Source organism: Streptomyces sp. NPDC093598 (genome assembly GCF_044764825.1).
GTDB lineage: Bacteria > Actinomycetota > Actinomycetes > Streptomycetales > Streptomycetaceae > Streptomyces.
This window is the reverse complement of the sequence record NZ_JBIWIV010000008.1, coordinates 226,761-284,431: the sequence shown is the minus strand read 5'-3', so window position 1 is coordinate 284,431 and position 57,671 is coordinate 226,761. Positions and strand designations below refer to the sequence as shown.

Annotated in this window: 47 protein-coding genes, 2 tRNA genes and 1 pseudogene (2 of these 50 cut by a window edge); 30 read left to right on the top strand and 20 right to left on the bottom strand. The window is 71.4% G+C overall.

Features of this window, described 5'->3' with window-relative positions; all coding sequences use genetic code 11:
- The 3 genes from ACIRDU_RS24465 to moeZ form a co-directional block, all read left to right on the top strand.
- Positions 1–716 carry the 3' portion of an NAD(P)-dependent oxidoreductase gene (locus ACIRDU_RS24465; RefSeq protein ID WP_010047687.1) on the top strand. The gene continues 244 nt to the left of window position 1, outside the view, so only the last 716 of its 960 coding nucleotides appear in the window; its start codon lies beyond the left edge, outside the window; its stop codon occupies positions 714–716.
- Entirely contained in the window at positions 704–1,453 is a 750-nt protein-coding gene (locus ACIRDU_RS24460; RefSeq protein ID WP_403582595.1) for a spherulation-specific family 4 protein, read from the top strand. The genes ACIRDU_RS24465 and ACIRDU_RS24460 overlap by 13 nt, the downstream gene beginning before the upstream one ends.
- Positions 1,454–1,516: 63 nt before the next feature.
- Complete coding sequence (moeZ, locus tag ACIRDU_RS24455; protein WP_311679551.1) at positions 1,517–2,695, top strand: adenylyltransferase/sulfurtransferase MoeZ; 1,179 nt, start codon at positions 1,517–1,519, stop codon at positions 2,693–2,695.
- Positions 2,696–2,766: 71 nt separating this feature from the next.
- On the opposite strand, the gene ACIRDU_RS24450 is transcribed toward moeZ, so the two are convergent.
- The 3 genes from ACIRDU_RS24450 to ACIRDU_RS24440 form a co-directional block, all read right to left on the bottom strand.
- Positions 2,767–4,236 (bottom strand): alpha/beta hydrolase, encoded by a 1,470-nt coding sequence (locus ACIRDU_RS24450; protein WP_403582593.1) that lies wholly within the window; start codon positions 4,234–4,236, stop codon positions 2,767–2,769.
- A gap of 136 nt (positions 4,237–4,372) precedes the next feature.
- The gene (locus ACIRDU_RS24445) at positions 4,373–5,920 is read right to left on the bottom strand and encodes an alpha/beta hydrolase (protein WP_403582590.1); all 1,548 of its coding nucleotides are present in this window, start codon (positions 5,918–5,920) and stop codon (positions 4,373–4,375) included.
- Between the two features lie 189 nt (positions 5,921–6,109).
- Positions 6,110–8,842: a lysylphosphatidylglycerol synthase domain-containing protein gene (locus tag ACIRDU_RS24440; protein WP_403582588.1), complete on the bottom strand. Its 2,733-nt coding sequence runs from the start codon at positions 8,840–8,842 to the stop codon at positions 6,110–6,112.
- Between the two features lie 186 nt (positions 8,843–9,028).
- Here ACIRDU_RS24440 and ACIRDU_RS24435 point away from each other — a divergent pair, with 186 nt between their 5' ends.
- The 5 genes from ACIRDU_RS24435 to nudC all read left to right on the top strand — a co-directional run bounded on the left by ACIRDU_RS24435 (position 9,029) and on the right by nudC (position 19,287).
- Entirely contained in the window at positions 9,029–9,418 is a 390-nt protein-coding gene (locus ACIRDU_RS24435; RefSeq protein ID WP_260461299.1) for an MGMT family protein, read from the top strand.
- Between the two features lie 268 nt (positions 9,419–9,686).
- Positions 9,687–13,016, top strand: coding sequence for an ATP-dependent helicase (locus ACIRDU_RS24430; RefSeq protein WP_403582585.1), 3,330 nt, complete (start codon positions 9,687–9,689; stop codon positions 13,014–13,016).
- Between the two features lie 102 nt (positions 13,017–13,118).
- Positions 13,119–16,778, top strand: a complete 3,660-nt coding sequence (locus ACIRDU_RS24425) for an ATP-dependent DNA helicase (RefSeq protein ID WP_403582582.1) — start codon at positions 13,119–13,121, stop codon at positions 16,776–16,778.
- A gap of 10 nt (positions 16,779–16,788) precedes the next feature.
- Positions 16,789–18,192, top strand: a complete 1,404-nt coding sequence (locus tag ACIRDU_RS24420) for a dipeptidase (protein WP_403582580.1) — start codon at positions 16,789–16,791, stop codon at positions 18,190–18,192.
- A gap of 150 nt (positions 18,193–18,342) precedes the next feature.
- Entirely contained in the window at positions 18,343–19,287 is a 945-nt protein-coding gene (gene nudC / locus ACIRDU_RS24415) for an NAD(+) diphosphatase (RefSeq protein WP_403582577.1), read from the top strand.
- Between the two features lie 145 nt (positions 19,288–19,432).
- Here nudC and ACIRDU_RS24410 read toward each other — a convergent pair whose 3' ends face one another.
- Positions 19,433–19,675, bottom strand: a complete 243-nt coding sequence (locus ACIRDU_RS24410; RefSeq protein WP_003992805.1) for a mycoredoxin — start codon at positions 19,673–19,675, stop codon at positions 19,433–19,435.
- A 184-nt stretch (positions 19,676–19,859) separates the two neighbouring features.
- Here ACIRDU_RS24410 and ACIRDU_RS24405 point away from each other — a divergent pair, with 184 nt between their 5' ends.
- The 5 genes from ACIRDU_RS24405 to ACIRDU_RS24385 all read left to right on the top strand — a co-directional run bounded on the left by ACIRDU_RS24405 (position 19,860) and on the right by ACIRDU_RS24385 (position 23,829).
- Positions 19,860–22,055 carry an ATP-dependent DNA helicase UvrD2 gene (locus tag ACIRDU_RS24405; RefSeq protein WP_403582574.1) on the top strand — a complete coding sequence of 732 codons (2,196 nt, stop codon included), beginning with the start codon at positions 19,860–19,862 and terminating at the stop codon, positions 22,053–22,055.
- A gap of 164 nt (positions 22,056–22,219) precedes the next feature.
- A complete protein-coding gene (locus ACIRDU_RS24400; protein ID WP_403582572.1) occupies positions 22,220–22,546 on the top strand; it encodes a hypothetical protein in 327 nt (108 codons plus the stop codon).
- Between the two features lie 173 nt (positions 22,547–22,719).
- Entirely contained in the window at positions 22,720–23,088 is a 369-nt protein-coding gene (locus tag ACIRDU_RS24395; protein ID WP_033313877.1) for a WhiB family transcriptional regulator, read from the top strand.
- Positions 23,085–23,408, top strand: a complete 324-nt coding sequence (locus tag ACIRDU_RS24390) for a hypothetical protein (protein WP_403582569.1) — start codon at positions 23,085–23,087, stop codon at positions 23,406–23,408. Before ACIRDU_RS24395 ends, ACIRDU_RS24390 begins: the two co-directional genes overlap by 4 nt.
- A gap of 205 nt (positions 23,409–23,613) precedes the next feature.
- Positions 23,614–23,829: a hypothetical protein gene (locus ACIRDU_RS24385; protein WP_403582567.1), complete on the top strand. Its 216-nt coding sequence runs from the start codon at positions 23,614–23,616 to the stop codon at positions 23,827–23,829.
- 16 nt (positions 23,830–23,845) lie between these two features.
- Here ACIRDU_RS24385 and ACIRDU_RS24380 read toward each other — a convergent pair whose 3' ends face one another.
- Both ACIRDU_RS24380 and ACIRDU_RS24375 read right to left on the bottom strand, forming a co-directional pair.
- Entirely contained in the window at positions 23,846–25,216 is a 1,371-nt protein-coding gene (locus tag ACIRDU_RS24380) for an ABC1 kinase family protein (RefSeq protein ID WP_403582564.1), read from the bottom strand.
- The gene (locus tag ACIRDU_RS24375) at positions 25,209–26,423 is read right to left on the bottom strand and encodes a ThiF family adenylyltransferase (protein ID WP_403582561.1); all 1,215 of its coding nucleotides are present in this window, start codon (positions 26,421–26,423) and stop codon (positions 25,209–25,211) included. Before ACIRDU_RS24375 ends, ACIRDU_RS24380 begins: the two co-directional genes overlap by 8 nt.
- Positions 26,424–26,740: 317 nt before the next feature.
- On the opposite strand from ACIRDU_RS24375, the gene ACIRDU_RS24370 reads away from it, so the two are divergent.
- The 4 genes from ACIRDU_RS24370 (at position 26,741) to ACIRDU_RS24355 (ending at position 30,650) form a co-directional block, all read left to right on the top strand.
- On the top strand, positions 26,741–27,349 hold the full coding sequence (locus ACIRDU_RS24370; protein WP_403582558.1) for a M48 family metallopeptidase: 609 nt from the start codon (positions 26,741–26,743) through the stop codon (positions 27,347–27,349).
- Positions 27,350–27,491: 142 nt separating this feature from the next.
- The gene (locus ACIRDU_RS24365) at positions 27,492–29,186 is read left to right on the top strand and encodes a TerD family protein (protein ID WP_403582556.1); all 1,695 of its coding nucleotides are present in this window, start codon (positions 27,492–27,494) and stop codon (positions 29,184–29,186) included.
- Positions 29,187–29,197: 11 nt separating this feature from the next.
- Complete coding sequence (locus tag ACIRDU_RS24360) at positions 29,198–29,878, top strand: AIM24 family protein (protein ID WP_031112077.1); 681 nt, start codon at positions 29,198–29,200, stop codon at positions 29,876–29,878.
- 16 nt (positions 29,879–29,894) lie between these two features.
- Positions 29,895–30,650, top strand: coding sequence for an AIM24 family protein (locus ACIRDU_RS24355; RefSeq protein ID WP_403582554.1), 756 nt, complete (start codon positions 29,895–29,897; stop codon positions 30,648–30,650).
- A 163-nt stretch (positions 30,651–30,813) separates the two neighbouring features.
- Here ACIRDU_RS24355 and ACIRDU_RS24350 read toward each other — a convergent pair whose 3' ends face one another.
- Together ACIRDU_RS24350 and ACIRDU_RS24345 are read right to left on the bottom strand one after the other, a co-directional pair.
- Positions 30,814–31,341, bottom strand: coding sequence for an NUDIX hydrolase (locus ACIRDU_RS24350; protein ID WP_403582553.1), 528 nt, complete (start codon positions 31,339–31,341; stop codon positions 30,814–30,816).
- Entirely contained in the window at positions 31,338–32,777 is a 1,440-nt protein-coding gene (locus ACIRDU_RS24345) for a zinc-dependent metalloprotease (RefSeq protein WP_403582551.1), read from the bottom strand. Before ACIRDU_RS24345 ends, ACIRDU_RS24350 begins: the two co-directional genes overlap by 4 nt.
- Positions 32,778–32,969: 192 nt before the next feature.
- On the opposite strand from ACIRDU_RS24345, the gene ACIRDU_RS24340 reads away from it, so the two are divergent.
- From ACIRDU_RS24340 to ACIRDU_RS24325, 4 genes are all read left to right on the top strand, one after another.
- Complete coding sequence (locus ACIRDU_RS24340) at positions 32,970–34,091, top strand: SDR family oxidoreductase (protein ID WP_403582550.1); 1,122 nt, start codon at positions 32,970–32,972, stop codon at positions 34,089–34,091.
- A 94-nt stretch (positions 34,092–34,185) separates the two neighbouring features.
- A complete protein-coding gene (locus tag ACIRDU_RS24335; RefSeq protein ID WP_403582548.1) occupies positions 34,186–34,647 on the top strand; it encodes a molybdenum cofactor biosynthesis protein MoaE in 462 nt (153 codons plus the stop codon).
- A 115-nt stretch (positions 34,648–34,762) separates the two neighbouring features.
- Positions 34,763–34,927, top strand: coding sequence for a hypothetical protein (locus ACIRDU_RS24330; RefSeq protein ID WP_361301731.1), 165 nt, complete (start codon positions 34,763–34,765; stop codon positions 34,925–34,927).
- Between the two features lie 101 nt (positions 34,928–35,028).
- Complete coding sequence (locus tag ACIRDU_RS24325; RefSeq protein WP_403582546.1) at positions 35,029–36,120, top strand: PDZ domain-containing protein; 1,092 nt, start codon at positions 35,029–35,031, stop codon at positions 36,118–36,120.
- 47 nt (positions 36,121–36,167) lie between these two features.
- Here the strand turns inward: ACIRDU_RS24325 and ACIRDU_RS24320 are convergent, their stop codons facing one another.
- Positions 36,168–36,710, bottom strand: a complete 543-nt coding sequence (locus ACIRDU_RS24320; protein ID WP_351630742.1) for a PPA1309 family protein — start codon at positions 36,708–36,710, stop codon at positions 36,168–36,170.
- A gap of 163 nt (positions 36,711–36,873) precedes the next feature.
- Between ACIRDU_RS24320 and ACIRDU_RS24315 the strand changes: the two genes are divergently transcribed.
- From ACIRDU_RS24315 to ACIRDU_RS24300, 4 genes are all read left to right on the top strand, one after another.
- Positions 36,874–39,825, top strand: a complete 2,952-nt coding sequence (locus tag ACIRDU_RS24315) for a UPF0182 family protein (protein WP_403582641.1) — start codon at positions 36,874–36,876, stop codon at positions 39,823–39,825.
- 57 nt (positions 39,826–39,882) lie between these two features.
- Positions 39,883–39,956 (top strand) — tRNA-Met (locus ACIRDU_RS24310).
- Positions 39,957–40,190: 234 nt separating this feature from the next.
- Positions 40,191–42,014, top strand: a complete 1,824-nt coding sequence (locus ACIRDU_RS24305; RefSeq protein ID WP_403582545.1) for a tetratricopeptide repeat protein — start codon at positions 40,191–40,193, stop codon at positions 42,012–42,014.
- A gap of 535 nt (positions 42,015–42,549) precedes the next feature.
- A tRNA-Met gene (locus ACIRDU_RS24300) sits at positions 42,550–42,623 on the top strand.
- A gap of 108 nt (positions 42,624–42,731) precedes the next feature.
- Here ACIRDU_RS24300 and ACIRDU_RS24295 read toward each other — a convergent pair.
- Positions 42,732–43,148: a Fur family transcriptional regulator gene (locus ACIRDU_RS24295; protein WP_062928973.1), complete on the bottom strand. Its 417-nt coding sequence runs from the start codon at positions 43,146–43,148 to the stop codon at positions 42,732–42,734.
- Positions 43,149–43,293: 145 nt separating this feature from the next.
- Here ACIRDU_RS24295 and ACIRDU_RS24290 point away from each other — a divergent pair, with 145 nt between their 5' ends.
- Entirely contained in the window at positions 43,294–44,745 is a 1,452-nt protein-coding gene (locus ACIRDU_RS24290) for a catalase (protein WP_403582543.1), read from the top strand.
- A 69-nt stretch (positions 44,746–44,814) separates the two neighbouring features.
- Here the strand turns inward: ACIRDU_RS24290 and ACIRDU_RS24285 are convergent, their stop codons facing one another.
- The 3 genes and pseudogenes from ACIRDU_RS24285 to ACIRDU_RS24275 all read right to left on the bottom strand — a co-directional run bounded on the left by ACIRDU_RS24285 (position 44,815) and on the right by ACIRDU_RS24275 (position 46,611).
- Positions 44,815–45,207 (bottom strand): cyclic nucleotide-binding/CBS domain-containing protein, encoded by a 393-nt coding sequence (locus tag ACIRDU_RS24285; RefSeq protein ID WP_403582541.1) that lies wholly within the window; start codon positions 45,205–45,207, stop codon positions 44,815–44,817.
- Positions 45,208–45,336: 129 nt separating this feature from the next.
- Positions 45,337–46,137, bottom strand: a complete 801-nt coding sequence (gene hisN, locus ACIRDU_RS24280; protein WP_403582539.1) for a histidinol-phosphatase — start codon at positions 46,135–46,137, stop codon at positions 45,337–45,339.
- Between the two features lie 33 nt (positions 46,138–46,170).
- Positions 46,171–46,611, bottom strand: a pseudogene (locus tag ACIRDU_RS24275) (helix-turn-helix domain-containing protein).
- 223 nt (positions 46,612–46,834) lie between these two features.
- On the opposite strand from ACIRDU_RS24275, the gene ACIRDU_RS24270 reads away from it, so the two are divergent.
- From ACIRDU_RS24270 to ACIRDU_RS24255, 4 genes are all read left to right on the top strand, one after another.
- Positions 46,835–47,506: a DUF4097 family beta strand repeat-containing protein gene (locus ACIRDU_RS24270; protein WP_403582537.1), complete on the top strand. Its 672-nt coding sequence runs from the start codon at positions 46,835–46,837 to the stop codon at positions 47,504–47,506.
- A gap of 31 nt (positions 47,507–47,537) precedes the next feature.
- Positions 47,538–48,494 (top strand): ATP-binding cassette domain-containing protein, encoded by a 957-nt coding sequence (locus tag ACIRDU_RS24265; RefSeq protein WP_403582536.1) that lies wholly within the window; start codon positions 47,538–47,540, stop codon positions 48,492–48,494.
- Positions 48,491–49,282: an ABC transporter permease gene (locus tag ACIRDU_RS24260; protein WP_403582535.1), complete on the top strand. Its 792-nt coding sequence runs from the start codon at positions 48,491–48,493 to the stop codon at positions 49,280–49,282. Before ACIRDU_RS24265 ends, ACIRDU_RS24260 begins: the two co-directional genes overlap by 4 nt.
- Before the next feature lie 234 nt (positions 49,283–49,516).
- Complete coding sequence (locus tag ACIRDU_RS24255; protein ID WP_403582533.1) at positions 49,517–50,122, top strand: TetR/AcrR family transcriptional regulator; 606 nt, start codon at positions 49,517–49,519, stop codon at positions 50,120–50,122.
- Positions 50,123–50,129: 7 nt separating this feature from the next.
- On the opposite strand, the gene ACIRDU_RS24250 is transcribed toward ACIRDU_RS24255, so the two are convergent.
- From ACIRDU_RS24250 to ACIRDU_RS24220, 7 genes are all read right to left on the bottom strand, one after another.
- Positions 50,130–50,453, bottom strand: coding sequence for a DMT family transporter (locus ACIRDU_RS24250; protein WP_403582532.1), 324 nt, complete (start codon positions 50,451–50,453; stop codon positions 50,130–50,132).
- Between the two features lie 148 nt (positions 50,454–50,601).
- Positions 50,602–51,612, bottom strand: coding sequence for a ribosome small subunit-dependent GTPase A (gene rsgA, locus ACIRDU_RS24245; RefSeq protein ID WP_403582530.1), 1,011 nt, complete (start codon positions 51,610–51,612; stop codon positions 50,602–50,604).
- Positions 51,613–51,629: 17 nt separating this feature from the next.
- On the bottom strand, positions 51,630–52,946 hold the full coding sequence (gene aroA / locus ACIRDU_RS24240; protein WP_403582529.1) for a 3-phosphoshikimate 1-carboxyvinyltransferase: 1,317 nt from the start codon (positions 52,944–52,946) through the stop codon (positions 51,630–51,632).
- A 107-nt stretch (positions 52,947–53,053) separates the two neighbouring features.
- A complete protein-coding gene (locus tag ACIRDU_RS24235) occupies positions 53,054–53,776 on the bottom strand; it encodes a M50 family metallopeptidase (protein ID WP_403582528.1) in 723 nt (240 codons plus the stop codon).
- Between the two features lie 263 nt (positions 53,777–54,039).
- Positions 54,040–54,894, bottom strand: a complete 855-nt coding sequence (locus ACIRDU_RS24230) for an NmrA family NAD(P)-binding protein (protein ID WP_403582526.1) — start codon at positions 54,892–54,894, stop codon at positions 54,040–54,042.
- 63 nt (positions 54,895–54,957) lie between these two features.
- Positions 54,958–56,418, bottom strand: coding sequence for an FAD-dependent oxidoreductase (locus ACIRDU_RS24225; RefSeq protein ID WP_403582524.1), 1,461 nt, complete (start codon positions 56,416–56,418; stop codon positions 54,958–54,960).
- A 244-nt stretch (positions 56,419–56,662) separates the two neighbouring features.
- Positions 56,663–57,671: the 3' portion of a hypothetical protein gene (locus ACIRDU_RS24220; protein WP_403582523.1), read on the bottom strand. The gene runs 200 nt beyond the window's last position; the window shows 1,009 of its 1,209 coding nt (coding positions 201–1,209); its start codon lies beyond the right edge, outside the window — the gene reads right to left on this strand; its stop codon occupies positions 56,663–56,665.

Here is a 57,671-nt window from a genome sequence, read left to right as displayed (position 1 = left end):
CCGTCGCCGTGGCCACCGTCTGCGAGGCCCTGCGCCGCAGCGGCTGCGGTGCCCGGCTGGTGCAGATCGGATGCAGCGCCGAATACGGTCCGAGCCAGCCCGGCTCCTCCACGGCCGAGGACGCCGTACCCCGGCCCGGCGGCCCGTACGGCGTCAGCAAGCTCGCCGCCACCGAACTGGTCCTCGGCTCCGGCCTGGACGCCGTCGTCCTGCGCGTCTTCTCGCCGGCCGGACCCGGCACCCCCGCCGGCTCCCCCCTGGGCCGTCTCGCCGAGGCCATGCGCCGCGCCATGCAGTCCGGCGACGGCGAGCTGAAACTCGGCGGCCTCGGCGCGCAGCGCGACTTCGTCGACGTCCGCGACGTGGCCCGTGCCGTCCACGCCGCCTCGCTCTCCGCCGCCCAGGGCGTCATCAACATCGGCTCCGGCCGCGCCGTGCGCCTGCGCGACGCCGCCGCGGTCCTCGCCCGCGTCGCCGGATACGGCGGTGCCCTCCACGAACTTGACGGCCCGCCCGGCGCCCTGCGCACGGCCATCGGCCACCCGCGTCCCGACCCGGACCACGCGCCGCCCGTCGCATACCCGTACCCGGACGGCTGCGGCAGCTGGCAGCAGGCCGACGTGCGCACCGCGCGCGACCGGCTCGGCTGGCGCCCGCGCATCGGCCTGGAGGAGTCCCTCGCCGACATCTGGATGGAGGCGGCATGCCGCATCTGACCAGCACCCGGCGGCGCACCTCGGGCACGGAACTGCGCCCCGGCGTCGGCGTCCCCGGCTACGCGCACCCCCTCCTCGCCCCCACCGAGTGGGGCGAGCTGACCCGCCCCGGCACCCCACTGCACTGGGTGGTCCTCAACGTGGCCGACGGCCCCGGAGCCCGCCCCGACCCGCACTGCCTGGAGGCGGCCGGCCGTCTGCGCAACGCGGGCATCCGCGTCCTCGGCCATCTCGACACCCGGTACGGCACCCGGAACTTCGGCGAGCTGATCTCGGACGCCCACCGGTTCGTCGACTGGTACCAGGTCGACGGCTTCCTGCTGGAGCGCTGCCCGGCGGACCACGCCGGGCTGCCGGAGGTCCGCCGCACGGTCGCCACGCTCCGCGTGATCCGTGACACCGCCCACATCGTCCTCGGCCACGGCATCCACCCGCACCCCGGCTACGTCGAACTCGCCGACCAGCTGGTCACCTTCTCCGGGCCCTGGAGCGACTACCGCTGGTCGCAGGTGGCCGAGTGGACCGACGACCATTCGCCCGGGCGCTTCTGCCATTTCGTCCACGGCGTGCCCCGCCCCCACCTGGCCGAGGCACTGCGCATCGCCCGCCGGCAGGGAGCCGCGACCGTCTGGATCACCGACCACACCGACAGTGGCGGCCACACCGACCCCTGGGAGTCCATGCCCGGCTACTGGGACGAATTCGTCTCGCGTGTCGGAACAGGTGTCTCGGAATGAAAAAGGGCATGGCACTGTTACGGGGAGAACAACCGTAGTGATTGACCGACCAACGGAGTCCCCGTGTCGCTGCCACCCCTGGTCGAGCCGGCTGCCGAGCTCACCGTAGACGAGGTCCGCAGGTACTCCCGCCACCTGATCATCCCCGACGTGGGGATGGACGGGCAGAAGCGGCTGAAGAACGCCAAGGTGCTGTGTGTGGGCGCCGGCGGCCTGGGCTCGCCGGCGCTGATGTACCTGGCCGCCGCGGGCGTCGGCACCCTCGGCATCGTGGAGTTCGACGAGGTCGACGAGTCGAACCTGCAGCGCCAGATCATCCACAGCCAGGCCGACATCGGCCGCTCCAAGGCGGAGTCCGCCCGGGACAGCGTCAAGGGCATCAACCCGTACGTGAACGTGATCCTTCACGAGGAGCGGCTCGAGGCCGACAACGTGATGGACATCTTCAGCCAGTACGACCTGATCGTCGACGGCACGGACAACTTCGCGACCCGCTACCTGGTCAACGATGCCTGCGTGCTGCTGAACAAGCCGTACGTGTGGGGCTCGATCTACCGCTTCGACGGCCAGGCGTCCGTCTTCTGGTCCGAGCACGGCCCCTGCTACCGCTGCCTGTACCCGGAGCCCCCGCCCCCCGGCATGGTCCCTTCCTGCGCCGAGGGCGGCGTCCTGGGCGTGCTGTGCGCGTCCATCGGCTCCATCCAGGTCAACGAGGCCATCAAGCTCCTCGCCGGCATCGGCGAGCCGCTGGTCGGCCGACTGATGATCTACGACGCCCTGGAGATGCAGTACCGCCAGGTCAAGGTCCGCAAGGACCCGAACTGCGCGGTCTGCGGCGAGAACCCGACCGTCACCGAACTCATCGACTACGAGGCCTTCTGCGGCGTCGTCTCCGAGGAGGCCCAGGCGGCGGCCGCCGACTCCACGATCACTCCCAAGCAGCTCAAGGAGTGGATCGACGACGGCGAGAGCATCGACATCATCGACGTCCGCGAGCCGAACGAGTACGAGATCGTCTCCATCCCGGGCGCCCGGCTGATCCCGAAGAACGAGTTCCTCATGGGCACCGCCCTGGAGAGCCTCCCGCAGGACAAGAAGATCGTCCTGCACTGCAAGACGGGTGTCCGCAGTGCGGAAGTCCTCGCGGTGCTGAAGTCCGCGGGCTTCTCGGACGCGGTCCACGTCGGTGGTGGCGTGATCGGCTGGGTCAACCAGATCGAGCCGTCCAAGCCGGTCTACTGAGCCGTATCCGGCCTCCCTTTCCGAGCGGCGGGGGCTTCGGGCACCACGGGTGCCCGAAGCCCCCGCCGTCGTCATGAGCAGACCTTGCCGTCCTTCGGCACCGATCCGTTCAGCAGATACGCGTTCACCGTGGAGTCGACGCAGTCGCTCCCACTGCCGTAGGCGCCATGCCCCTCGCCCCGCCAGGTGAGCATCACTCCGACGCCCTTGCCCAGTTCGTCGGCCATCCTCCGCGCACCCTCGTAAGGGGTGGCCGGGTCGCCCGTGTTGCCGACGACCAGGACCGGTGCCGCGCCCGGGGCGCTCACTTCCGGCGTGTCGTGCTGCCCCGCCACCGGCCAGTCGTGGCACCAGCCGGCCGTGTCCCAGCCGAGGAGCGTCCCGAAGACCGGGGAGATCCTCTCGAACCGAGGCAGCAGCTTCTTCGTCCGGGCCGGGGTCGGCCGCTGCCTGTCGTCCAGGCACGATATGACCCGCTGGGAGTGGGTCGTCGTGCCGTAGCGCCCCGACGGGGCGCGTTCGTTGTAGCGGTCGGCGAGGGCCAGCAGCTCCGAGCCGTCGCCCTTCTCGGCCGCGTCGAGGGCGCCCGTCAGCGTCGGCCAGCTGTCCTTGTTGTACAGCGGCAGGAGAATGCCGGTGACCGCGAGCGTCTGCGTCAGCTTCCGCCCGGGCGCGGCCGTCGGCAGAGGCCGGGCGTCGATCCGCCGCAGCAGATCAGCGATCTTGCGTGTGCCCTCCTCCGGATCCTGGCCCGTGGACTCGAGGTAGCCGTTCAGCGCGCGCTGAAAGCCCAGGGCCTGGTTCTCGGCGTGCCCCACGGTGTCCGCGGCGGGGTCGACGACCGCGTCCAGCGTCATGCGTCCCACGTGCTTCGGGAACAGGTGGGCATAGGTGCCGCCCAGTTCCGTGCCGTAGGAGATGCCGAAGTAGTTCATCCTCTTGTCGCCGAGGACCTCCCGGATGCGGTCCATGTCGCGGGCCGAGTCGGCGGTCGAGACGTGCGCCAGCAGCTTCCCGGCGTCCTTTCGGCAGCCCTTGCCGAAGTCGGCGGCGTCCTGGAAGTACGCCTTCTCCTCGGCCGGGGTGTCCGGCGTGACGTCCACCGACTCGGCGGCCTGGATCTCCTTGTCGCCGCGGCAGCGCACCCCCTCGCTGGCGCCCACGCCGCGCGGGTCCCAGCTGACCAGGTCGTACCGCTCGCGGAGTGAGGAGACGGTCGGGGCGTACGACGGCATCATGGACACGCCGGAGGCGCCGGGCCCGCCGAAGTTGAACAGGAGCGAGCCGGCACGGTCGTCACCGCGGGCCTTGGCGCGGATCAGCGCCAGCCCGATCGTCTCGCCGTCCGGCTTCGACCAGTCCAGCGGCACCTTCAGCGTCGCGCACTGCCATTCGCTGCTCGGCGCGGCGGCATCGGAGGTGGCCTCGCAGCGGCCCCAGGAGAGTCCACCGCTCTTGTCGTCGGACGAATCGCCGCTGCACCCCGCGGCCAGCAGCGCCGAGGCGACCGCCAGAGCGGTCCACCGTAGGAAACGCGACATGGGCTCATCCCCCCTCGCAAGCCGTCCGCTCCGTGCCGCGGATGGCGGTCAGGCCATGGTAGGCAGATCCCGCGTTCGCCGATTCGGCCTGTGGATAACCTTCTGACCTGCGCGTTCGCCGGGATGACTGCTGGTGTCAGGAGCAGACGGTCCCCGTCGGCGGCACCTTCCCGTCCAGCAGATATCCGTTCACCGCGCCCAGCACGCACTTGTTCTCGCTTTCGTACGCGCCGTGCCCCTGGCCCCGATACGTCAACTCGACACCGACGCCCTTGCCCAGCGCGTTCACCATCGCCCGCGCGCCCTCGTACGGGGTGGCGGGGTCGCCGGTGTTGCCGACGACGAGGATCGGCGCCGACCCTGGAGCGCTCACGTCCGGGTGGTCGGCGGCGCCCGCCACGGGCCAGTCGGTGCAGCCGATCATGCCCCAGGCCATGGCGTCGCCGAACAGCGGGGACGCGGCCTGGAACTCGGGCAGTTTCCGTTCCACGTAGGCCGTGTCGTAGCGCGGCTTGGCGTCGGCGCAGCTGATGGCGGTCAGGGCGGCGACCGAGTTGTCGTACTCCCCGTTCTCATTGCGCCCGTTCATCGAGTCGGACAGCAGCATCAGGATCGTGCCGTCACCGTCGTACGCCTGCTCCAGGCCCTCGGTGAGGTACTCCCAGAAGTCCTGCGAATACAGGGCCTGCAGGATGCCGCTGGTCGCCGCGGTCTGGGTCAGCTGGCGTGGGAAGACCCCCGGGAGCGGATTGCGGTCGAGGTCGTTCAGCAGCTTGGCGATACGGTCCTTCACGTCCTGGGCGGTGTCGCCGATCGGGCACTCCTCGGTCTTCGACACGCAGTCCTCGGCGAAGTTGCCGAGCGCGAGCTGGAAGCCCTTGGCCTGCCCGAGCGAGCCCTGTTCGGGGTTCTTCGTGGGATCGACGACGGCGTCGAACACAGCACGGCCGACCCGCTCGGGGAACAGGTGGGCATAGACGCCGCCGAGTTCGGTGCCGTAGGAGAAGCCGAAGTAGTGCAGCTTGTCGTCGCCGAGGACCTGGCGCATCAGGTCCAGGTCGCGGGCCGCGTCGGTGGTGCGCACATGCGGAAGGATCTTTTCCGAGTTCCGCTCGCAGGCGTCGTTGAACTCCGTGGTGTCTTCCACGAGCCGGGTGCGTTCGGCGGCGTCGTCGGGTGTGGCGTCCTGCTGGAAGTAGGCGTCGAGCTGCTGGTCGTTCTCGCAGATCACGGGGTCGCTGCGGCCGACCCCGCGCGGGTCGAAGCTGACCAGGTCGTAGCGGGTGCGCAGGGTCTCGTAGCCCTCGGCGAAGGCGGGCAGCGAGGTGACGCCCGAGCCGCCAGGGCCGCCGAAGTTGAAGATGAGCGAGCCGATGCGTTCGCGGTCGTCGCCGGTGGTCCTGACCCGGATCAGCTCGAGGCCGATCGTGTCGCCCTTCGGGTCGCCCCAGTCGAGGGGTGCCTTCATGGTGGCGCACTGCCACTCACCGTCGTCCGGCAGCGGAGAGGGCGCGGCGCCTCCGCCCTGGGCCGCGTCCGGAGTCGGGCAGGCCTTCCAGCTCAGTTCCTGCCGGGTGAGGTCCTCGTCCTTGGCGCCGTCGTCGCCGCAGCCCGCCAGCACGGTGGAGAGAAGTACCGCGGAGGCGGTCAGGGCGGCGGCGCGCAGCCGGAGGAGCGATGGCATGGTTCCATCCTGCGGCGGTACCGAGCCGGACGCGCGGGACGCGTGCCGTACGAGGTAGGAGGGTTCGGTGAGGCCAGAGGGCCTGTTTGCCGCGCTGACGGTGCGCAGCGGCTGCCTCAGGCGCGGTCGTGTCAGATGGCCTGTTTGCCGCGCTGACGGTGCGCAGCGGCCCCCTCCGGCCCGGTCGTGTCAGAGGGCCTGTTTGCGCGTGAGGTGGTTGAAGGCCAGCCACCCCGGCAGCACGGGCAGCCACAGCGTCAGGAGGCGGAACAGCAGGACCGCCGGTGCCGCGACCTCCTTGGGGAGCCCGACGGCGATCAGACCGACCGTCAGGGTCGCCTCGACCGCGCCCACACCGCCCGGCGTCGGTGCCGCGGACCCCAGGGCGTTGCCCGCGAGGAAGACCACGGCGACGCTGGCGATGCTGATCGAGGTGGAATCGTCGCCGAACGCGCGGATCGACGCGTCCAGGCACATCACGAAGCAGGCGGTCAGCAGCAGCATGCCGCCGATGCCGGTGACCAGCTTCTGCGGCCGCTGGAGCACGTCCAGCATGCGCGGCACGACACCCGCGAACAGCGACCGCACGCGGGTGACGATGAACTTGCGCAGGAACGGCACCGACGTCACCACGAGCACGAGCACCGCCACCGTCAGCAGACCGGCGATGACCGTCCGGGACGGCGACAGCGAGGGCGTCTTCTCGGTGCCGGTCAGATAGCCGAAGGACAGCAGCATCAGGATGTGGCAACCGAGCCCGAACAACTGCGACGCGCCGACACTCGCCACCGCGAGCCCCGGCCGCACCCCCGCGCGCTGCAGGAAGCGCGTGTTCAGCGCGACTCCGCCCACCGCCGCCGGGGCGACGATCTTCACGAACGACCCGGCGACCTGCGCCGCCACGGTCCGCACGAACGGCACCCGCTCGGGCACGAAGCCCAGCAGCGCCATGGCCGCCGCGACGTAGCTGCACATCGAGAACAGCACGGCCGCGGCGACCCAGCCCCACTCGGCGTTCGCGATGAGCGGCCCGAACTCGATGTGCGTGAGCTGCGTCAGCAGGAAGTACGCGCCGATCGCCCCAGCGATGAAACTGATCAGTGTGCGCGGCCGCACCCGCTCCAGCCGGGCCGGCTCGACGGGCGCCTGCGGCCTGATCCGCAGCACCGCGTGCCGGATCTGGGTGAGCAGGTCCTCCTCGCGCGCCTCCTCCACAGCCTCGTCGATCGCCCGCTTCTCGGCGCGCTGTTCCGCCCGCACCGCCTTCTTGTCGGGCTTCTCCAGGACGACGGTCACGGATTCGTCCGCGTCCTCCTCCAGGCGGGCCTGCTTGGCCTGCCGGGACGCCTCCAGGACCGCGTCGCGCTCGCGCTGTGCCCGCTCCCGGGCCAGTCTGCGCAGCGTCGCGCGCGTGGAGCGGCTGAGCGCGATGGGCTGGAGCATCGGCAGGCAGTCCGCCACCGCGTCGGGACCGAGCACGCCGACCGCCGAGGTCACCGCCCGCTCGGCGCCCACCCTCAGGCCGAGGGTCACCAGCAGCTGGGAGGTGTCCATGCGCAGCAGCAGATCGCCGGCCGCGATCTCGCCGACGCGCAGGTCGGTGAGGATCACCGTGCCGGAACGATCCACCAGAATCGCGTCGCCCACCAGCCTGCGATGCGCGATCCGCCGCGACTGCAGGGCCTTCACCTGGTCCCACGTGTCGCGCATCAGGTCGTCGGTGATCTCCTCGTCCGACAGCGAGTCGAGGGTGCGTCCGCCACTGTGCTCGTAGACGAGCATCACCGCGTCGGGGCCGAGCTCGGAGGTGGCGATCAGCTTGGGGGCGTTGGCACCGGCCGCGATGGCCGCGTACGCCAGCAGTGCCTCCTGCTCCAGGGCCTGACGCAGCGACTGGAGGCTGCTGCGGGTGGCGAAGCCGCGCAGCGTGAGGTTGCGCCAGGCGCGGTAGAAGAAGCCCTGGGCCTGCTGCTCCCGGTCGACCACCGTCACGTCCAGGGGCGGGCCGTCCTCCAGCGTGACGAAGTAGCGCCGGCCCCGGTCCCCGGTGTCCGGGTTGTCCGAGGTGTCCTCGCGTGACGCGCTGACCGGGCGGAAGCCGACGGTCCGCAGACCGGCCATCAGGGTCTGCCCGGTGGGCCGGACGTTGGGCGAGCCGACCGCGTACAGCGTGCCGTAGGCCACCGTCCAGCCGATCAGCACGGTCAGGATGATCGAGAACGGGGTCGTGTACCCGGTGACGAGCATCGAGAAGGCGTCGAGGAGCAGTACGACCCACAGCACCGCGCGCCATCTCGGTCTGCGCGACATGCCGACGGCCGTCATGTACGCGATGACCGGGGCCAGATACCCGTGCACGGGATCGGTCAGCGCGTGGATGTCACCGGGGGAGGGCTGGGTGAGCGCCTCCTGGATCGAGTCGGGGGCGGCCCGGGCGACCCACAGGTCGGTGGCGAGGGTCACACCGTGCGCGAGGACCGCCGCGAGGACACCGTCGGCGATCCGGAGCCCGTCCCGTTTGATCAGCCGCTCGATGGCGAAGGCGACCGGTACCAGCAGGATGGCGATGCTGGAGGCGAGTCCCGCGATCTTGATGAGCAGGTCGGGGGCCTGCCCGGTGCCCTTGTTGATGTCCTGTTCGAGGCCCGACGTGGTGCCGTGCGCGAACGCGGCGATCCCGATCAGGATCGCTACGGCGAGGACGCCCACCAGCAGGCGCATCAGGTCGGACGGGCGGTGCACGCGCGCGGGGAGCAGCGGTTCGTCGCCCTCCACCTCGTCGATGTGCGCGAAGTCGGGCTCCTCGGCGGCCGTCCGGGGCTTCTTCGCAGGCGTCTTCGAGCCGTCGTCCGGAGTGCCCGCGCGCGACGCAGCGTCAGAGGTGCCCTCCGTGTCCTCGGGGTGCGCACCCTGCTGCTTCATCGTCTCTTCTTGGTCTCGTATCACCGATCACCGCCCGCACGATGGTGGCATGCCGCACCGGCACACGGGGCAATCAGGGTGCACATGCGGGGGCGGACAGTCTGCCCGACGCGCTCCTGCCGGGCGAGGGAAACGCTCGGGGGCACGCCCGGCCCGTTGTCGGTGGGGTGGGGCAGGATGGGGCGGATGAGTGAGCAGAGCCCTGAGGGGGGCCGGTACGAGGACGGGCCCGCGCAAGCGCTGCCCGAGTACGCCGAGCGGGTCCTCGACGTCGCCGAACTGATCCCGCCGGGCCGTGTCATGACCTACGGGGACGTCGCCGAGTGGCTGGAGCAGGGCGGTCCGCGCCAGGTCGGCCGTGTGATGGCGCTCTACGGGGGAGCCGCTCCGTGGTGGCGGGTCGTCCGGGCGGACGGCGTTCTGCTGCCCGGGCACGAGCAACGGGCGCTCGGCCACTACCGGGCGGAGGGCACGCCCCTGAAGGAGGCGAGCCGCGCCGCCGAAGGCCACCTGCCGCGCATCGACATGAGACGGGCGCGGTGGGACGGCGGCGATCGCGCGGAGGGTCACACCTGACAGCTTCCGCCATCGGACGGCCTCTCGTGTGACCCGTGATCCGTACGGGGGAATCGGGGCACACCGGGGACATGACGTACGTTCGTGAGGTGAGGGGCATGTGTGCCGCGTGTGCCGCGAGTGACCGGCGGGAAGAAGGGGAAGCCCTGCTTCCGCCTCACCTGTCGGCGTAGCGTCGGCTGCGCGTGTCCCCGTCACCCCGCGGTCACCGCCCGCCACGCGCGGTGGGCCGCCAACCAGCACACTTCCACCAGAACCGGCGAACCACGTGAGCTCCTCTTCCTTCACCAGCGGCCTGTCGCACCCCCGGGTGCGGCGGGGGAGCCGTGGCGCTTACCGACTGGTACGTACCCCTCCTGCTCGGGTGGACCCCCCTCTTTTGGACGCCTCGCAGCGCTCCGTGGTTGACCACCCGGGGGGCCCGCTGCTCGTCCTCGCAGGCCCGGGCACCGGCAAGACCACCACGCTCGTCGAGTCCGTGACCGAGCGCGTCGCCCGGGGCGGGGACCCCGAGCGCGTCCTGGTGCTCACGTTCAGCCGCCGGGCAGCCGTCGAACTGCGCGACCGCATGGCCCTGCGCTCCGGGGCGGCCCGCGCCCCCCAGGCGACCACCTTCCACTCGTTCTGCTACGCCCTGGTCCGCGCCCACCAGGCCAGCGACCTGTTCGTGGAACCCCTGCGGCTGCTGTCCGGCCCCGAGCAGGACGTCTCGGTGCGCGAGCTGCTCGCGGGCCAGGTCGATCTGGAACGGCTCGGGCTCGCACACGTGCGCTGGCCGGACGAACTGCGCGCCTGCCTGACCACCCGCGGTTTCGCCGACGAGGTCCGCGCGGTCCTCGCCCGCAGCCGTGAACTGGGCCTCGGCCCCGACACCCTGGACGCCTTCGCCCGCCGCACGGGGCGCCCCGACTGGCGCGCCGCGGCCGCCTTCCTCGCCGAGTACCTCGACGTGCTCGACCTCCAGGGAGTGATCGACTACGCCGAACTCGTCCACCGCGCGGTGCTCCTCGCCCGCCGCCCCGAGGTCGCCGCGTGGCTCGCCGCCCGGTACGACGCCGTCTACGTCGACGAGTACCAGGACACGGATCCCGCCCAGGTGCGGCTGCTGGACGCCCTGGCCGGCGGCGGCCGCACCCTCGTGGCCTTCGGCGACCCCGACCAGTCGATCTACGCGTTCCGCGGCGCCGACGTGAACGGCATCCTGGACTTCCCGCACGCCTTCCCGCGCGCGGACGGCCGCCCGGCCCCCGTCTCGGTGCTGCGCACGTCCCGCCGCTCCGGCGCCGCTCTGCTGGCGGCCACCCGGTTGCTCACCCAGCGCATGCCGCTGACCCGCCTACCCGCCGAGAAGGTGCGCGCCCATCGGGAACTCGCCCCCGTGCGGGACGGCGGCCGCGTCGACGTGTACACGTACCCGACGTCCGGGACGGAGCTGGACAACATCGCCGACATCCTCCGCAGGGCTCACCTGGAGGACGGCGTCCCGTGGAGCGACATGGCCGTCCTGGTGCGCGCCGGCTCCCGCACCGTCCCCGCGGTCCGCCGCGCCCTCACGACGGCGGGCGTCCCGGTGGACGTCGACGGTGACGACGTGCCGCTGCGGCACGAACCGGCGGTGGCACCGCTGCTGACGGCGTTGCGGGCGGTGGCCCTGGCGGAGGCTGCCGGGGCTTCTGAGCGGGACACGGCGTTCGAAGGCGCTCCCGACGCCGAGCCGGCCGCCTGCTGGCTCGACACCGAGACCGCCCTCACCCTCCTCACCTCCCCCCTCGCGAGCATGGACGCCGCCGACCTGCGCCGCCTCGGCCGAGCCCTGCGCGACGAGGAGCGGGCCGCCGGCAACCCGCTGCCGCCCCCCTCCGACGTGCTGCTCGCGCAGGCGCTCGCCGAGCCGGAGCGTCTTGCCGTGCACGACCCCACGTACGCGCGAGGTGCCCAGCGCCTCGGCGCGCTGCTGCGCAAGGCCCGCGAGCGCCTCGCGGGCGGCGGCACGGCCGAGGAGGCGCTCTGGGACCTGTGGGAGGGCACGCCATGGCCGGCGCGGCTGGAGCGGGCCGCCCGCCGGGGCGGCGCCGCCGGGCGCAACGCGGACCGTGACCTGGACGCCGTCTGCGCCCTGTTCGCCACCGCGGCCCGCGCCGAGGAACGCACCGGCGGCCGGGGCACCCTGAACTTCCTGGAGGAGATCGACGCCGAGGACATCGCCGCCGACACCCTCACGCGGCGTGCCGTACGCCCCGACGCCGTCCGTCTGATGACCGCGCACCGCTCCAAGGGCCTGGAGTGGCGCCTCGTGGTCGTCGCGGGCGTCCAGGAGGGCCTGTGGCCGGACCTGCGCCGCCGCGGCTCCCTCCTGGAGGCCGACCGTATCGGCCGCGACGGACTCGCCGAACCCCTCACCCCCGGCGCGCTGCTCGCCGAGGAGCGCCGCCTGTTCTACGTGGCCGCCACACGCGCGCGTGAACGCCTCGTCGTCACCGCGGTCAAGGCCCCCGCGGACGACGGCGACCAGCCCTCCCGCTTCCTCACCGAACTCGGCGTCGAACCCAAGGACGTCACGGGACGCCCCCGCCGACCCCTGTCCGTCGCCGCACTCGTCGCCGAACTGCGCGCCACCACGGTCGACCCACGCGTCTCCGACGCCCTGAGGGAGGCCGCCGCCCACCGACTGGCCCGGCTCGCCGCCCTCGCCGACGAGGACGGCCGCCCCCTGGTGCCGTCCGCGCACCCCTACCGCTGGTGGGGCATGTTCGAGCCGACCGAGTCCAAGGTGCCGCTGCGCGATCGCGACCAGCCCGTCGTGCTCTCCGGCAGCGCCCTCGACCAACTGGCCAACACCTGCGCCCTCCAGTGGTTCCTGGGCCGCGAGGTGAAGGCCGACGCGCCCGCGACGGCCGCCCAGGGCTTCGGCAACGTGGTGCACGTCCTCGCCGACGAGGTCGCCTCCGGGCACACCCCTGCCGACCTCGGCGTCCTCATGGAACGCCTCGACTCCGTGTGGAACGCGTTGGCCTTCGACGCGCCGTGGAAGTCGGCCCAGGAGAAGGACAACGCGCGCGTGGCGCTCGAACGGTTCCTGCAGTGGCACGTCATGAACCGCACCGGGCGCACCCCGGTGGCCAGCGAGCACGACTTCGACGTCACCCTCGAAGCGGGCGACTACCAGGTGCGCATCCGCGGCCAGATGGACCGGGTCGAGGCGGACGGCGACGGCCGCGCCTACGTGGTCGACTTCAAGACCGGCAAGCAGGCGCCCGGTTCCAAGGAGGTGGAGCGCCACCCCCAGCTCGCCGTCTACCAGCTGGCCGTCCGCGAGGGCGCCGTCGACGAGGCCTTCGACGGCGTACGTCCCGAGCCGGGCGGCGCCGAACTCGTCCACCTCCGGCAGGGGGCGGCCAAGCGCGACGGCGGCGAGAGCCTGCCCAAGGTGCAGGCCCAGGAGCCGCTGGAGGGGGAGTGGGTCGGCGATCTGCTGGCCACCGCCGCCGGGAAGGTCCTCGACGAACGGTTCACGCCGACCGCCGGGCAGCACTGCACGCACTGCGCGTTCCGGGCCTCGTGCAGCGCGCGGCAGGAGGGGCGTCACGTCGTCGAGTGAGGTGCCGAGTGAGGTATCGCACCACCTGTGCTGACCTGCGCTTCTCCCGCACCGCAGGCCGATCCGGCCACCACTGTCAGTGGCCGCCGCTAGCCTTTCGATGTGCCCGCCCGTATCACCGATCCCGAACAGCTCAAGGAGCTCCTCGGCATCCCCTTCACCCCGGAGCAGACGGCCTGCATCACCGCGCCGCCCGCCCCGCAGGTGATCGTGGCCGGAGCCGGCTCGGGCAAGACGACGGTGATGGCGGCACGCGTGGTGTGGCTGGTCGGCACCGGCCAGGTCGCCCCCGAGCAGGTGCTCGGCCTCACCTTCACCAACAAGGCCGCCGCCGAACTCGCCGAGCGCGTCCGCAAGGCGCTGGTCAGGGCCGGCGTCACCGACCCGGACGCCATCGACCCGGACAACCCGCCGGGCGAGCCGGTGATCTCCACGTACCACGCCTTCGCGGGCCGCCTGCTGACCGACCACGGCCTGCGCATCGGGCTGGAGCCCACCTCGCGCCTGCTCGCCGACGCCACCCGCTTCCAGCTCGCCGCACGCGTCCTGCGCGAGGCCCCGGGGCCCTACCCGGCCCTGACCCGTTCCTTCCCGGACCTGGTCGGTGACCTCCTCGCCCTCGACGCCGAACTCGCCGAGCACCTCGTACGCCCGGAGGCACTGCGCGCGTACGACGCCGAACTGCTGCTGACCCTGCGCGGCGCCAAGCTCAGCAACGCCGATCTGCGCAAGGTGCCCGACGCGGCGGCCGCCCGGCGTGAACTCGCCGAGCTGGTGAACCGCTACCGGGCCGCCAAGCGGGAGCGGGACCTGCTCGACTTCGGCGACCAGATCGCCCTGTCCGCCCGGCTCGCCGGGATCCCCGAGGTGGGCCGCGCCCTGCGCGACGAGTTCCGGGTGGTCCTGCTCGACGAGTACCAGGACACGTCGGTCGCCCAACGTGTCCTCCTGGCAGGCCTGTTCGGCGAGGGCACCGGCCACCCGGTCACCGCCGTCGGCGACCCCTGCCAGGCGATCTACGGCTGGCGCGGCGCCTCCGTCGCCAACCTCGACGACTTCCCCGAGCACTTCGCCCACGCCGACGGCCGCCCCGCGACCCGCCAGGCCCTCAGCGAGAACCGCCGCAGCGGCGGCCGCCTCCTCGACCTCGCCAACGGCCTCGCGGAGCCCCTGCGGGCTCTGCACGCGGGCGTGGAGGCTCTCCGCCCGGCCCCCGGCGCCGAGCGCGACGGCATGGTTCGCTGCGCCCTGCTGCGCACCCACGCCGAGGAGATCGACTGGGCCGCCGATTCGATCGCCCACCTCGTCCGGACCGGGACGGCACCCGCGGAGATCGCCGTCCTGTGCCGCACGGCGACCGACTTCGCCGAGATCCAGGGCGCCCTGGTGGCCCGGGACGTCCCCGTCGAGGTCGTCGGCCTGTCCGGGCTGCTGCACCTGCCCGAGATCGCCGACCTCGTCGCCGTCTGCGAGGTCCTCCAGGACCCCGGCGCCAACGCCTCCCTCGTACGGCTGCTGACCGGCCCGCGCTGGCGCATCGGTCCGCGCGACCTCGCCCTCCTGGGGCGGCGCGCCCGGCTCCTCGTGGCCCACGCGCGCGTGGCGGACGACGACGACCGGGACCGCCGCCTCGCCGAAGCCGTCGAGGGCGTCGACCCGTCCGAGGTGATCTCCCTCGCGGACGCCCTCGACACGTTCCTGGAGACGCCGCTGGACGGCCGCGGAGACGACGACGGCCTGCCGTTCTCGCCCGACGCGCGGGTGCGCTTCGCCCGGCTGGCCACCGAACTGCGCGAGCTGCGCCGCTCTCTGGCCGACCCGCTGATGGACGTCCTGCACCGCGTCCTCGCCGTCACCGGCCTGGAGGTGGAGCTGTCGGCGTCGCCGCACGCCCTGGCCGCCCGCCGCCGCGAGACCCTTTCCAACTTCCTGGACGTCGCCGCGTCCTTCGCCGCCGGCGACAACGAGGCGTCCCTGCTCGCCTTCCTCGGCTTCCTGCGCACCGCCGCCCAGTACGAGAAGGGCCTCGACAACGCCCTCCCCGGCGGCGAGAACACCGTCAAGGTGCTCACCGCCCACAAGTCCAAGGGGCTGGAGTGGGACGTCGTGGTCGTCCCGGGCCTGGTCACCGGCACCTTCCCCAGCAGCCAGGGCCGCGAGAAGTGGACTTCCCAGGGCAAGGTCCTGCCGCACGAACTGCGGGGCGACGCCGACACTCTGCCCGACGTGGCGTCCTGGGACGCCAGGGGACTGAAGGCCTTCCACGAGGCCATGAAGGACCACCAGCACACCGAGGAGCTCCGCCTCGGCTACGTCACCTTCACCCGCCCCCGCTCCCTCCTCCTCGGCTCCGGTCACTGGTGGGGCCCGACCCAGAAGAAGCACCGCGGGCCGTCCGCGTTTCTCCAGGCACTCCACGAGCACTGCGAGGCCGGGTACGGCGAGATCGAGGCCTGGGCGGACGAACCCGCCGAGGGCGAGGAGAACCCGGCCCTGCACCAGGCGACGGCCGACCAGGTGTGGCCTCTGCCCTTGGACGAGACAGCCCTCGCCCGGCGCCGCGCGGCCGCCGAGACAGTCCTGGCCCACCTGGAGGACCTCGCGTCCCACGAGCACGGGCACCCCGCGGCCGTGCACGACCCGGACGCCCTCGACGACCCGGAGTGGCCGCCGCCCCCGGACGACGAGCCTCCGTACGGCGAAACGGACCCTTTCGACGAGGCCCTCTCCGACGAGGACCCCTTCGACGAGGATTCGTTCGGGGACGACTCCTTCGAAGCTGACCCCTTCGACGAGGATTCGTTCGGGGACGACTCCTTCGAAGCTGACCCCTTCGACGACGTCCACAGGGTCGGCCCGGCGGACCGGGACGCCCGGTCCGCGGACCGCCCCACCGTCCCCCGCCAAGCGGCCCCACCGGAGCCCCCGGCCGCCGGCCCGCACCCAACGCTCGCGAAGCGTCCAGGCGGCCCCGGGGACCGGGAACACCCGCACCTCACCCCGGAGGAAGCCCGCACCATCGCCTCCTGGGACCGTGACCTCGACGCCCTCACCGGCGAACTCCTGCGCGCCCGCGACAGCGTCACCGACGTCCCCCTCCCGGCGTCGCTCTCGGCGACCCAGCTGCTGCGCCTGGCCGCCGACCCGGACGGCTTCGCCCAGGAGCTGGCCCGCCCCATGCCCCGCCCGCCCCAGCCCGCGGCCCGGCGCGGCACGCGCTTCCACGCCTGGGTCGAGGCCCGCTTCGAAGCGCTCACGCTGCCCATGCTGGAGCCGGAGGAACTGCCCGGCAGTGAGGCCGAGATCGCCGATGAACAGGAATTGGAGGCCCTCAAGGACGCTTTCGAGCGCACCGAGTACGCGCACCGCACGCCCCACCGGGTGGAGGTCCCCTTCCAGCTCGCGCTCGCCGGCCGGATCGTCCGGGGCCGCATCGACGCCGTCTACAAGGAGGGTCACGGAGATCACGCGAGGTACGAGATCGTCGACTGGAAGACGAACCGCTCCCGCACCGCCGACCCGCTCCAGCTCGCCGTCTACCGCCTGGCCTGGGCCGAGCAGCAGGGCGTCCCCCCTGAGGCGGTCACGGCCGCGTTCCTGTACGTGCGCAGCGGCGAGGTCGTACGCCCGCAGGAGCTGCCGGACCGGGCCGCCCTGGAGCGGCTGCTGCTGGAGGAGCCGGCCGGCGCGGAAAGGGGTGCACGGTCGAATGCGGGGCCCGGTGAGGAACCGCACTCCGAGGACGTCGGTGCGGGCCGATAGGCTCGTGACCATGAGCCAGACCCCGGACAGCGTCGTCCGTACGTACATCCAGCAGCACCGCGCCGCCTTCCTCGACGACCTCGCCGAATGGCTGCGCATCCCGTCGGTGTCCGCCCAGCCGGACCACGCGCCCGACGTACGACGCAGCGCCGACTGGCTCGCCGCCAAGCTGACGGAGACCGGCTTCCCGACGGCCGAGACATGGCCGACCCCGGGCGCGCCCGCCGTCTTCGCGGAGTGGCCCTGTGACGACCCGCAGGCTCCCACGGTGCTGGTCTACGGCCACCACGACGTGCAGCCCGCCGCCCGGGAGGACGGCTGGGACAGCGAGCCCTTCGAGCCGGTCGTGCGCGGGGACCGCCTCTACGCGCGCGGGGCGGCCGACGACAAGGGCCAGGTGTTCTTCCACACCCTCGGCGTCCGCGCCCACCTCGCCGCCACCGGCCGCACCACCCCGGCCGTGCACCTCAAGCTGCTGATCGAGGGCGAGGAGGAGTCCGGCTCGCCGCACTTCCGAGCCTTGGTCGAGCAGCACGCCGAACGGCTCGCCGCCGACGCCGTGATCGTCTCCGACACCGGCATGTGGTCCGAGGACACCCCCACGGTGTGCACCGGCATGCGCGGCCTCGCCGAGTGCGAGATACGGCTGTACGGCCCCGACCAGGACATCCACTCCGGTTCCTTCGGCGGTGCGGTGCCCAACCCGGCGACGTCCGCCGCCCGCCTGGTCGCCGCCCTGCACGACGAGCACGCGCGGGTGGCGATCCCGGGCTTCTACGACGGCGTCGTCGAACTCACCGAACGCGAGCGCGAACTCCTCGCCGAACTGCCCTTCGACGAGCAGCAGTGGCTGCGCACGGCCAAGTCGTACGCCACCCAGGGGGAGGCCGGATACACCACCCTGGAGCGGATCTGGGCCCGCCCCACCGCGGAGGTCAACGGCATCGGTGGCGGCTACCAGGGCCCCGGCAGCAAGACGATCGTCCCGTCCTCCGCCCTGCTGAAGCTGTCCTTCCGCCTGGTCGCGGGCCAGGACCCCGACCATGTGGAGAAGGCCGTCCGCGCCTGGGCCGAGCAGCAGATGCCGCCCGGGATCCGCTGCGACATCACGTTCAGCGGGGCCACGCGCCCGTGCCTGACGCCGCTGGACCATCCGGCCCTGCGATCGGTCACCCGCGCCATGGGCCGGGCCTTCGAGAAGCCGGTCCGCTTCACGCGCGAGGGCGGCTCGGGCCCGGCGGCGGACCTCCAGGACGTCCTCGGCGCTCCGGTGCTGTTCCTGGGCATCTCCGTCCCCTCGGACGGCTGGCACGCCCCGAACGAGAAAGTCGAACTCGACCTGCTCCTCAAAGGCGTCGAGGCCACCGCGTACCTGTGGGGTGACCTCGCCGAGAACTGGCGCCGTGCACCCTGAGCGTCCCGTGCCGTCCGGACCGGCCACGCGCGCGGGGCACACTGGAAGCCCCGCCCGCCCGAGCCCGCCGGACCCGGTCGCCTCCCGCCCTACGTCCCGCTGAACCGCCTGCCGAACCCGACCGTCCCACCGGGGGAGTTGGAAGCACCCGTGACCACCTGGACCGACCACAACGCCGACCGCCCCATCTCGCTCACCGCCCCGAGCGGCATCGACCGGGCCGCCCACCACCGGCTCGACGAGGCCTGGCTCGCGGCGGCGTGGAGCCACCCCAGCACGCGCTGCTTCGTGGTCTCCGGCGGACAGGTCCTCATCGACGAGACGGCGGACGGGCGCACCGAACTCGTCATGACCCCCTCCTTCGAAGCCCCCCTCACCGAGGCGCACCGCTACTTCCTCGGCATCGACGAGGACGGCGTCCGCTACTTCGCCCTCCAGAAGGACTCCCTGCCCGGGCGCATGGACCAGTCCGCGCGCCCGGCCGGCCTGCGCGAGGCGGGCGCGCTGCTGTCGGCCCGCGACGTGGGCCTGATGGTGCACGCCGTGGGGCTGGAGAACTGGCAGCGCACCCACCGCTTCTGCTCGCGCTGCGGCGAGCGCACCGTCATCGCCGCCGCCGGGCACATCCGCCGCTGCCAGGCCTGCGGTGCGGAGCACTACCCGCGTACGGACCCCGCCGTGATCATGGCCGTGACCGACGAGGACGACCGCGTCCTGCTCGGCCGCCAGGTCCACTGGCCCGAGGGCCGCTTCTCCACGCTCGCCGGTTTCGTCGAGCCCGGCGAGTCCATCGAGGAGTCGGTGCGCCGCGAGGTCAAGGAGGAGGTCGGCATCAGCGTCGGCCAGGTCGAGTACGTCGCCAGCCAGCCCTGGCCCTTCCCGTCCAGCCTCATGCTGGGCTTCATGGCCCGCGCCACCTCGACCGAGATCGAGGTCGACGGCGACGAGATCCACGAGGCCCGCTGGTTCTCCCGCGACGAGCTGCGCGCCGCCTTCGAGTCCGGAGAGATGCTCCCGCCCTACGGCATCTCGATCGCGGCCCGCCTGATCGAACTCTGGTACGGCAAGCCGCTCCCGACGCGGAGCGCCGCCTGACGGGGGCGCCCGCCTGATCGAGCTCGCCCGTGCGCACGGCACTCCATGCCCGTGCGCACGCCACACCATGGGTGTGCGGCCGACCACGAGAAGGCGGCCCCCGAGTTGCCTCAGGAGCCGCCTTCCCCGCACCAGCGTGCCGCGATTACGCGCCGATCTTCTGCTTCACCTGAGCCAGCGACGGGTTCGTGAGCGTCGAGCCGTCCGGGAACAGGACGGTGGGCACTGTCTGGTTTCCGCCATTCGCCTTCTCCACGAACGCGGCGGACTCCGGGTCCTGCTCGATGTTGATCTCGGTGTACGCGATGCCCTCGCGGTCCATCTGGCTCTTCAGCCGGCGGCAGTAGCCGCACCACGTGGTGCTGTACATCGTCACAGTGCCCAGCATGTCTCTCGTGCTCCTTCGGTGGCTCGGGGCGGGTGGTCGCAGTGAGGGGAACGTATGTGAAAGGTCCACCATTCCCGTGCCCCGCGCCCGGCCCGGCGTGACGCCTGCCGCATCGGTACGACTATCAGTGCGTGCCTGTGGACAACCGACGCTGCCGTCTCCCGCGACCTGGCAGCATGGCCGTGTGACAGCAGCAACGCACTCCACCCTGTTCCCGCAGGTACCGGACTCCGCCGACGCGGTGCTCGAAGGGCTCGACCCCGAGCAGCGCGAGGTGGCCACGGCCCTGCACGGTCCGGTGTGCGTCCTGGCGGGCGCGGGCACGGGCAAGACCCGGGCGATCACCCACCGCATCGCCTATGGTGTGCGCGCCGGCATCCTGCACCCCTCCAGCGTTCTCGCCGTCACCTTCACCAACCGCGCCGCCGGGGAGATGCGCGGCCGGCTGCGCCAGCTCGGCGCCGCCGGCGTCCAGGCGCGGACGTTCCACTCGGCCGCCCTGCGCCAGCTCCAGTACTTCTGGCCGAAAGCGATCGGCGGCTCCATGCCCCGGCTCGTCGACCGCAAGATCCAGCTCGTCGCCGACGCGGCGGCCGCCTGCCGCATCCGGCTCGACCGGGGCGAGCTGCGGGACGTCACCGCCGAGATCGAATGGTCCAAGGTCACCCAGACCGTCCCCGCCGACTACGCGCCCGCCGCCGCCAAGGCCGGCCGTGAATCCCCCCGCGACCCCGCCGAGATCGCCCAGCTCTACGCGGCCTACGAGGACGTCAAGCGCGAGCGGTCGGTCATCGACTTCGAGGACGTGCTGCTGCTGACCGTGGCCGTCCTTCAGGACCGGCACGACATCGCCGAGCAGATCCGCGCCCAGTACCAGCACTTCGTGGTCGACGAGTACCAGGACGTCAGCCCCCTCCAGCAGCGCCTGCTCGAACTGTGGCTGGGCGAGCGGGACAGCCTGTGTGTGGTCGGGGACGCCAGCCAGACGATCTACTCGTTCACCGGCGCGACCCCGGACCACCTCCTCGACTTCCGCACCCGCCACCCCGGCGCCACCGTCGTCAAACTGGTCCGCGACTACCGCTCCACCCCCCAGGTCGTCCACCTCGCCAACGGTCTGCTCGCCCAGGCCCGGGGCAGGGCCGCCGACCACCGCCTCGAGCTCGTCTCCCAACGCGCGCCCGGTCCCGAGCCGGTCTACGCCGAGTACACCGACGAGCCCGCCGAGGCGGAGGGCGCGGCCCGCCGGATCCGCGAGCTCGTCGACTCCGGGGTCCCGGCCTCCGAGATCGCCATCCTCTTCCGCACGAACGCGCAGTCCGAGACCTACGAGCAGGCCCTGGCCGACGCCGGAGTGCCCTACCAGCTGCGCGGCGCCGAGCGGTTCTTCGACCGCCCCGAGGTGCGCAAGGCGGGCATCGCACTGCGCGGCGCGGCCCGCTTCGGCGGCAACGACTCCCTCCTCGACGACGTCGTCGACCTCCCCTCCCAGGTACGCGCCGTGCTGTCGGGGGAGGGCTGGACGCCGCAGCCACCGGCCGGCTCCGGCGCCGTGCGAGAGCGCTGGGAGTCCCTGGCCGCCCTCGTGAACCTCGCCCAGGACTTCGCCGCCGCCAGGTCCGGCGCCACGCTCGCCGACCTCGTGGCCGAGCTCGACGAACGGGCGAACGCCCAGCACGCCCCCACCGTGCAGGGCGTCACCCTCGCCTCGCTGCACTCGGCCAAGGGCCTGGAGTGGGACGTCGTCTTCCTGGTCGGGGTCGCCGAGGGAATGATGCCGATCACCTACGCGAAGACAGACGAACAGATCGAGGAGGAGCGCCGCCTCCTCTATGTCGGAGTCACCCGCGCCCGCGAACACCTCCATGTCTCCTGGGCGCTCTCCCGCTCACCCGGCGGCCGCCCCAACCGCCGTCCCAGCCGCTTCCTCGACGGGCTGCGCCCCGGCTCGACGGCCACCACGGGCCGCGCCACCGCCGGGGGAGCGGGCGGAATCGAGCGCGGAATCCCCGGAACCAGGGGGTCCGCCCCGAGACGGACTCAGCGAGTTCCCGCCCGCTGCCGGGTCTGCGGCCGCACGCTGACCGACCCGGGCGAGATGAAGCTGATGCGGTGCGACGACTGCCCCTCCGACATGAACGAGGGCCTGTACGAGCGGTTGCGCGAGTGGCGGGCCGACCAGGCGCGCAACAGCGGCCAGCCCGCGTTCTGCGTGTTCACGGACAGGACCCTGATGGCGATCGCCGAGACCGCCCCCGACGACGAGCGCGAGCTCGCCCGCATCCCGGGCGTGGGGATGCGCAAGCTCACCCGCTACGGGGCCGACGTCCTGGCCATCTGCGCAGGCCAGTCAGGAGCGGAGCACCCAGATCAGGACTGACACGAACTCGTCGAAAAAATAGTTTGCGCATGCCCCAGCAATCCCCATAGGTTCTTAGGCACGAGAGCAGCGGCCTTCTCGGAGGCCCTGATTCCGTGTTGTACTTGCATATCCGTCGGACTGGTTCATCCAGTCCCTCTAGACGCCGAGAGGAGGCGAGTCCAGTGATCAGCATCAACACCAGCTCCGTCAGCATCGTGAAAATGACCGATCGCTCGGCCGTCTCCGTGTGCATGCTCGGCGTTTCGAACCTGGGCACCGGTCTGTCCGGCATTCGTGCCGTGCGTCCGGCGTCCTCCTCCGTTGCTCTCGCGGGCCTTCCCGTCCGTGAGCGCAATGAGCGACCGACCAAGGCACTGGAAGCGGCAGTAGAGGCACAGGCACAGGCCTATGCCTTTACGGCGACCGGTGCCGGATTCCGGAAGCAGACGACGCAGCACCACCAGATGTGGGCCTTCCGTGGGCCAGAACCCTGGAGTGATCCAGCCTGATCGCCGATCAGGCCGGCGCCTTCAGGGCCGCGGAACCCCATCCGGGATCCGCGGCCCTTCTGTTTGTCCCTGAACAGGGATGACGGACCGAAGGAGCCTCGGGACAAGAAAAGAACCCGGTACCACCACCCCCCGGCCAACAGGCTGGAACGACCAGACGAGGAAGACGAACCGTGCAACTCGAAGCGCACGCCCCGTCCGTACCGCCTTCCGACACGATCCCCAAGCCCGGCTCCACGGAGGACCCCGCCTTGACCCCGCTCACCGCGCTCACCGCGCTCGACGACGCCATCGAGAACCTCGGCGTACCGGTCCCGTGCCGTTCCTACGACCCGGAGGTCTTCTTCGCCGAGTCGCCCGCGGACGTCGAGTACGCCAAGTCCCTCTGCCGTACCTGCCCGCTGGTCGAGGCCTGCCTCGCCGGCGCCAAGGAGCGGCGTGAGCCGTGGGGCGTCTGGGGTGGCGAGCTGTTCGTCCAGGGTGTCGTCGTCGCCCGGAAGCGGCCGCGTGGCCGCCCGCGCAAGAACCCGGTCACAGCATGAACACCGCAGGAACAATCGACCGTCCCCTCACGCACGACCCCCAGAAGCAGGCCCCGATGAAGCCGTCCACTTACGAGCCCGCAGGCTCCGCAACCCAAGACTTCACCATCAGCGGCGCGAAGGACTCGCGTCAGAACAGGACCCGAGAGATGCAACTCATCCCAGAAGCCATGGCCCGTGCGCATATGCGCGAGCGACTGCAGGAGGCGGAGCGAGACCGACAGGCCGTGCGCCTGGCGGCCGCCCGCCGGATGCAGCGCAGGGCGGAGCGCGCCTCACTGCGTGCCCGCCGGGCGCTCGCCCTGGCGGTCATGCAGTAACCCGCCGTACCTGAAGCGGGGGCCTCCCGACCCGGGAGGCCGACTTCTCCACGCGGGGGCCGGTCCGTACCGAACGGACCGGCCCCCGCAGTGCGTTGTACCGACCAGGAGGGCGCGCGCCGCCCACCGAGCCGGGGCGTTGTGCCCCGCCGAGCCTGGGGCCTTGTACTCACTGAGTCGCTTGATGCGGCGCTATCGTCGCCGGATGACGAGTCCTCCAGGAGGCGGCGACGACTCCGCCGCGGAGCCGCGGCGCTTTGCCTGCGCCCGCTGCGGCACGTCGGCCGAAGTCCTGACCGAAGGCCCACCCCTCGCCTGGACCTACTCCGTGGAGGACGGCGCCCGCCACTACTACTGCCAGACCTGCTCCCGGGACAACCTCAGGTCCATCGAGGGGCGCCTGGACTCGGACTGGTGGTGAAGCCCGCGGCGGCGACTCACGCCTCCGCCACCGCCTCCTCGCCGTCCGCCGGGTCCTCCGGTACGAACCCCGGCAGCCACTCCTCCAACTCTTCGCGCAGCCGCACCGTCGCCCCCAGCTGGCACAGCACGCCGATCGTGCTCAGAGTCACCCGGTGGATCAGCAAATAGGAGGGGGGCAGGTTGAGCTGCTTGCCGAGCTGGTAGGCAGGGGAGCGGGGGTCGGCGACACGGGCCGCCTGGCTGCGCATCCAGCCCCGGGTGAAGGTGAACTCCTCGACCTGGGCCGGCTCGATGATCGGCAGCAGGTAGTCCATGACGGCGTCCGGGTCCAGCTCTATGGTCTCCTTGACGAACCCTTCCACGCACAGGAGCTCGTAGACCGCCTCGGCCTCCCCGTCGAGAGTCATCCGCAGGGACTCGCCGATGGTGGCCGGCAGGCCGCCCGGGAGACGGTCGACCGTGCCGAAGTCCAGGACGCCCAGCCGCCAGTCGTCCTCACCCTCCGGACCGCCGGGCAGGAGCCGGAAGTTGCCTGGGTGGGGATCGGCGTGCAGCAGGCCCGTGCGGGCGGGACCGGAGAACAGGAAGCGGGCAAGGAGCTGACCGGCACGGTCGCGTTGCTCCTGGGTTCCGTCCGAGATGATCTCCGACAGCGGGATGCCGTCCATCCACTCGGTGACCAGGACCTGGTCCGACTGGTGGACCACCTGCGGCACCACCACGTCCGGGTCGTCCGTGAACTCCTCCGCGTGGGCCTGCTGGGCCTGCGCCTCCAGGCCGTAGTCCAGCTCCTCCGAGACGCGGTCCTTCAGCTCCGCGATCAGCGGCTTGATGTCCATGCCGGGGATCAGCGGACCGAGCAGGCGCGAGAAGCGGCTGAGCTGGTTCAGATCCGACAGCAGGGCTTCGCCGGCGCCCGGGTACTGCACCTTGACCGCCACCTCGCGACCGTCGTGCCACACCCCTCGGTGCACCTGGCCGATCGAGGCCGCCGCTGCGGGCTTGTCCTCGAACTCCAGGAACAGCTCGTGCCAGCCCTCGCCGAGCCGCTCCTCGAGCACCGCGTGCACGGTGCGGGTCGGCATCGGCGGCGCCGCCTCCTGGAGCTTGGTCAGCGCGGCCCGGTAGGGGCCGGCCACCTCCTCGGGCAGCGCGGATTCGAAGACGGACAGGGCCTGGCCGAACTTCATCGCACCGCCCTTGAGCTCGCCGAGCACCTTGAACAGCTGCTCCGCCGTGCGCTGTTGGAGTTCGCGGCCGACGAGCTCGGCGGACTCGCCGACGATCCGCTTGCCGAATCCCCAGGTCGCCCGCCCGGCGATGCCGAGCGGGAGCGCGGCGAGCTTGGCGGTCCGGGTAACCGCCTTCCGGGGAAGATCAGACATGCGCCCTCCAAGTCCCAGCCGGCCGCTCCGCCTCTGCCTCACGGCACTGCTCCGACGGCCGTTGCACCGCCATTGTCTCGTGCGACTCCCCGTCCTCCGAGAGGTGCTCCCCTTTTCCTCTCTCCGCGGCCGCGCACGGGCATGCCGGATGCGCCCAGATCGGCCGCGCATGCCAGTGGAGACCGGGGACGGAGACCTCCCAGCGCGCCCCGGCGCTGGAGGGGGCCCGGCCGTCCAGGAAGGCGAGCGCGTGGGCGGCCGCCAGTCCGGCCACGGTCGTGGCCAGCGTCAGATCGCAGGGCCGCACCTGCCGCTGCCTGCCGGAGCGCCACTGGGCGACCAGGCGCGGCCAGGTCGGGTCCCGCTGGGCGCGGCCCTCTTGCAGACATCCCGCGCAGCTCGTCTCCCCGGGCAGGACGAGAGGGCCGACCACACCGGTGCCCTCCACGACACCGGCGTACAGATGGGGTGTCCCGGAAGCCATCAGTGGCTCGGCGGCGGCCGGGTCGGGCGCGTGCACGGCGACATCGTCCCGCGGCGCGAGGATCACCAGGGAGAACCCCGGGTCGCCTTCCTCCCGGGATGCCTGGGCCGGCGCGCGGCGCGGTGGCCGGTCCGGGGCCGCCCGGCGCACGGCACGGCGGGCCGATTCGTCCCTGCGGTCGCCGACGGCCTCCGCGGGGTGCCCGCCCGGCGCGACGTCCCACGGCTCCACACGGCCGCCGTCGAGCACGTCCACCTCGCCCACACCGGCTCCTGCCAGCAGTGAGGCCAGCAGGGCGCCCACCCGGCCCGCGCCCCGCACCTGCACGCGCTGCGAGCGCCGGGCGGCCAGTTGCCCGATCGCGTCGCCGGGGGCCGAGGTCGTCAGGGACAGAGAGGCCAGGTCGGGGCGCAGCCGGTCGAGGACCTCCTTCTTCTTCCGCAGGGCGTCGGCAGCCGGCCCGCCGCCCCGGGCGTCGTCCAGGAGTCCGGCTCGCGCCAGCCCCCGCACCAGCCCGTCGACATGACCGTCGGGCAGGTCCATGCGGCGCCCCTCCTCGCGCAGCAGCTCCAGCCCCCGCGTGCCGTTCAGGAGGTCGAGGAAGCTGCCCGTCGCCAGGTCCATCGGGCCGAGCGTCATCGCATGCGCCGGTGTCATCCCGAACTGCACGGTGTTGAGGTCGCGCCAGCCGCGCCTGAGCGCCGGCTTCACCATCGGATGCATGACAGACCCCCGTATTTCATAGCTCGTCCCCGTATGTCGGTGGAGCGAGTCGCGGCCCTGGCTCGTCATGCCCAGGCCGGGCGCAGGCGCGGCCCGTACGCAGGGCCGAACCCGGGCGCAGGCGGCCCCTGGTCCCGGGCCGACCCCGCGATCGCTTCGCCGACGAGATCCAGCATGCCCAAACCCGCCGCCGGCTGCCGAAAGTTGTCCACAGGTACGGGTATTCGTCGTACAAATCCGGCGGCCGGTGGGGGGGCTCCGGGACGGAACCGTCCCGGAGCCGGGACTTCCCCGTGTGCAGCGGGTAACGTCGGGGCGTGCCCGCCGACCCACTGCACCGCGCCGGAAAGCCACAGCGCAGCACGACGAGCCAGCCGCCCAGCGGCTCGGGGGCGAGCGCGATCGAGGTCCGCAGGAGTGCCCGCCGACGCAGAACGGTCTCCGCGTATCGCGAGGGCGATCGCACGGTAGTGCTCATCCCCGCCCGGATGTCCGAGGCGGAGGAGCAGCGCTGGGTGAACGTCATGCTCGACAAGCTGGCCGCCCAGGAGAGCAAGCGGGCCCTCGGCGACGCCGAGCTGTACGAGCGGGCACGGCGTCTTTCGGACCAGTACTTCGGCGGACGGGCCCGGCCCGTGTCGGTGCGCTGGGTGACCAACCAGAACACGCGCTGGGGATCCTGCACCCCCTCCGAGGGCAGCATCCGCCTGTCGCACCGCTTGCAGGGCATGCCCGAGTACGTCGTCGACTACGTCCTCGTCCACGAACTCGCCCACCTGCTCGTGCCCGGACACGGACCCCGCTTCTGGGAACTCCTGGAGACCTATCCGCGCACGGAGCGGGCTCGCGGCTACCTCGAAGGCGTGGTCGCCGCCGAGAGGTTGCCCCATGTGCCCGGCGCGCGGGGTGAGAGCCCCGAGGGGTGACCGCCCGCTTTCCGCGAGCGAACAGCGGATACGGCTGAGCGAGCGTTGTGTACCGGCTCTGTACCGACCTCGTCCGGTGTCCGAGTTTGCCGTTAGCCTGGCGCGACGCACTCACGTTCTGGATGGGGGACGGTCGTTACGCATGGCCAGGGAATTCCAACGCGGCCACAAGGCCAGGATCAGTGACCTCACCGCGGGCACGGATCTGTACGTAGGTGTGCAGATCGCCGGCCCCGGACTGAACTTCGACATCAGCTGCTTCGGCCTCGACGCCGACGAACGGCTCTCGGACGACCGGTACTTCGTCTTCTTCAACCAGCCGAAGTCCCCCGAGGAGTCCATTCAGCTCCTGGGCGCGCAGGCGGGCGACACGGAGTCCTTCCGGGTGACGCTCGACCGGATCCCGCCGCAGATCCAGAAGCTGTCCTTCACGGCGACGATCGACGGTGCCGGGCAGATGTCGCAGATCGCCCCCGGTTACATTCGCATCGTCGCGGGCGGCGAGGAGGTGGCGCGCTACTCCTTCAACGGCTCGGAATTCTCCACCGAACGGGCCGTGATGCTGGGCGACTTCTACCTCAAGGACGTCTGGCGGTTCGCCGCCGTCGGGCAGGGCTTCGACGGCGGTCTGGACGCGCTGCTGAAGAACTTCGGCGGCGAGGTGGCCGAGGAGGAGACGCCCGCACCCACCCCGCAGCAGCCGCAGGCCGGCGCCGCCCCGGGCTTCGCTCCGCCCGCGTTCGGCGCCCCCGGCACTCCGGAACCCGCCCCCGCACCGGCAGCGCCTCCGGCTCCCGCACCCCAGCCCGCGCAGGGGTTCGCGCCCCCGCCCGGTCCCACCCCGCCTCCGGCCCCGGCGCCCGCACCGCCGGTGCACGCCGCCCCGACCATCGTCGCGCCCCTGCACACCCCGCCCGGCGGCTCCCCGGTGCCGCCCCCGGCCCCGGCGCCCGCGCCGTACGGTCAGCCGGGCCAGCAGCCGCCGCCGTACGGTCAGGTCCCCGGCCAGACGGCACCGCCGCCCCCCGGCTACGGCCAGCCCCAGGCACCCCAGGCCCCTGCCCCGCCTCCCGGTTACGGCCAGCACACCCCGCCCCCGGGCTACGGCCAGCAGCCGCCCGTCGGGCAGGCCCCCTACGGAGCTCCGCAGGGTGTTCCCCAGGGCGCCTCCCAGGGCCCCGGTGTGTCCGCCGCGCTCCAGCAGTTCAGGGAGACCCCGACGGGGCAGCGCTGGACGCAGCAGAACAAGAAGCTCGTCCGCGTCGACCTCGGCATCGGCGGACAGCCCGTGCTGGCCCGGCAGGGCAGCATGGTGCTCTACCAGGGCAAGGTCGACTTCAGCTACAAGGGCGCCGGGTTCTCCGGCCGGATCGTGGGCAACGCGACCGGCCAGGAGATGCAGCTGATGCGCTGTACGGGTCAGGGCCAGGTGTTCCTCGCCGAGAACTCGACCATGCTGCACCCCCTCGAATTGCAGGGCGACGCCGTCTGCGTCTCCGCCGAGAACGTCCTCGCCTTCGACGAGAGCCTCACCTATGAGGTCCGCCGCATCGAGGGTCACGGCATCCCCGGCGGCGCGCTGTTCACCATGCAGTTCCAGGGCACGGGCACCATCGTCGTCAAGACGCACGGCACGCCCGTGGTGCTGCCCGTCACGCCCACCACGTTCGCCGACTGCAACGCCGTGGTCGCCTGGTCGGCCGCCGCCCAGGTCGTCGTCTCCAGCCAGGTGCGGATACGCCGCAACGCCTACCCCGGCGACACGGGCGAGAGCGTCAACCTCCAGTTCCGGGGAGCGCCCGGGAACTTCATCGTCGTCCAGCCGTACGAGGTCTGAGGGAGCCCGTCATGACACAGCAGCTCGCGGGCCACGCCCCCGCACCCGTCACCGCCCGCATGGAGAACCACGGCAATCACATGCTGAAGGTCGCCATGCAGACCGGGAACGACCTCCTCGCGCGCGTGGGGTCGATGGTCGCCTACGAAGGGTTCGTGCAGTACGAGCCCAACCCGCCGGCCGTGCGTCAGATCGCCAAGGACTGGATGACTGGCGAGGGCGCGCCCCTGATGAAGTGCTCCGGCGACGGCCTGCTCTACCTCGCCGACTACGGCGCGAACGTCGTCGTCATCAACCTCAACGGCGACGGCATCTCCGTCAACGCCACCAACCTGCTCGCCTTCGACGCCCACCTGACGTGGGGCGTGGAGCGGGTCAAGGGTCTGGCGAAGTTCGCCGGGCAGGGCCTGTGGAACACCAAGATCTCCGGGCAGGGCTGGGTCGCGCTGACCTCCCGGGGCAAGCCCATCGTCGTCGACTGCGGAGGCGGCGAGGACGAGACCTACGTCGACCCCGACGCGCTCGTCGCCTGGTCCCCGAACCTCAAGGTGAAGGGCAAGCGCAGTTTCCGGGCCCAGTCGCTGATCGGCCGCGGCAGCGGCGAGGCCTACCAGATGGCCTTCTCCGGTCAGGGCATCGTCGTCGTCCAGCCCAGTGAGGACAGCACCGACCGTCTCCGGGTCCGGGGCTGAGGGGGAGCCACACGCCATGCAGAGCCCGATTTTCGCCTACAACGAGCAGCAGACCCAGGAACGCTGGAGCCTGCAGAACAAGCAGATGCTGCGCGTCGCCCTGGAGGGCCACGACGACATCCTGGCCCGCAAGGGCACCATGGTCGCCTACCAGGGCCTCGTCGAGTTCGACGCCGAGTACCAGAGCAACCAGCAGTCACGCGCGCGTGCGCAGACCGGAGAGGGCCTGGACCTGATGCGCTGCCACGGGCAGGGCACGGTCTACCTCGCCAACCTCAAGCAGCACGTCCACGTCATGGAGGTGGACCAGGACGGCCTCACCGTCGACAGCAGCTACGTGCTGGCGATGGACTCCTCCCTGCACCACGAGGTCATCGCCGTGGACAGCCTGTACGGCATCTCCGGCTCCGGGAAGTACCAGCTCAACATCTCCGGCCGGGGCAAGGTCGCCCTGATGACCTCCGGGATGCCGCTGCTGTTGCAGGTGACACCCGACAAGTACGTCAACTGCGACGCCGACGCGATCGTCGCCTGGTCGACGAGCCTGCGGGTGCAGATGCAGGCCCAGACACACTCCTCCGGGGTATGGCGGCGGCGCGGCAGCACCGGCGAGGGCTGGGAGCTGAGCTTCATGGGCACCGGCTTCGCGCTCGTCCAGCCGAGCGAACTGCTGCCGCCGCAGAACGCCCAGATCGGCTCGGGTCTCGCCGCGCAGTACGGCATGGGCCAGCAGGGAGCACGCGGGCAGAACCAGGGCAACGTCTGGAGCTGATCGCTCCGCGGGTTCGGCCGAGGGGTCGGGTGCTGTGCGGTCCGAGCCGGGCCCGCGGGCCGTGTGTGGCTGGTCGCGCGGTTCCCCGCGCCCCGACGGCGCAATCAACCGTCACAGCACATGTTAAGGGGCGACCGCCCGTGCGGTCGCCCCTTACACATGCTCAGGCTGAGAGCCTCGCGCGCGTGGCCTCCAGCAGCCGTGTCACCGACTCGTCCGCCACGTCTGCCACCTCGTCGTATCCGAACCAGCGCACGTCGAGTGACTCGTCACTGATCTCGTGCCTGGCGTCCGGCGGTGCCACGACCGCGTACTGGACGTCGAAGTGGCAGTGGCACGGCGGCGGGATCGGATGCCGGTCCAGACGCACCGGACCGCCGGGCAGCAGGGAGAGCCCCGAGACACCGGACTCCTCCGCGGCCTCACGCAGGGCCGCGTCCGCCAGGGAGGCGTCGCCCGGCTCGCAGTGGCCGCCCATCTGAAGCCACATCTGGAGCTTCTTGTGCAGAGTCAGCAGCACCCGGCCGCCTTCGGGGTCGATCACCAGGGCACTCGCCGTGATGTGACCCGCCTGGCAGGCCTTCCACAGCCCGTCCGGGTGCTCCGCCAGGTGGTCCAGATAGGCCTGGCGCAGCTCCGCCTGGTCCTCGTACCCCTTCAGCACGAGGACCGTGTCGTCGTACAGGCTCACCCGGCGTCGTCGCCCTTGTTCTTGTCCTCGCCGTCGTCCTTCTTCTTCAGGTCGGGCTTGTCCGCCGCCTCGCCGAGCATCTTGTCCAGCTCGGAGAAGTCGATCTGCTCGCGGTGCACGAAGCCGTCCGGGTCGTCCAGGTCGGTCGCCGTGGGCAGCATGTCCGGGTGGTGCCACAGGGCGTCCCGGCCGTCGACACCACGCGCGTCCGTGAGCGAGGCCCACAGCCGGGAGGCGTCCCGCAGACGGCGCGGGCGCAGCTCCAGACCGATCAGCGTGGCGAACGTCTGCTCGGCCGGCCCGCCCGAGGCACGGCGGCGGCGCAGCGTCTCGCGCAGGGCGTCGGCGGACGCCAGGCGGGGCTTCGCGGCGGCGTGGACCACCGCGTCCACCCAGCCCTCCACGAGCGCCAGAGCCGTCTCCAGACGGGCCAGCGCGGCCTTCTGCTCGGGCGTGTCCTCCGGCTGGAACATGCCCTGCTGGAGGGCCTCCTGGAGCTGCTCCGGGTTCTGCGGGTCGAACTGGCCGACCACGTCCTCCAGCTTGGCCGTGTCGACCTTGATCCCGCGGGCGTAGCCGTCGACCGCGCCGAACAGATGCGAGCGCAGCCACGGCACGTGCGCGAAGAGGCGCTGGTGGGCGGCCTCGCGCAGGGCGAGATACAGCCGTACCTCCTCCTGGGGGACGCTCAGGTCCTTGCCGAACGTCTCGATGTTCACCGGCAGCAGCGCGGCCTTGCCGGCCGGGGCGAGCGGAAGGCCGATGTCGGACGAGCCGACGACCTCGCCGGCGAGCACACCGACGGCCTGCCCGATCTGCGTACCGAACATGGCGCCGCCCATCGAGCGCATCATGCCGATCAGCGGACCGGCCATGGCCTGCATCTCCTCCGGCAGGACGTCGCCCATGGCGGTGCCGACGCGCTCGGCGACCGGGTCGACGAGCTCCTTCCAGGCGGGCAGGGTGGCCTCGACCCACTCCGCGCGGCTCCAGGCCACCGCCGAGGCGGCGCCGGACGGCAGGGAGGTGGCATCGTCGAGCCACAGGTCGGCCAGGCGGACGGCTTCCTCGACGGCCTTGCGGTCGGCGGGGCCGACGCTGGCGTCCTTGGTGCCGTCAGGGCTGCCCTGGGAGACCGTCTGGCGGGCGATCTGCTTGGCCATGTCCCAGTTCACCGGCCCGCCCTCGTAGGAGAGCATCTGGCCGAGCTGCTGGAACGCGGCGCCCAGGTCGGTGGGGTTCAGCGACCCGAACATGGCTGCGAACGGATTGTCCGCACCGGGGCCGCCGGGGCCTCCGGCTCCGGGCAGGCCGCCGAAACCGAACGGGTTGGCCGGTCCCTGACCACCACCGCTCTGCTGGTCCTTCTTCTTGCCCTCGTCGCCGTCGTCCGGCTCCTCCGGCGGAAGGCCGAATCCGAATGGGGTGTCACTCACGGGATTCCTCGGCTGGTAGGGCCGCCGGTTCTTTCCGGCGGCACGGCTGCCCGACAACACCACCCAGCCTAGACACCCGGGGCGGATAGGGCCTCGGTGCTTCGCCGACTGACGGCCTGCGGCAGGATGGATGCCACCTGGTACGCACGCGTCGGACGCGCTCGTACTGAAGACAACCGCTGGAGACGCCCGGTGAGTTCCCCAGATCCGCAGGTTCGCGCAGCGCGAAACCAGTCAATCAGTTCCGCGAGTCCCGCGGCGCGCGGCCCCGTCGTCGCGGTCACCGGCGCCGCGTACGGCGTAGGAGCCCTGCTCACCGAGCAGCTCGCCGCGTCCGACGAGGTCAAGCAGGTCGTGGCCATCGACGAGCGGCGCGGCGAGTGCGCGGCGGCGCAGTGGCACATCCTGGACGTACGGGATCCTGCCATCGCCGACAAGCTGCGCGGCGCCGACGTGGTGGTGCACCTGGCGCTGGATCTCGACCTGGAGACCGACGCGGCCGCCCGAACGGCCTACAACGTACGGGGGACGCAGACCGTCCTGACGGCGGCCGCTGCGGCCGGAGTGCACCGGGTCGTGCTGTGCACCTCGGCGATGGTCTACGGGGCGCTGCCCGACAACGAGCTGCCGCTGTCCGAGGACGCCGAACTGCGGGCCACGGCGGAGGCGACGGGCGTCGGCGACCTGCTGGAGATCGAAGGCCTGGCGCGGCGCGCGCCCCGGGCGCACCCGGGGCTCAATGTCACCGTGGTACGGCCGGCCGTGCTGGTGGGAGGCACGGACACCGCGCTGACCAGGTACTTCGAGTCTCCCCGGCTGCTCGTCGTCGCCGGGTCGCGGCCCGCGTGGCAGTTCTGCCACGTCGAGGACCTGTGCACCGCACTGGAGTACGCCGTCCTGGAGAAGGTCGACGGGGAACTGACCGTCGGGTGCGACGGCTGGCTGGAGCAGGAGGAGGTCGAGGAGCTCAGCGGCATCCGGCGGATGGAGCTGCCGTCGGCGGTCGCGCTCGGTGCGGCGGCGCGACTGCACCGGATCGGGCTGACGCCGTCCCCGGCCGGGGACCTGGCATACACGATGTATCCCTGGGTGGTGAGCGGCAGCCGGCTGCACGACGCCGGGTGGCGGCCGCGGTACACCAACGAGGAGGTGCTGGCGGAACTCCTGGAGGAGGTCTCCGGCCGGCACACGGTCGCCGGACGCCGGCTGGGCCGCAAGGACGCCACGGCCGCGGGCGCCGCGGGCGCGACGGTGGCGCTGCTGGGCGCGGCGGCGGTGGTGCGCCGGGCGCGGAAGGCCCGGCGGCGGATCTGAGGGACGTCCCTGTAGAAGACTCCAAACGCGTACGCGCGCGTGCCGGTCGAAAGCTCTATTCCGCGCTGTCGGTCGCGTGCGGCACGATGGAGGCATGGCAACCACGAACGATCACCCCGGTGAGCAGGCCGCGCAGGACCCGATCAAGCTGATCGGGATCCGGGACACGGCCCTCTCGCTGGACGAGGTGTTCCGGGCGGTCGGGGACGACGCGGCCGGGGGCACCGCGCTCTTCGTGGGAACCGTGCGGAACCACGACGGGGGCGCCGACGTCGAGGAACTCGGGTATTCGTGCCACCCCAGTGCCGAGGCGGAGATGCGGCGGATCGCCGAGAAGGTCGCCGCCGAGTTCCCGGTGCGGGCCCTGGCGGCCGTGCATCGCGTGGGGGACCTCCGGGTCGGGGACCTCGCCGTGGTCGTCGCCGTCTCCTGCCCGCATCGAGGGGAGGCCTTCGAGGCCTGCCGCAAGCTGATCGACGACCTCAAGCACGAAGTGCCTGTCTGGAAGCACCAGAAGTTCTCCGACGGCACCGAGGAATGGGTCGGCGCCTGCTGATCCGGTAAGCCGCCTTCCGGTTGCGTAACCGCACCCCTGGCGTGAGCGTTGTCACTGCGGATGGTTAATCTGCTGATCAGTCAGTCGCGGACGCTCAAAGGGGTTGGAGGTCGGCATGGCGGCGCTCGCCTGGTTGCTGATTCCGCTTGTGGCTGCCATCGGCGCGGGGCTCTGGGGCAGTTGGGCCAACCGGACCCGCAAGGTCCGCAACGACGGCCCGGAGCTCATCGGCTACGCCCGCTTCCGCGAGGCCATGGAGAAGCCCCGGCCGGGTGGCTGACGGCCGAATAAGGGCAGGTCACAGACGTCGCAGAGCCCAGGGCCGCCCCGGACGGGCGGCCCTGACGGTGCGCTGACAGGACCGTCCCGTAATGTCGAGCCATGCCACGCCGCACCGCGACGATGCTCGCCTCCACCCTGATGCTGATCGCGCTCCTGTGCGCGGGAGTGTTCATCCCCGTGCCCTACGCGGAGATGTCCCCGGGGCCGACGGTGAACACCCTGGGCGATCACGACGGTGAGCCGGTGCTGCAGATCGCGGGGAAGAAGACGTACGCCACCAGTGGCCATTTGAACATGACCACGGTCCGGGTCACGAGCGCCGACTACCGGATGAACCTGGTCGAAGCCGTCTACGGCTGGCTCGCCCACGACAACAAGGTCGTGCCGCACGAGACGCTCTACCCGGACGGCAAGACCGAGGAGCAGTCCACCCAGGAGAACGCCGAGGAGTTCAGCCAGTCCCAGGAGAGCGCCAAGGTCGCCGCTCTGAAGCAGCTGGACGTTCCGGTGAAGTCCTGGGTGATCGTCTCGACGGTCGTCAAGGGATCCCCGGCCGAGGGCAAGCTGCACGCGGGGGACGTGATCAAGGCCGTCGACGGCACGGTGGTGAAGGCGCCGGCCGACGTCGCGAAGCTCGTCACCAAGCACAAGCCGGGCCAGAAGGTCCGCTTCACGGTCGTGCCGGCCAAGGAGCAGGCCGCCGCGGAGAAGGAGAAGCGGACGCCGACCAAAACGCAGGACATCACCATGACCACCACGACGTCCGACGACGACGGCGAGAAGCGCGCCATCGTGGGGATCTCGGCGGGGACCGACCACACCTTCCCGTTCACCATCGACATCAAGCTGGCCGACGTCGGCGGGCCGAGCGCCGGGCTGATGTTCGCGCTCGGCATCTACGACAAGCTCACGCCGGGCAGCCTGACCGGCGGCGCGTTCGTGGCCGGCACCGGCACGATCGACGACGCCGGCAAGGTCGGCCCGATCGGCGGCATCGAGATGAAGACCGTCGGCGCGCGGGCCAAGGGCGCGCGGTACTTCCTGACGCCCGCCGACAACTGCGCGGCCGCCGCCAAGGACACCCCCGACGGCCTCACCCTCATCAAGGTGGGCACCATCCAGGACGCCCTCGGCGCGCTGAAGGACATCCGCAGCGGCGCCACCGCGGACCTTCCGAAATGCGGTAAGTAGTCCGCTGACCAGGGGCCCGGCAGGCCGGACCCCACGGTCCTTCCGGGCTACTCCTCGAACGTCGCCGCCAGCGCCTCCGCCAGCCCCGGGACCAGGTCCGAGCCGGTCAGGACCTCGGTGGGCGAGTCCTTCTCGCGCAGCCGCAGTGCCGACTCGCGCGTGCCGTCGCGCAGGACCGCGACCGTCATGCGGACCTCCTGGCGGTCCGGGTGGTCGGCCACCCACTTCGTGAGCGCCGCCTCGCTCAGACCCTGCGGAACCTGGGCCTCCGCGGACGGCGGCAGCATCAGGCGCTCCACGGCGAGGGCGCAGCCGGCCACCGCGTCGGGCCAGGCGATGGTGGCGAGGAACTCGTCGAGCGGCTTGCCCGTTGGAACTTCGTCCTGCTCGATCGGGGTGAGGCCGGAGTTCTCCGACTCGTCCCCCAGACCGAGCCGGTCCGCGAGCGAGGGCTGTTCGGCCCGCAGCCGTGCGGTGTCGACGAGGGCGAAAAGGCGGGCTGACTGGTCCCAGCCGAGGCCGGAGACGTACTCGTCGATCTCGAGAACGGCCCGGGTGAGCGGGTTCGCAGCCATGGGAGTGTTGGACATGGTCACAATCCTGCCTCGTTCCCGGCCGGAATCGGGAACCGAGTAAACGGTGAGTAAGTTGCATAGGTGGGGGCCCACGATCACGGGGGCCACGGACGGTCCGTGAAGACGCGGGCCTGACGAATCAACAGCGAACTTCGAGGTGCGCACCTTGGCTTTCCAGATGCCGGACCGCGGCGGAGGCCCTTCGGGGCCGCGGATCAGAGTGGGCCGCCCGTCCCGGCGTGTCCGGACCCTGCTCATGACGCTGGGCGTCCTGGCCGTTCTCGGCATGGCGTTCACCATGTTCGCGGGCTTTTGGACGGACTGGCTCTGGTACCGGTCGGTGAACTACTCCTCGGTCTTCACCACCACCCTGTGGACGAAGATCGGGCTCTTCTTCGTCTTCGGCCTGCTCATGGCCCTCTCCGTCGGATTCAACATCTGGCTGGCGCACCGACTGCGGCCGCCGTTGAGCGCCATGTCGATGGAGCAGCAGAACCTCGACCGCTACCGGATGAGCATCGCGCCCTACAAGAAGTGGCTGCTGTTCGGGATCACCGCCCTGGTGGGCCTGATCGCCGGTGCCTCGGCGTCCGGTCAGTGGCGGACGTGGCTGATGTGGGTCAACGGCGTGCCCTTCGGCCAGAAGGACCCCCAGTTCAAGCTGGACGTCTCCTTCTACGCCTTCGACCTGCCCTGGTACCGGTTCCTGCTCGGCTTCGGCTTCGCCGCCGCGATCCTGTCCGTGATCGCCGCCGCGCTCACGCACTACCTGTACGGCGGCCTGCGCGTCACCAGCCCCGGCGCCCGCGCCACGGCCGCGGCCACCGGGCACCTGTCGGTGCTCATCGGCATCTTCGTGGCCCTGAAGGCGGTCGCGTACTGGCTCGACCGGTACGGACTCGCGGTGAAGTCCAGCGACTTCCGGGCAACCGACAACTGGACGGGCCTGAGGTACGTCGACGCCAACGCCTACCTGCCGGCCAAGACGATCCTGTTCTGCATCGCCGTCATCTGCGCGCTGCTGTTCTTCGCCACCATCTGGCGGCGCACCTGGCAGCTGCCCGTGATCGGCTTCGGCCTGATGGTGCTCTCCGCGATCCTCATCGGCGGCCTGTACCCGGCGATCGTGCAGAAGTTCCAGGTCCAGCCGAACGAGCAGGCCAAGGAAGCGCCGTACGTCGAGAAGAACCTCGAGGCGACGCGCAAGGCCTACGGTATCGACGGCACCAAGGTCACCGACTACTCGGGCACCAGCAAGACCGAGGACAAGACCACGCTGCGCGATGACGTTCCCTCCACCGCCAGCATCCGGATCATGGACCCGAACATCGTCTCGCCGACGTTCCAGCAGCTCCAGCAGATCAGGAACTACTACGCGTTCCCGAACAACCTGGACGTCGATCGCTATACCAAGGACGGCAAGGACCAGGACACGGTCATCGGCCTGCGTGAGCTGAACCTCGCGGGTATCCCGAAGAAGAACTGGATCAACAACCACTTCCGTTACACCCACGGATTCGGAGTGGTCGCCGCCGAGGGCACCAGCGCAGACGCCCAGGGCCGTCCGAACTTCACGGAGTCCGACCTGCCCTCCGAGGGTGACCTCGGCACGTACGAGCAGCGGATCTACTACGGCGAGAAGACCGACACGTACTCGATCGTCGGCGGTCCCCAGAAGGAGATCGACTACTCCGACGACAACGGTGAGAAGACCACCAGCTACAAGGGTGACAGCGGGGTCAACCTCTCCAACCCGGTCAACCGGGCCGCGTACGCGGTGGCGTTCGGCGAGCCGCAGATCCTGTACTCCGGTGCGATCGGCGACGGTTCGCGGATCCTGTACAACCGCACGCCCAAGGAGCGCGTCGAGGCGGTCGCGCCCTGGCTGACCATCGACGGCGACGCCTACCCGGCGGTCGTGGACGGCCGGATCCAGTGGATCGTCGACGCGTACACGACGACGAACGGCTACCCGTACTCCTCGCGTACGACGCTCGGTGACACCACGGCCGACTCGCTGACCGCCACGAACGACAACCGCGCCGTGGTGGCCCAGCAGAACCAGGTCAACTACATCCGCAACTCGGTGAAGGCGACCGTCGACGCGTACACCGGCGAGGTGAAGCTCTTCCAGTGGGACACCCAGGACCCCGTCCTGAAGACCTGGATGAAGGCCTTCCCGGGCACGGTGGAGCCCAAGAGCGACATCTCCAAGTCGCTGATGGACCATCTGCGCTACCCCCAGGACCTGTTCAAGGTCCAGCGGGAGCTGCTCACGCGCTACCACGTGAAGGACGCCACGACGTTCCTCAGCGGCAGCGAGGTGTGGCAGGTGCCGGACGACCCGACGAACCGGTCGGGCAGCGCGGTGCCGCCGTACTACCTGAGCATGAAGATGCCCGACCAGAAGGCGCAGGCGTTCTCGCTGACGACGACCTTCACGCCCAACGGCCGGGACAACCTCAGTGCGTTCATGGCGGTCGACGCCGAGGCGGGCACCAGTGACTACGGCAAGATCAGAATCCTGAAACTGCCGACCAACACCACGGTCAACGGACCCAAGCAGGTCCAGAGTCAGTTCAACTCCCAAGAGGACATCGCCGAGTCGATCAGGCTCCTGAGAGGCGGGGACTCCGAAGTGGAGTACGGCAACCTGCTGACGGTGCCGCTCGACGGAGGACTGCTGTACGTGGAGCCGGTCTACGTACGCGGTGGTGGACTGAAGTACCCGCTGCTGCGGAAGGTGCTGGTCACCTACGGAGGCCAGACCGCCTTCGAGAACACCCTCGACGAGGCCCTCAACAAGGTCTTCGGAGCGGACGGTCCGGCCACCGAGCCACCGGACGAGGGCGATACGACGACGCCACCGCCGACGTCCGACAACCCGACGGTCCAACAGGCCCTGGAGGACGCCCAGAAGGCGTTCGACGCGGGCCAGGAGGCCCTGAAGAAGAACGACTGGGAGGCGTACGGCCGGGCGCAGAAGGACCTCGAGGACGCCCTGCAGCGGGCCGAGGACGCCCAGGCCGCGGCGAGCCGGGCGGGCGGCGCCGGGGGCGGCGAGAGCAAGCCCAGCGGTAGCCCGAGCGGCAGTCCCAGCGGCAGTCCGAGCCCGAAGCCGAGTAGCTAGGGCCCTGGCCTGGTCAAATGCCCGTCCCGCGCCGTGATACGGTTGTGAACACAACGGCGCGGGGTGGAGCAGCTCGGTAGCTCGCTGGGCTCATAACCCAGAGGTCGCAGGTTCAAATCCTGTCCCCGCTACTGAAGTCGCGATGTCCGAGTGATGGAGCGACACCGAAGGCCCGGATTCCACACAGGAATCCGGGCCTTCGTGATGTGTGAACGCATGTGCTGGTGCACGCTACGGCCGCGCCGCCCGGGGGAGTTGGGCAATCTGTGTTTGACTTGTCTCTCTGTGGGCATGTCGACAAAACGCTGAAGTGACCTCACTGGCTGCGGTATACCAGGTGTACCCAGGTTGCAGGTGGTGCGACGATGGACGTTATGGGGGACAAGGCAACTCTGTTCGAGACAGGGCGTTTTGTGCAGCCTTCCAGCCGGGAGGACACCGAGACCCCGGACGAGACCGGGGAGATCGCCGACGAGGCGGCCGAGGAGCTGCGTCAGCGGCTCGCCGCGGAGGCCGGCGATGTCGAGGCGATGAGTGTCCTCGGGGCCATGTTGCTGCGCCGTGGCGATCTCGACGGTGCCGAGCCTCATCTGCGTGCCGCCACAGCCGCGGGCGACCGGGCGGCCGCCAACAACCTGGGAGTCCTCCTTCACCAGCGGGGGTACGCCGACGAGGCCGCCGGATGGTGGCGGATCGCCGCCGTCGCCGGGTCCACGGCGGCCGCCCACGCCCTTGGCCGGCACCACCGCGAGCGCGGTGACGAACCAGCCGCCGAGTACTGGCTGCGCCAGTCCGCCGAGCAGGGCCACACCCTGGGCGCGTACGCGCTCGCCGATTTGCTGGAGCATCGCGGGGACGCCGCGGCCGAGCAGTGGATGCGGGTCGCGGCCGAGCGCGGGCACCGTGAGGCGGCGTACCGCCTGGCGCGGGCGCTGGACCGGAAGGCGGCGCGGGAAGCCGACGGTGACAACGGTGTCCACGGGGCCGAGGAGGCCGAGCAGTGGTACCGGCAGGCCGCCGCGCGCGGGCACCGGCGGGCCGCGCTGCACCTCGGGACGATTCTGGAGAGGCGCGGCCAGCTCAAGGAGGCCGGGCGCTGGTACCTGACGTCCGCCAAGGACGGCGAGGCGCGGGCCGCCTGCGCGCTCGGCTTCCTGCTGCGCGACGCGGGCGACACCGAGAACGCCGCCGTGTGGTGGCTGCGGGCCGCCCAGGACGGCGACGGCAATGCGGCGAACGCGCTGGGCGCGCTGCACGCCGAGCGGGGCGAGACGCAGACCGCCGAGCGGTGGTACCGGGCCGCGATGGACGCGGGTGACGTGAACGGCGCGTACAACCTCGGCCTGCTCTGCGCCGAGCAGGGGCGCACCCCGCAGGCCGAGCAGTGGTACCGGCGCGCGGCCTACGCCGGGCACCGGGAGGCCGCGAACGCGCTGGCGATCCTGCTGCTGCGGGGCGGCGACGAGACGGGCGCGGAGCCGTGGTTCTCCAAGGCCGCGGAGGCCGGGAGCGTGGACGCCGCCTTCAACCTCGGCATCCTGCACGCCGGGCGGGGCGAGGAGCAGGCCGCGCTGCGCTGGTACGAGCGTGCCGCTGCGGCCGGGCACACCGAGGCGGCGCTCCAGGTCGGTATGGCGAGGCTGCGGGACGGCGACGAGCAGGAGGCCGAGCGGCATCTGCGGTGTGCGGCCGGGGGCGGGAGTGCCGAGGCCGCGTACCGGCTGGCGACCGTGCTCGACGCTCGCCGTCCGCCGGAGCCCGCGCACGAGCTCGGGGAGCCCGTGCACCGGCGGAGCGAGTGCGAGGAGTGGTACGAGCGGGCCGCGTCCCAGGGGCACCGGCGCGCGCAGGTGCGGGTCGGCATGCTCGCGGCGGCCCGGGGCGATGTCGTCGAGGCGGCGCGGTGGTACCGGGAGGCGGCCGAGGCCGGGTCCCGCAACGGGGCGTTCAATCTCGGGCTGCTGCTGGCCCGGGAGGGGAGCGAGCCGGAGGCGGCGGTCTGGTGGACGCGGGCCGCTGACGCGGGGCATGGACGGGCGGCGTTGCGACTTGCCCTCGTCTACGCGCGTCGGGGGGAGCTGGCGGAAGGGCAGCGGTGGGCTGATCGGGCCGTGTCGCTGGGGCCGGCGTCTGTCGCTGAGCGGGCGGAGCGGTTGAGGGACGCGTTGCGGCAGGAACTGTCGGCCTGAGGCCGGGCCGTGTCGCTGGGTGCTCGGCCTCGTGGCGGCGGGGGGTGAGCCGGGTGGATGCGCAGCACGGCGCTGCGGGGGCCGTCGTGGCCGCCACACCGCTCCGAGCGGCATCACTGTCTGCCGGTGCAGCGGGGTCGGCTGCTTACCACTCACCCGGGCCGCTCAACGGGGTCGGCCCCTGACGCTCAGCGGCGTTAGGGGCTGCAGCTCAGCGGGGTGGGTGGCTGGAGCTCTGCTCGCGGCTCAGGTCGGCACGTGGTGCCCGGCTGCTTGCCGCTCGGCGGGGGCGGCTGGTGACAGCCCAGCGCGGTGCTGAGCGCCCGCGGTCAGCCGGATCGGGACCTGTTGCTCGGCGGTGCCGGCTGTCCGCGGCCCGGAGGGCGCCGGTAGCGCTGCGGCTCGGTCCGCAGGGGAGGCCGTGGCTGGGCGGGGCCGTCGTTCCGAGACGCTCAGCCGAATCGCTCCGCCGAATCGCTCCCCGTTAAGCGATTTGCATCCGTCCTCGTCATTGACGTAACGTTGCATTCATCGACGCGGGGTGGAGCAGCTCGGTAGCTCGCTGGGCTCATAACCCAGAGGTCGCAGGTTCAAATCCTGTCCCCGCTACTGAAGGCCGAGGGCCGGAATCCGAAAGGGTTCCGGCCCTCGGTGTTTGTGTGTGAGCGGGCGACAAAGCCCCGGCATCCATCGATGCCGGGGCTCGTGTGTGAAGGGCTAGGCCGCTGCGCAGTTCGGGCAGACGCCGCGGTACGTCACCTCGACGTCCGAGACCGTGAAGCCGAAGCGCTCGGTGTCGGGGAGGTCCGCCAGCGGGTTGCCGGTCGGGTGGACGTCCCGGATCGCGCCGCACTGGGCGCAGACCAGGTGGTGGTGCGGCTGGTGGGCGTTCGGGTCGTACCGCTTGGCGCGCTGGTCGGTGGAGACCTCCAGCACCTCGCCGAGGGTCACGAGCTCACCGAGCGTGTTGTAGACGGTCGCCCGGGAGATCTCGGGGAGCTTGGCCACGGCCCGGGCGTGGACCTCGTCGGCCGTCAGATGGACGTGTTCGCCGTCGAGGACCTCGGCCACGACACGCCGCTGCGCGGTCATCCGCCATCCGCGTCCGCGCAGCCGTTCCAGAAGGTCACTCATGGCAACCAGCCTAACAGCAAAAGGGACCAGGTCCCGAACAGGTGTGAGTTTAGAGTCCTACCTGTTTTAGACATTGTCTATTGTAGGATCGAGAACGGCTTTGGCCAGGGGACAGGACCGGTCAGGAATGGTGCAGGAGGCGCACGTGACCCAGGGACCGCTCACTACGGGGGCCGGGGCCCCGGTCGCCGACAACCAGAACAGTGAGACCGCGGGCGTCGGGGGCCCGGTGCTCGTCCAGGACCAGCTCCTGCTGGAGAAGCTGGCCCACTTCAACCGTGAGCGCATCCCGGAGCGTGTCGTGCACGCCCGCGGCGCGGGTGCGTACGGCACCTTCACGGTGACCGCCGACGTCACCCCGTACACGCGCGCCGCGTTCCTCTCCGGGATCGGCAAGCAGACCGAGGTCTTCCTGCGCTTCTCGACGGTGGCCGGCAACCTGGGCGCGGCGGACGCGGTCCGCGACCCGCGCGGCTTCGCGGTGAAGTTCTACACCGAGGAGGGCAACTACGACCTCGTCGGCAACAACACCCCGGTGTTCTTCATCAAGGACGCCATCAAGTTCCCGGACTTCATCCACACCCAGAAGCGCGACCCGTACACCGGCTCGACGGAGGCGGACAACGTCTGGGACTTCTGGAGCCTTTCGCCCGAGTCCACGCACCAGGTGACCTGGCTGTTCGGCGACCGAGGCATCCCCGCCTCCTACCGCCACATGGACGGCTTCGGCTCGCACACCTTCCAGTGGAGCAACGAGGCCGGCGAGGCCTTCTGGGTGAAGTACCACTTCAAGACGGACCAGGGCATCAAGAACCTGACCGCCGAGACGGCCGCCCGGCTCGCCGGTGAGGATCCCGACTCCCACCAGCGCGACCTGCGCCAGGCCATCGAGCGCGGGGAGTACCCGACCTGGACCGTCGGCGTGCAGATCATGCCGGTGGCCGAGGCGGCGACGTACCGCTTCAACCCGTTCGACCTGACCAAGGTCTGGCCGCACGCGGACTACCCGGTCGTCGAGATCGGCAAGCTGGAGCTCAACCGCAACCCGGAGAACATCTTCGCCGAGGTCGAGCAGTCGATCTTCAGCCCCGCCCACTTCGTGCCGGGCATCGGCCCCTCCCCGGACAAGATGCTCCAGGGCCGCCTCTTCGCCTACGGCGACGCCCACCGCTACCGCGTGGGCATCAACGCCGACCACCTGCCCGTGAACCGCCCGCACGCCACCGTCGCGCGCACCAACTCCCGTGACGGGTACCTCTATGACGGCCAACACGCAGGCGCGAAGAACTACGAGCCGAACAGCTTCGGCGGCCCGTTCCAGACGGACCGACCCCTGTGGTCCGCCACGGCCGTGAGCGGCGCGACGGGCAACCACCCGGCTCCGGTGCACGCCGAGGACGACGACTTCGTGCAGGCCGGCAACCTCTACCGCCTGATGAGCGAGGACGAGAAGGAGCGCCTCATCGCCAACCTGGCGGGCTTCATCGCCAAGGTCTCGCGCGACGACATCGTCGAGCGGGCGATCGACAACTTCCGTCGGGCCGACGGAGACTACGGCAAGCGGCTGGAGGTCGCGGTCCGGGCCCTGCGCGGCTGAACTCCAGCGCTGGACCGCTTGCGGTGGCGGACGGGCCGGGTCCCCAGGGGGCCCGGCCCGTCCGTGTGCTCACGCCGGAACGCGTTGGCGTGCCGGCGCCCAGCAGCGGATGATGTCGCGGACCGAGACGATGCCGGCGGGTTCGCCGCCGTCCAGCACGATGAGATGCCGGAAGCCGCCGTGCGTCATGGCGCCCGCCGCCTCCTCCAGGGTCCATGCCGGAGCGGCGAAGACGACGTCGGTGGTGGTGTGGGCGTGGGCGCGTTCGGTGTCCGGGTCCTGACCCAGGCCCACGGAGTTGAGGATGTCGCGTTCGGTGAGGATGCCGATGCCGCCGGCGTCGGGGTCGTGGACCACGGCCGCCCCTACCTTGCGCGCGGACATCAACGCGGCTGCCTGGCGCAGGGTGTGGGTCGGGCCGATGGTGAGGACGACAGTGCTCATGGCGTCACGGACGAGCATGGATGGAGCCACCTCCTGGGAGTCTCCCCGCCGTTCGTTCAGGGTTTCACAAATTCACAAGTGGGGGGACTCTCAGAGTGGCAGGCAAAGGGAGGGTCAACAAGGGGGCGCTCGGTAACAACGGGGGGCTCAGTAGCGCTGGTTGAGATATCCGAGCAACTCGTCGTGCAACAGGCCGTTCGACGCGGCCGCGTTGCCGCTGTGCGGGCCCGGGCGGGCGTCGAGCCCGGTGAAGGTGCCGCCGGCCTCGGTGACGACGATGGCGGTGGCGGCCATGTCCCACAGGGACAGTTCCGGCTCGGCGCACATGTCGACGGCGCCTTCCGCGACCATCATGTACGGCCAGAAGTCGCCGTACGCGCGCGTGCGCCACACCTCGCGGGTGAGGTCCAGGAAGCCGTCCAGGCGGCCCTGCTCCTCCCAGCCGCTGAGCGAGGAGTACGCGAAGGAGGAGTCGGAGAGCTTGGAGACGCGGGACACCTGCAGCCGTGAGGCCTTGGTGAGGCTGCGGCCGGAGAACGCGCCGTGGCCCTTCGCGGCCCACCAGCGGCGGCCGAGGGCGGGGGCGGAGACGACGCCGACGACGGGCTGGAAGCCCTCCTCGCCGGCCTCCATCAGCGAGATGAGCGTGGCCCAGACGGGCACGCCGCGTACGTAGTTCTTGGTGCCGTCGATCGGGTCGATCACCCAGCGGCGGGGGCCGGTGCCCTCCACGCCGTACTCCTCGCCGAGGATCGCGTCCCTGGGGCGGGCGCGCTGGAGGTGGCCGCGGATGAGTTCCTCCGCGGCCCTGTCCGCCTCGCTCACCGGAGTCATGTCCGGTTTGGTCTCGACCTTGAGGTCAAGGGCTTTGAACCGGTCCGTCGTCGCGGCGTCGGCGGCGTCGGCGAGGACGTGGGCGAGACGCAGATCGTCGAGGTAGTCGGGCATGCGACGAACCTATCTGCCGAGGTGGGGGTGGGGCTACAGGGGGTTTGCGGGGGTGGGGGAGTCGGGAACTGTCTCGGGCTTGGTGTGAAGGGTCTCGCGTGCCTGCTCCGCGGCGCGGGCGGTGCTCTCGGAGACGAAGTCGGGGCGACGTTCTCGAGGCGGGTGGCTGCCAGGGTGCCGGGGCCGAGGACGCCGACGCCCTGCCGTGCGATGTCCACGACCTGGGCGATGGACCGGGCGCTGGCCGTCATCGACTGGTACCAGACGTCGTCGTCTACGACGTAGCGCTCGCGGCGGCCTTCGTCCGCCTCCCGGCGGACGAGGCCCTGGCTGTCGAGGAACGCGATCGCCGGCCAGGGTGATCGTCGAGGTGGGGCGGTCGAGGCGTCGGGCGATCTCCGCGTAGGCGAGGCCGTCGGCCAGTCCCAGCGCGATCTGCTGGCGTTCCTGCTGGGTGAGCCTGCCTCCCGGCATCGCGGTCTCCTCCGTGGTGCGCCGGTGTCCGCACCATAGCTTTCACTTCCATCCCATTGCAACGTGCAGAGGGGTGTTGTTGCGTTAGGCGGCATTGTCGTTGCAATGATTTCTCTGCTTTCACCAGCGCTTATGGTGTATGTCTGCAACGAAGTTGTTGCCTAGGTTCGTGAACGCAACGTAGCCTTTCCGTCATCGGAAACAACGAACCGAGGAGCGCACGATGCACAAGTTCGACACCAACGCCCCCGTCACCGCCGTCCTCGACATCCCCGCCGGACGCATCCGGTTCATCGCCGCCGACCGGGCCGACACCACGGTCGAGGTAGTGCCGGCGGACGCCTCGAAGGGCCGCGACGCGACGGCGGCGGAGCAGATCGAGGTCGCCTACGCCGACGGCGTCCTGCGGATCGAGGCCCCGGCAGCCAAGAACCGGACCCTCGGCCACTCCGGATCCGTGGAGGTGACGGTCCAGCTGCCGACCGGTTCCCGTGTCGAGGCCAAGTCGGCCGCGGCCGAACTCCGCGGCGTCGGACGGCTCGGCGACGTCACCTTCGAGGCCGCCCAGGGCTCGGTCAGGCTCGACGAGACCGACAGCGCCCGCCTCACCCTGCTCGCCGGGGACATCTCGGTCGGCCGCCTCGGCGGCCCTGCCCAGGTCAGCACCCAGAAGGGCGACCTGAGCATCACCGAGGCCGTACGCGGCGCCGTCGAGCTGCGCACCGAGCAGGGCGACATCTCGGTCGGCGCGGCCCACGGCGTCTCCGCCTCCCTGGACGCCGGCACCGGCTACGGCCGGATCCACAACACCCTCGAGAACGCCGACGGCGCCGCCGCCGGACTGACCATTCACGCGACCGCCGCCCACGGCGACATCACCGCCCGCAGCCTGTAGAGCCCCCAGCCTGTCCGAAGGAGCACCCCTCATGACCGACCCGGCCATCGCGGCGAACGGGCTGCGGAAGTCCTACGGCGACAAGACCGTCCTCGACGGCGTCGACCTGCACGTGCCCACGGGCACGATCTTCTCGCTGCTCGGTCCGAACGGGGCCGGCAAGACCACCGCCGTGAAGATCCTCTCCACCCTCATCACCGCCGACGCCGGTGACATCCGGGTCGGCGGCCACGACCTCGCCGCCGACCCGCAGGCGGTACGCGCCGCGATCGGCGTCACCGGTCAGTTCTCCGCCGTCGACGGTCTGATCACCGGCGAGGAGAACATGCTCCTCATGGCGGACCTGAACCACCTGTCCAGGCGTGAGGGGCGGCGGGTGGCGGCCGGGCTGCTGGAACGCTTCGACCTCACCGAGGCCGCGAAGAAGCCCGCCTCCACCTACTCCGGCGGCATGAAGCGCCGCCTCGACATCGCCATGACGCTGGTCGGCAGCCCGCGGATCATCTTCCTCGACGAGCCGACCACCGGCCTCGACCCCCGCGCCCGCCACAACATGTGGGGAATCATCCGCGAACTCGTCACCGACGGCGTCACCGTCTTCCTCACCACCCAGTACCTGGAGGAGGCCGACCAGCTCGCCGACCGTATCGCCGTGCTCCACGACGGCACCATCGCCGCCGAGGGCAGCGCCGAGGAGCTGAAGCGGCTGATCCCCGGCGGGCACGTCCGGCTCCGCTTCACCGACCCCGCCGCCTACCAGCGCGCCGCCGCCGAGTTGCGCGAGGTCACCCGGGACGACGAGGCACTGGCGCTGCAGATCCCCAGCGGCGGCAGCCAGCGCGAGCTGCGCTCCATCCTCGACCGGCTGGACTCCGCCGGCATCGAGGCGGACGAGCTGACCGTGCACACCCCCGATCTCGACGACGTGTTCTTCGCCCTGACCGGCGGCACCGACCAGCTCAACCGACCCAAGGAGACCGCCCGATGAGTTCCCTCGCCTTCGCCCTCCGCGACTCGGCCACCATGCTGCGCCGCAACCTGCTGCACGCCCGGCGCTACCCCTCCCTCACCCTGAACCTGCTGCTCACCCCGATCATGCTGCTGCTGCTTTTCGTCTACATCTTCGGCGACACCATGAGCGCGGGCATCGGTGGCGGCGCCCCGGACCGCTCCGCCTACATCGCCTTCGTCGTCCCGGGCCTGCTGCTGATGACCATCGGCAGCACCACCATCGGCACCGCGGTCTCCGTCTCCAACGACATGACCGAGGGCATCATCGCCCGCTTCCGCACCATGGCCATCCACCGCGGGTCGGTGCTCATCGGGCACGTCCTCGGCAGCGTGCTGCAGGCGGTCGCCAGCGTGGTGCTCGTCGGGGCCGTCGGCGTGGCCATCGGCTTCCGCTCCACCGATGCCACCGTCCTCGAGTGGCTCGCGGCCTTCGGACTGCTCGTGCTCTTCGCCACGGCGCTCACCTGGATCGCCGTCGGCATGGGCCTGGTCAGCCCGAACGCCGAGGCCGCCGGCAACAACGCGATGCCCCTGATCCTGCTGCCGCTGCTGTCCAGCACCTTCGTCCCGCTCGATGCGATGCCGGGCTGGTTCCAGCCGATCGCCGAGTACCAGCCGTTCACCCCGGCCATCGAGACCCTGCGCGGCCTGCTGCTCGGCACCGAGATCGGTCACAACGGATGGCTCGCCCTCGCCTGGTGCCTGGGGCTCGCGGTGCTCGGCTACTTCTGGTCGGCCTCGAAGTTCGAAGGCGACCCCAGGTAGTCGCCGTGACCACGCGGGTCACTCCGCGAACGTCCCGTCCCAGGGCGGCGTACACCGGCATCCCGCCGGAGTGCGCCGCCCGTTCGTATGCACGGGGCGAGGAACCGGCACACAGGCCAACGCGCCGCGCCACAAGGCCGAAACGCGCCCCCGCGCGCGCTCGCGAACCCTTGACAGTGCTTCCACGCGCGTCAAACCTGGGCGCAGAGCCGCTCGCCCCAAGGGGAGGCGTTGATGCCTGCAGCGCGGGAATCTCTACTGGACGCCGCATACACGGCGCTGGTGCGCCGGCCGTGGTCCGCCGTACGGATGGTGGACGTGGCCGCGGCGGCCGGAGTGTCCCGGCAGACGCTGTACAACGAGTTCGGCAGCAAGGACGGCCTCGCCCGGGCGCTCGTGAGACGAGAGGCCGACGGATATCTCGCCGGAGTCGACCGCGCTCTCGCCGGGTACAGCGACGCCCGCGACCGGCTCACCGCCACCGCCGAGTGGACGACCTCCGCGGCCCGGGACAACATCCTCGTCCGCGCCATGCTCACCGGCTGCTGGGGTGAGCGGCTGCCCGCCCCGGCCCTGACGGCCGTGCCGTCCAGCTCCGCCGTACCGGCCCAGCGCCGAGCCGACGGGCCACTGCCCTCACCCGGCGACTTCGTCGCCCTCGTGCGCGACCGGGCCGTCACCGTCCTGGCCGGTCCCGGTACGCCCACGTCCGACACCGCCGACCTGGCCCGCTCCTGCGAACTCGCCGTCCGGCTCGCCCTGTCCTGCGTGGCCGCACCACCCGGCGAGGGCGGCGTCGGCGACCTGGTCCGCAGCGCCCTTCACCCGCAGGCGGGCTGACAGGGCCTCAGTGCGCCGACCCCGACAACTGCAGCCCCACCACGCCGATGATGACGAGAGTGATCGACACGATCTTCAGCGTCGACACCAGGTCCCCGAGGAACACCATGCCGTAGATCGCCGTCCCCGCCGCGCCGATGCCGGTCCACACCGCGTACGCGGGCCCCACGTCGAGTCTTCTCAGCGCGAGGGTCAGCAGGCCGAAACTGCCGAGGGCGAAAACGCAGAACGCGATCGTCGGCCAGAGCCGGGTGAAGCCGTGCGACAACTTCAGACACACGGCGAAGCCGGTTTCGAGCAACCCGGCCACGATGACCAGCAGCCACGCCATGAGTCGTCCTCCCGTATCCCACGTTCAGTGACCGCTTCGTCGGCTACTTCGCGTTCATCGCGCTCAGCAGGCCTTGGCCAGGCTTGCATCCGGCTTGGGTTGCGATTATGCACTTACCGTCCGTGCGCCATGACAAACAACGCGGAGGTCAGTCGCCCTCCGTCCGCTCTCGCGTCGCCAGCAGCCGCCGCAGCGAGTACAGCCGCGCCGGATCCGCGTGCCCCTCGGCCACCCACGCGTCCAGCGCACAGTCCTGCTCGTCGTGGCTGCACGCGCGCGGGCAGCCCTCCGTGCCCGGCTCCAGGTCGGGGAAGGCGTGGATGACCTGGGACGGGTCCACGTGGTGCAGCCCGAAGGACCGCACGCCCGGCGTGTCGACGACCCAGCCGTGGCCGCCCGACAGCGGCAGCGCCAGCGCCGAGGTGGTCGTGTGCCGACCGCGGCCCGTCACCGCGTTCACATGCCCCGTCGTACGTCGCTGTTCCTCCGGGACGAGCGCGTTGACCAGGGTCGTCTTGCCGACACCGGAGTGACCGACGAAAGCGGTGATCTTGCCGTCGAGCTGCTCCCGCACGCGGGCGACGGCGGTGCCGTTCTGCAGCTCCTCGCGGCTGGTGACGACGTAGGGGATGTCGAGGTGGCCGTACAGCTCCAGCAGCTTGTCGGGCGGGGCGAGGTCCGACTTGGTCAGGACCAGCAGCGGGTCCAGGCCGCCGGCATAGGCCGCGACCAGGCAGCGGTCGATGAGGCGCGGCCGGGGCTCCGGGTCGGCCAGGGCGGTGACGACGGCCAGCTGGTCGGCGTTGGCGACGACCACGCGCTCGTACGGGTCGTCGTCGTCCGCCGTGCGGCGCAGGACCGAGGTCCGCTCCTCGATGCGCACGATCCTCGCGAGAGAGTCCTTCTTGCCCGTCAGGTCGCCCACGATGGCCACCCGGTCGCCGACGACCGCGGCCTTGCGGCCCAGCTCGCGGGCCTTCATCGCCAGGACCACACGGTCCCCGACGAGGCAGGTGAGGCGGCCCCGGTCGACGGTGAGGACGAGGCCCTCGGCGGCGTCCTCGTGCTTGGGGCGGAGGTTCGTCCGGGGCCGGGTGTTGCGGCGGCCGGGACGGGTGCGGATGTCGTCCTCGTCGGTGTGCTTGCCGTAGCGGCGCATGACGTGATCCCTGCGTCCTACGCCCCGAGCATCCCGGTCCACAGGTCCGGGAAGTCGGGCAGGGTCTTGGCCGTCGTCGCCACGTTCTCGATCTGCACGCCCTCCACCGCCAGTCCGATGATCGCGCCGGCCGTGGCCATGCGGTGGTCGTCGTAGGTGTGGAAGATCCCGCCGTGCAGCCGGTGCGGGCGGATGTGCAGACCGTCGGCGGTCTCCGTGACGTCGCCGCCGAGTTCGTTGATCTCCTTGGTCAGCGCGGCCAGCCGGTCCGTCTCGTGCAGTCGCAGGTGGGCCACACCGCGCAGCGTCGACGGGGAGTCCGCGAGGGCCGCGACCGCGGCGATGCCCGGCGTCAGCTCGCCGACCTCGCTCAGGTCGACGTCGATGCCGTGCACCGACCCGGAGCCGGTGAACACCAGCCCGTAATCGGTCAGTTCGCAGGAGCCGCCCATCTCGGTGAAGATCTCGCGCAGCCGGTCACCGGGCTGCGTGGTGCGGGAGGGCCAGTCCGGGACGACGACCTTGCCGCCGGTCACCAGCGCCGCCGCCAGGAACGGCTGGGCGTTCGACAGGTCCGGCTCGATGACCAGGTCCCGGCCGAGCAGGGCACCCGGCGAGACCCGCCAGACGTTCGGCTCGCCGCCCGACTCGGGCGTGTCCACCTGGGCGCCGACCGCGCGCAGCATGTCGACGGTCATGCGGATGTGCGGCATGGAGGGCAGCGTGGCCCCGGTGTGGCGAACCTCGACGCCCTGGTTGAAGCGCGGCCCGGACAGCAGCAGGGCGCTCACGAACTGCGACGAGGAGGAGGCGTCGATGGCGACCGAGCCTCCGTCCAGGGCGCCGCTGCCGTGCACGGTCATCGGCAGGGCGCCGCGGCCGTCGTCGTCGATCCGGGCGCCGAGCTGACGCAGCGCGTCGATGACGCCGTTCAGCGGGCGCTCGTGGGAACGGGGGTCGCCGTCGAAGCGGACGGGGCCGTCGGCGAGCGCGGCGACCGGCGGCAGGAACCGCATCACCGTGCCGGCGTTGCCGACGTCGACCCGGGCCGGGCCGCGCAGGCCCGTGGGGAGCACCCGCCAGGCCTCGCCGGTGCCGTCGGGGCCCACGCCTTCCTCGATCTCGATGCCCATCGCGCGCAGCGCGCCCGCCATCAGCAGGGTGTCGCGGGAGCGCAGGGGCCGGCGCAGCCATCCGGGCTCGGAGGCCAGGGAGGCGAGGACCAGGGCGCGGTTGGTGACGGACTTGGACCCGGGCACGTGGACCGTCGCGTCGACGGCTCCGCTCGCGTGCGGGGCGGGCCAGAGTGCGGTGTCTGCGGTCTTCGGGGCCATGCCTTTACTTTATAAGCAGGCCGTCGTCCGAGTGCGGCGCCGTCGGGGCCGGTGGCGCCCACGTGCTGGAGCCGCACGTCGGGGCTCTCCCGCGCCCGGACCGGCTGTCACAGGCCCAGGAGCCAGCGCCCCCCACCGATCAGCGAGCACAGCGACACCGCGTGGAACAGGAAGAACCACAGCGCCGCCGGTGCATGGGTCAACCGCGACAACTGGTCCGCGTCCGAGTCGCCCGCCCCGCCCCGGGCCCGCTTCGCCTGGAGTTCGAAGGCCGGGCGGACCCCGCCGAGCAGCAGGAACCACACCACCGCATACGCGAACGCCGCCTGCACCTGGGGGCCGGCCAGCCAGGACACCGTCACGAACAGACCGCCGGTGACGAGCATGGTCAGGGCGCCGTAGGCGTTGCGGATCATCACCAGCATCGCGAGCAGCAGGGCCGTCGCCAGCCACAGCAGGAGCGTGATGCGGCCGGCACCGAGCAGGGCCGCGCCGCCGAGGCCCAGCAGGGGCGGGGCCGTGTAGCCGGCGGCCGCGGTGAGGATCATGCCGATCCCGTGCGGCTTGCCGCGGCTGACGGTCAGGCCGCTGGTGTCCGAGTGCAGCCGTATGCCGGTCAGGGTGCGGCCGGTGAGCAGGGCCACGAGCCCGTGGCCGCCCTCGTGGGCGATGGTGATGGCGTTGCGGGAGACGCGCCACAGGCCGTGCGGGATCACCACGGCGAGCGCGGCGCCCAGGGTCGCCAGCACCACCCACAGGTCGGGGTCGGGCTGCGTGCCGGACACCTCGTCCCAGAGGGAGGGGAGCGAGGCGATTGCGGTGCTGTCCATGTGTGGCGTCGGCTCCCTTTGGTCGGATGGAATCTGGCAGTGTGGCACGTACGTGCGGACGGTATCTGAGACGCCGACGTGGCAGCGATCGTTCCTGGCAGCAAAGACGCAGGTCACGGCGTTCGAGCGGGTAGTGGAGGGCCACTTCGGCCGGGGGGCGTACCGGCCTCCGGCGCCTGGAACCCGGTGAAGGCGGCGCGAGCAGCAGAGAAGGAGCCGTACCCGTCCTGGGTGCGGCTCCTTCATGTCGGAGGTCTGGGCCGTCAGGCAGTGGTGAACGCCGTGCGGTGCTCCACCGCCCAGTCGGCGAAAGCCGTCGGCGGGCGGCCGGTGACCCGGGCGACCGTGTCCGTCACCGGGGCGGCGGTGCCGACCGAGGAGGCGTACGTGGCGAGGACGGAGTCGACGAGGCCGGGCACCCCGAACGCGCCGTACTGCTCCTCCAGTCGGGCCCGGGCGGCATCGCCGACCAGGTCGACGACGGTGACCGGACGACCGATCGCCGCGGCGATGAGCTCGACCTGCCGGCGTTGTGTCATCGACTCCGGGCCGGTGAGCTCGTACGTCGCGCCCTCGTGGCCGTCGGACAGCAGGGCCTGGACGGCGACCGCCGCTATGTCCCGCTCGTGGATCGGGCAGACCGCGCTCTCGGCATAAGGGAGGCGGACCTCACCGCTCTCGCGGATCGCGGGGGCCCACTGCAGCACATTGCTCGCGAACGCGCCCGGCCGCAGCACCGTCCGGGCGAGACCGCTGTCCTGCACCGCGCGTTCGACCGACAGGTGCATGAGCCCGATCGGATGGGCGGTCCCGCCGGGCTCGCTCACCGCGGCGGACGACAGCAGCACCACGTGCCGTACCCCGGCGGCCCTGGCGAGCTGCAGGAAGCCGGCGACGCCGGACGGGTTGGGGAACAGGAAAAGCTTCTCCACGCCTGACAGCGCGTCCCCGAACGAACCGGGGTCGTCGAGATCCCCGGCGCGCACGTCGACGCCCGCGGGCAGTTCGGCGGTCTTCGGGTTCCGGGAGGTGGCCCGCACCGGGGCACCGGCCGCGATCAGCAGCTCGACGACGTTGCGGCCGACGTTACCGGTCGCGCCGGTCACCAGAATGGTCATGAGGTGGACTCCTACGTGGGGGAGATGTGGGGGCGCACGGCCGGCGCCCGGGCCGGCCGTGGTTCAGGTCCCGGGCGCGCCGAACCAGCGGTTGAGCGCTGGTGTGATCGGGGTGCCGGACGCCCAGCAGATGTAGCCGTCGGGCCGCACCAGAACGGCCTCGGCGGCGAGGCCGGAGAGTTCCGGTACCTCCACGGCGTCCACCCGCCCCGCCCAGGGCGCCGCCTCGGCGACGAGTTCCGTCCGCGTGGTCAGCAGGACGCCGTGTCCCTGGTGGAACAGTTCGCCGGCCCAGCGGCCGTCCGGCAGGGCGAAGTCGGTGAGCCGGGTGCCGACGGGCTCCTCGCCCCCGAGGTCGTAGCGGATGGAGAGCCCGGAGATCGCCCCGCCGAGCAGGCGGTTGGCCTCCGGCAGCTTGATCAGCTGGGTGAAGATCTCCCTCAGTGCCTCGTGCTCGAGGCCCTTCTGACCGAGGGCGACCTGGGCCCGGGTGTTCGTGAGGACGGCGGCGCCCACCGGGTGGCGTTCGCCGTGGTAGGTGTCGAGCAGCCCTTCGGGAGCCCAGCCGGCGACCTCGGCGGCCAGTTTCCAGCCGAGGTTCATCGCGTCCTGCACGCCGGTGTTGAGTCCTTGTCCGCCGAGCGGCAGGTGGACGTGCGCGGCGTCGCCGGCGAGGAAGGCCCGACCGATGCGGTAGTGCTCCGCGAGGCGGGAGGCGTCGCTGAACCGGGAGGCCCAGCGCACCTCCTTGACCTCGGTGTCCGAGCCGTAGAACTCCTGGATGGCGGCGATGACCTCGTCCTCCGGCACCTTCGCGCGCTGGTCGCTGATCACCTGGTCGGCGACGCTGTAGAAGATCCGGTGGACGTTGTCCGACTCCTTGCCGATCGGGAAGATGTTCGCGAACGACCCGTCCGGACGCATCCGGGGGGAGCCCTTGGTGTCCCAGGTCGTCGCGATCCCCTCACCGGTGACGCCCAGCACGACGTCGGAGACGGTGCCGAACCACCGCGCGTCCAGCCCGGGGAACTCGACCCCGAGGTGCTTGCGGACGAAGCTGCGCCCACCGTCGCAGCCCGCCAGGTAGCGTGCCTCGATCCACTTCCCGCGCGTCCGGACGCGGACCCGCTCCTCGTCCTGCTCGATACCCGTGACCTCCGAGTTCCACTGGACCCGCACCCCGAGTGCGGCGAGGTGCTCCTCCAGCACCTTCTCGACCTCGGCCTGCGGAATGGCCACCTGGTACGGGTAGCGGGAGTTCCAGCCGTCAAGCGTCAGCGGCACGGGCAGGTGCGCGAAGTGGGTGGTCTCCAAGCGGGCCCTGGCCTGTTCCTCCGCGCCGTCGAGCATGCCGCGCATGGCCAGCATCTCTGCGGTGCGGGGGTGCAGGTTCAAGGCCCGGCTCTCACCGGTCCGGCCGGGGCCCTTGTCGAGCAGGGCCACGTGCGCGCCGGCGAGGGCCAGCTCGTGGGCCAGCGTCAGACCGGTGGGTCCGGCGCCCACCACGATCACGTCAGCGTCCATTACGGGTTCCTCTCTGGCTTCGTTCCGAACAACGTTCTATCAGTGAACAACGTTCTTCTACAAGTACGCCGTTCTCCCGGGGCCGTGGAAACCGGCCAGGTTCTCCCCATGGGCCTGTGAGGACGCTGGGGTGCGACCGCGGCATCGCCAGCCGCGTTGAGGTGCGACCGCGGCTATCCAGCCGCGCTGGGGCGTGACCGCGGCTGTCGCGAGCCGCGCTGCTCAGCGGCTCGCGGCAGCTGGGTCACCAGCTGTGTGTCGGGGCGATGCCCCACGCGTCGAGCTCCGCCTCGACCAGCCCGTGTCCGACCGAGACGCCGGCGGACTGGAAGCCGATGGACACCGTCCCGCCGGCCCTGAGGACGAAACAGTTCATCCGGCCGGGCGGCCCTGCGGCGCCCGACACCGTGCGGAAGAGGACACCCAGGGCCGGACCGAAGACGTCCCTGGCCTCCGGCAGCATCTCGCCGGCGTTGGACAGCGCGGCGTCGGTCTGCGGATAGCCGGTGAGGTGCCGGCCGACCACCTCGGCGTACACGGCCTTGCTCAGCCGGCGGATGTGGGCCAGGTCGGTGTAGCGCCCGCGCAGGCCGGCCAGCCGCAGCGTGGCGATCCCGACCATGTTCGAAGACTCCAGGTCGTCGGGCCTCCGGAAGCTCACGGGCAGCCCCACCGTGAACGGCCCGCCCGACTCGGTGGTGCCCCGTGCGGCGCGCAGGATGTTCGCGGTCATGGCGAGCATCAGCCCCGTCACACTGCCCCCGCCGCTTTCCGCCACCCGCTCGGCGTCGGCGGCCGACACGGTGAAGGCGAGCCGCGAGCGGACGGGCGCCGGGCTTTCTGACTGCCGGGAACGGCCGAGCAGCACCCGGGTAGCGCCGGCGGGTACCTCGGCGACCTTGCCGCGCAGCCGGGACAGCGCCAGCCGGGAGTACGTCCACATGCCTTCCGTCACCACATCGGTGAGGTCGTCGATCAGCGACGGCTGCCCGGAGCGCCACTGCCGAGCGGTCTCCCGGGCGGCGAGTGTGGCCGCGCCGATGAGACCCTGCCCGTCGGTCAGGGCGTGCGAACCCACCAGGGAGATCACGGAGGTGCCGTCGCCGACATGCGCCGCGCTCAGTACCCAGCCGCGGCCCGCATGGGCGTCGAGATCGACCCGGCAGGCGGCGTCGGCCCAGTCCATCACCTCCTCCGGGGCGATCGTCCTCGGAGAGACCCGCAGTGCGGAGCAGTCGGTGTGCCGCTCCCAG

Bases quoted from the DNA above. Each gene is read 5' to 3' on its own strand.
- rsgA (WP_403582530.1), bottom strand. From the start codon at position 51,612: ATGCGCCGCTACGGCAAGCACACCGACGAGGACGACATCCGCACCCGT.
- ACIRDU_RS24435 (WP_260461299.1), top strand. From the start codon at position 9,029: ATGAGTGAGCAGAGCCCTGAGGGGGGCCGGTACGAGGACGGGCCCGCG.
- ACIRDU_RS24325 (WP_403582546.1), top strand. From the start codon at position 35,029: ATGCCACGCCGCACCGCGACGATGCTCGCCTCCACCCTGATGCTGATC.
- ACIRDU_RS24460 (WP_403582595.1), top strand. From the start codon at position 704: ATGCCGCATCTGACCAGCACCCGGCGGCGCACCTCGGGCACGGAACTG.
- ACIRDU_RS24360 (WP_031112077.1), top strand. From the start codon at position 29,198: ATGACACAGCAGCTCGCGGGCCACGCCCCCGCACCCGTCACCGCCCGC.
- ACIRDU_RS24385 (WP_403582567.1), top strand. From the start codon at position 23,614: ATGACGAGTCCTCCAGGAGGCGGCGACGACTCCGCCGCGGAGCCGCGG.
- ACIRDU_RS24450 (WP_403582593.1), bottom strand. From the start codon at position 4,236: ATGTCGCGTTTCCTACGGTGGACCGCTCTGGCGGTCGCCTCGGCGCTG.
- ACIRDU_RS24410 (WP_003992805.1), bottom strand. From the start codon at position 19,675: ATGCTGGGCACTGTGACGATGTACAGCACCACGTGGTGCGGCTACTGC.
- ACIRDU_RS24355 (WP_403582554.1), top strand. From the start codon at position 29,895: ATGCAGAGCCCGATTTTCGCCTACAACGAGCAGCAGACCCAGGAACGC.
- ACIRDU_RS24420 (WP_403582580.1), top strand. From the start codon at position 16,789: ATGAGCCAGACCCCGGACAGCGTCGTCCGTACGTACATCCAGCAGCAC.
- ACIRDU_RS24380 (WP_403582564.1), bottom strand. From the start codon at position 25,216: ATGTCTGATCTTCCCCGGAAGGCGGTTACCCGGACCGCCAAGCTCGCC.
- ACIRDU_RS24390 (WP_403582569.1), top strand. From the start codon at position 23,085: ATGAACACCGCAGGAACAATCGACCGTCCCCTCACGCACGACCCCCAG.
- ACIRDU_RS24230 (WP_403582526.1), bottom strand. From the start codon at position 54,894: ATGACCATTCTGGTGACCGGCGCGACCGGTAACGTCGGCCGCAACGTC.
- ACIRDU_RS24225 (WP_403582524.1), bottom strand. From the start codon at position 56,418: ATGGACGCTGACGTGATCGTGGTGGGCGCCGGACCCACCGGTCTGACG.
- ACIRDU_RS24335 (WP_403582548.1), top strand. From the start codon at position 34,186: ATGGCAACCACGAACGATCACCCCGGTGAGCAGGCCGCGCAGGACCCG.
- ACIRDU_RS24365 (WP_403582556.1), top strand. From the start codon at position 27,492: ATGGCCAGGGAATTCCAACGCGGCCACAAGGCCAGGATCAGTGACCTC.
- hisN (WP_403582539.1), bottom strand. From the start codon at position 46,137: ATGCCCGACTACCTCGACGATCTGCGTCTCGCCCACGTCCTCGCCGAC.
- ACIRDU_RS24330 (WP_361301731.1), top strand. From the start codon at position 34,763: ATGGCGGCGCTCGCCTGGTTGCTGATTCCGCTTGTGGCTGCCATCGGC.
- ACIRDU_RS24295 (WP_062928973.1), bottom strand. From the start codon at position 43,148: ATGAGTGACCTTCTGGAACGGCTGCGCGGACGCGGATGGCGGATGACC.
- ACIRDU_RS24235 (WP_403582528.1), bottom strand. From the start codon at position 53,776: ATGGACAGCACCGCAATCGCCTCGCTCCCCTCCCTCTGGGACGAGGTG.
- ACIRDU_RS24250 (WP_403582532.1), bottom strand. From the start codon at position 50,453: ATGGCGTGGCTGCTGGTCATCGTGGCCGGGTTGCTCGAAACCGGCTTC.
- ACIRDU_RS24305 (WP_403582545.1), top strand. From the start codon at position 40,191: ATGGACGTTATGGGGGACAAGGCAACTCTGTTCGAGACAGGGCGTTTT.
- ACIRDU_RS24320 (WP_351630742.1), bottom strand. From the start codon at position 36,710: ATGTCCAACACTCCCATGGCTGCGAACCCGCTCACCCGGGCCGTTCTC.
- ACIRDU_RS24270 (WP_403582537.1), top strand. From the start codon at position 46,835: ATGCACAAGTTCGACACCAACGCCCCCGTCACCGCCGTCCTCGACATC.
- ACIRDU_RS24265 (WP_403582536.1), top strand. From the start codon at position 47,538: ATGACCGACCCGGCCATCGCGGCGAACGGGCTGCGGAAGTCCTACGGC.
- ACIRDU_RS24285 (WP_403582541.1), bottom strand. From the start codon at position 45,207: ATGCTCGTCCGTGACGCCATGAGCACTGTCGTCCTCACCATCGGCCCG.
- ACIRDU_RS24260 (WP_403582535.1), top strand. From the start codon at position 48,491: ATGAGTTCCCTCGCCTTCGCCCTCCGCGACTCGGCCACCATGCTGCGC.
- ACIRDU_RS24440 (WP_403582588.1), bottom strand. From the start codon at position 8,842: ATGAAGCAGCAGGGTGCGCACCCCGAGGACACGGAGGGCACCTCTGAC.
- ACIRDU_RS24255 (WP_403582533.1), top strand. From the start codon at position 49,517: ATGCCTGCAGCGCGGGAATCTCTACTGGACGCCGCATACACGGCGCTG.
- ACIRDU_RS24445 (WP_403582590.1), bottom strand. From the start codon at position 5,920: ATGCCATCGCTCCTCCGGCTGCGCGCCGCCGCCCTGACCGCCTCCGCG.
- ACIRDU_RS24375 (WP_403582561.1), bottom strand. From the start codon at position 26,423: ATGCATCCGATGGTGAAGCCGGCGCTCAGGCGCGGCTGGCGCGACCTC.
- aroA (WP_403582529.1), bottom strand. From the start codon at position 52,946: ATGGCCCCGAAGACCGCAGACACCGCACTCTGGCCCGCCCCGCACGCG.
- ACIRDU_RS24315 (WP_403582641.1), top strand. From the start codon at position 36,874: ATGCCGGACCGCGGCGGAGGCCCTTCGGGGCCGCGGATCAGAGTGGGC.